This is a genomic window from Streptomyces sp. NPDC040410 (genome assembly GCF_055595715.1).
Window position 1 is genome coordinate 57,672 of sequence record NZ_JBVIVK010000020.1, and the last position, 56,631, is coordinate 114,302.

Here is a 56,631-nt window from a genome sequence, read left to right on the forward strand (position 1 = left end):
CCACTGGAGCGTGTCGTACGCCTTGCCGATCTTCACTCTCCCCGTGAGCACGGACAGTGCGCCCTGCTTGAACAACGCGTAGTTGGGGTCGCTGGGATCGCCGTTCAGCATGACGATCTGGCGGCTGGGAACCCCGTTTCCCATGGCCTTCAGCAAAGCCATGCCCTGGAGCCTGCCGACCTCCTCGCCGTCGAAAGAGACGTAACCCGAGATCGGGCCTTCGGAGAGACGGTCGTAGGAGATGACCGGAATACCCGCTTGATCGGCTTTCCTGACCGCCGCGGCGAGCGATTTGGCGTCCACGGGCACGAGCACGATGGCATCGACACCCTTGGTGATCATCGAGTTCATCTGTTCCTGCTGAATGGTCACATCGGCCTTGGCGTTGGCATGATCGACCGTGCAGTCGGCGCACAGCTCCTTGATCTTCTTCTCGAGCAACGGCCTGTCGTGTGTCTCCCAGCGAGCCGTCGTGGCGTCCGGCAGCAGCAGACCGATCGTCGGTGTGTTCCCCCCGTCGGAGTCGTTCCCGGCGCCTGACCCGCAGGCCGCAAGAGCGACGGCCGTCGAGACCGCGGTCATGACGACGGCCGCGTCCCGGATGCAGGCCTTCATGGGGGAGACCTCCTTGTCCTTCACCTCGCGTGGCGAGGAGGCGCTGACGGTGACGGAACGGCGCGCGTGCATCGGGGCGTCAGCGGTTCGTGCCGGACGGCCACGCAGGCACGGGCCCCGGTGAAGACCGGCCCCCCGGCCTCTCACGCGGCTGCGGCCGTGGTGGTCGTGAGGCGTCGTCGTCCGCCCCGGCGGGGTGGGACCTCGGCCCGCCCAGCCCGGCACCGGCGGCTCTCTCACATGGAAAGTGCCGCATGGAAGTGGCAGGACGACCACGTCGTCAGTGTGACACCGGCTGCGACGATCTGCGAACGAAATGGACCCGTCCGCCGTGGACGGCAAGCGGATCTGTCGGGTCGGCCCGCGTGTGCGATTCTGGTGTGTGAGTGCCCCTATCTCAAACCTGTCGGTACCCGCGGCATGGACGGGAGGTAGGTTGCGGACATGCCTCATGACGGCCGTGCCCGGGCCGAGGTCTCGGAACTTCGGGCGTCCGGGGCCGACGCAGCAGGCACCGGTTCAGCGCCTCCGCTGCCGGAGGCGGCCGTCGGCGATCGGGCCCTGACGTTCGCCGGAGCGGCGCTGGCAGCGGCGTATGTGCTCGCCGCCGGGAACGAAGAGCTCCGGCTGGTGGAGACGACCGGCTGCGCCGCTTCGGGGTACGGCCTGCCGGAACGGTTGTCCCTTTCCGGCGACTCCGCCGCGGCGCACGTCTTCCGCACCGGCCGGCCTCTCTGGCTGAACTCCGCGGCACTCGCCTCCTATGCCGAAGGCGGGCCGACGCCACGGGAGGAGGTGTCGCTCGGCGCGCTCCCCCTCGGGACGGAGGGCCCGCGGCTGGGATGCCTCGTCGTCGTGGGGACCGCCGCGGACGGATTCGAGGCCGAGCAACGGCGCTTCCTGGAACGGTACGCCGACGCGGTCGCCGGCCTGCTCCGCGCCGGGACCTCTCGCCCCGCGCCGTCGCCCCTGCTGAGTCCCGCCCTGCGGAGCATGAACGTCGGATCCTTCGTACTGGTGCCGGACACGGGCGTCGTCCAGGCGGACGAGACGCTGCTCGAACTGGTCGGCATCGCGCCGGAAGACTTCGACGGCAAGGCGGACACCCTGCTCTCGCACGCCCTCCCGGAGGACATGCACGCGCTGATGTCGGTCCTGGAACCGTCCAACCAGGCGTTCGGCCGACGGGAGCTGGAGTTCCGTGTCCGCTGCCCCACGGGTGAAATGCGCTGGCTGAGCTTGAGCTGCCAGGTGCTGGAGAGCACCGACGTCCGGCCGGAACAGGTGCGGGGCGTGGTGACGGCGACCTCGGTCCTGCGCCTGAGCGCCGACGACGTGTCCAGGATCCAGTGGCTGACCGCCGCGCTCGACGACGCCGCGACAGTCCGTGACGTCAGCCGCGTGGTGGTCACCGCGCTGCGTGAGCCCCTGGGCGCCGACCGGGTGGCCCTCGCCGAGTTGCAGGACGACCGGCTCATGGTCACCGTGCTCGACCCGCCGCAGCCTGCGGCGTGGCCGGAGGCATGGCGTTCCGAGTGGCGTTCGGAATGGCCCGACGCACCGGTCAGCGCCCTGCCCACCCTTCAGCTGGCTCTGCGGGACGGACGGATGGATCTGTGGCCCGCCGGCTCGGCCCTCGAAGCGGGCCTGGCGGGCATCGGCACCGGAGGGCTGGCGGTCATGCCGCTCCCCGCCAAGGGCCGGGTCGCCGGCGTGTGCCTGGTCGGCTGGGAGCAGCCGCACGAGTTCGTGCCGGAGGAAAGGTCCCTGCTGACCGCCACCGCGGCACTTGTGGGGCAGGCCCTCAGGCGCGCGCACGCGCACGACGCCGAGCAGGAACTCGCGACGATGCTGCAGCGCAGTCTGCTGCCCCGGCGCCTGCCCGAGCTGCCCGGCGGGACGGCCGTCGCCCGCTACCTGCCCGCCAGGCGGGGGCTGCAGGTGGGCGGTGACTGGTACGACGTCATCGCCCTCTCCGAGGACCGGGTGGCGCTGGTCATCGGTGACGTACAGGGACACAGCGCCGCAGCCGCGACGATCATGGGTCAGATGCGGACCGCGGTCCGGGCGTACGCGGTGGAGGGCCACCCGCCCGACGTGGTCGTGTCGCACGCCAACCGCCTCCTCGTGGGCATGGAGACCGACCTGTTCGCCACCTGCTGCTACGCCGAACTGGACATGGAGGAGGGCAACGTCCTGTTCGTCCGGGCCGGGCACCTCGCCCCGCTGGTACGGCACCCCGACGGCCGTACCGAGGAGGTGGAGGTCGAGGGCGGACCGCCGCTCGGCATCCTGGCGGGGGCGGAGTTCCCCATGACCGCCGTCGCACTGGCCCCCGGAACGGTGCTCGCCCTGGTCACCGACGGTCTGGTCGAGGCCGCCGACCTGCCCCTGGACGAGGGCATGGACCGGGTGCGCATCGCACTCGACGCGGCCGATCCGGCGGATCCGGGGGGCATGGCCGACGTGCTCCTCGGTGACCTCGGCCGTCGTGAGGACGACGTGGCGCTGTTGCTGCTGCGCTACGACGGCATGAAGACCCGGCCGATACGAGCCGGATGGGAGGTGTGGCGGCTGCCCGACGCCGTCATGCACGCCCGCCGTTTCACCGCGCGCACCCTGCGCCGGTGGAAGGTCCAGGACGTGGCCGACACCGTGCTGCTCGTCGTGTCCGAACTGGTCACCAACGCCCTGGTGCACACCCAGGGGCCGGTGCGCGTCGACCTGACGCTCCGTGGGGGTCGGGTGCGGGTCTCCGTGGGCGACACCTCGCCGCGCGCGCCCGCCAAGCCGGTGATCGTGGACTGGGAGTCGACCGGAGGCCGGGGCCTGCTTCTGGTCGAAGCGATGTCCGAGGCCTTCGGCTCGGTGCCGGTGGCCGGCGGCAAGCAGGTGTGGAGCGAGATCGTCGTCCCGCCGCGCGAGCCGGTGCCCGCCGAATCGGAGCCCCGAACGGAACGAGGGGGCCTGCCATGAGGACCCGGACCCCGAGGACCCGGACCCTGAGGTCTCGGATGTGCCACGTCGTCGCGGCGCTCGCCGCGGGGCTCATGACGATGTCCCTCGCTGCCTGCGGAGGAAACGACGAGGTGGGCGCCGACAGCTTCGCCGTCGGCCTGCTGCTCCCGAGCCGGGCGGTACCCCGCTGGGAGCACTCCGACAAGCCGCTCATCGAGCAGCGGCTGAAGCAGCTGTGCCCCCGATGCACCATGGAGTACGCCAACGCCGAGAACGACGCGGCACGACAGCGGCAACAGATGGTCTCCATGATCACCAAGGGGGTCCGGGTCCTGATCCTCGACGCCGCCGACACCAAGGCGCTCCGCTCCTCCATCCAGGAGGCGCGCAGGGAGGGCGTCCCGGTCGTCGCCTATGACCGCCTGGCCGAGGGCCCGATCTCGGGCTACGTCAGCTTCGACGGCGGGGAGGTCGGCCGGCTTCAGGGCGAGGCGCTCCTGAAGGCCATGGGCGACGAGAGGAACGGCAAAAGCGTCATCATGATGAACGGCGATCCGACCAGCCCCAACGCGGCCTGGTACAGGAGGGGCGCGCTGTCCGTCATCGCTGGCAAGGTGAAGATCGGCAGGTCGTACGACACCCTGGGCTGGAGCACGGACAACGCCCACGCCAACATGTCCGCCGCCATCGCGGCCCTGGGCCCGGACCGGATCGGCGGCGTCCTCGCGGCCAACGACTCCATAGCCGCGGGCGTCATCTCGGCCCTCAAGAGCGCCGGTGTCAAGGAGCTTCCGCCCGTCACCGGACAGGACGCCGACCTCGACGCCGTGCGACGCATCATCAAGGGCGAGCAGTACATGACGGTGTACAAACCGTTCGGGACGGAAGCCGACGCGGCCGCTGCGATGGCCGTCGCCCTGGGGCGCGGTGAGGGGCTCGACGACGTCACCACGACGACGACCGACAGCGCCACCACCGAGCACATCCCGTCCGTCCTGCTCACCCCCAGGGCGGTCACGGTCGGCGACATCGAGCAGACACTCGTCGAGGACGGCGTGTACACCGTCGACCAGCTCTGCCCCCGGGATCTCCGGGCCGCCTGCGAGAAGGCCGGAATCACCGGGTGACGAGGCGGTCGAGCGGGTTCGTCGGCGGAGCCGTCCGTGACGGCCAGGGTCATCGGATTCGTACGATGGGGGTGGCGGCCGATCCCGGGACCTTCGTCGAAGGAGGGTCGTGATGACACGCGAAGGCGGGCTGAGACTGCATCTGCGACGCATGTTCCGCGCACCGAGACCGGTCGTGTTCCGCGCGCTGACCGACCCGCGGGAACTGGCCGAGTGGTGGGGCCCTGACGGGTTCGTCATCCCGAGCGTGGACAGCGACCTTCGGCCCGGTGGTGCTTATCGGATCGCGATGCAGCCTCCGGAAGGGGAGCTGTTCTACCTCGTGGGGGAATTCATCGAGATCGACCCCCCGGAACGCCTTTCCTGCACCTTCCGCTGGGAGGATCCCGATCCGGAGGACCAGGAGACGGTGGTGACGCTTGCGCTTCGTGACGTCGATGGTACGTCGGTCGAACTGGTGCTGGACCAGGGCGACTTCGCCACCGAGCGGCGCCGGGCCCTGCACGACGAGGGCTGGACGCAGAGCCTCGACAAGCTTGAGCGCCTCTTTTCGTGATCTCACCCGGGGCGTGCCGGCCGCCGACGGCTCAGGCCTGGTAGGCCATGAGCGCCATCATCCCGGCCTCGCCGTGGTACGCGTTGTGGCAGTGCAGCATCCACTGGCCGGGGTTGTCCGCGTCGAAGACGACGGACACCTTCCTCTTGGGCAGCACGATGGTGGTGTCCTTGCGCGGGCCGGTGCTGCCGAGCTGGTAGGTGTGGCCGTGCAGGTGCATCGGGTGCCACATGCCGGTGGGGTTGACGAAGTCGAGGCGGACGCGCTCGCCCTCCTCGACCAGCAGCGGGTGCGCGGTCGGGTCGGCCATGTCGAACCGTTTGCCGTTGACGCTCCATTCGTACCCGGTCATCCTGCCGGTCAGCTCGATGCGGTGGACCCTGTCGACCTCCTTCGTCTCCAGCCGTACGTCGTCGGCCGCCCGCAACCGTGAAGCGGGCAGGATCCTGCCGTCGAGTTCCGCCGGCCGTACGGTCGGACTGGGCGCGCCGCCCGATCCGGTGCGCACCAGGGCCATGCCGCCCGCGTCCTTGCCCTCGGCGAGGGCGACGAGCGGGAAGACCCCGTCACCGAGGGTGACAAGGACGTCGTACCGCTCGCCCATGCCGATGAGCAGCGCGTCGACCTGCTGGTGCTCGACGGGGAAGCCGTCGGTGTGCGTGACGGTCAGCGGGTGGCCGCCGAGCGCCACCCGGTAGGCGGTGTCGCCGCCCGCGTTGACGATCCGCAGGCGGACGCGCCTGCCCGGTGTTCCCGTGTAGACGTCCGGGTCCTCCGGCACGCGTCCGTTGACCAGGTGGTACGGGTACTTCACGTCTCCCGCTTCGCCGCCGAGCCGGTCGCTGGTGGCGTGCATGAGCGTGAACCTCGTCGACGCGCGGTGACCGGAGGAGCCCGCCGCGGACGCCGACGCCGAGTCGGTCGTCCCGTCCGTGCCGGAGCCGCTCATGTCCATCCCGCCCATGCCGTCACTGAGTTCGGCGAAGGCCTCGTCGGGTGTGCCGGTCACCCCGTCCAGCCAGTCGTCCAGGACCACGACCCACTCGTCGTCGTACGACAGCGGCTCCCTGGGGTCCTCCACGATCAGCGGGGCGTACAGGGCGCGGTCGAGCTGGACGCCGACATGCGGGTGGAAGAAGTACGTGCCGGGTGTGTCGGCGATGAACCGGTAGGTGAAGTCGGACCCGGCTCGCACCGCGGACTGGGTGACCGGCGGCACGCCGTCCATGTCGCTGCGCAACGCGATGCCGTGCCAGTGGACGGAGGTGGTGGCCCCGCCGGGCAGCCGGTTGGACAGCGTGGCGGCGAGGGTGTCGCCGACCGAGATCCTGATCTCCTCGCCGACGGCCCGGTTGCCGAAGGCCCAGGACCTCACCAGGATGCCGCCGCCCAGGTCGAGTTCGCGGGAGGCGGCGGTCAGCTGGAGGCGGTGCACCCTGCCCGTGCTGCCGCGCTGCCGCTCCGTGCGAGCGATGTGGGAACCGGACGGGCTGAGCAGGGAAGGGCTGGTGGAGGTGTCACCGGTGCAGGCGGCGAGCAAGCCGGTGCCTGCGGCGCCCAGTCCGGCGAGCAGGACCGAGCGACGGCTGATGCTGTTCACGAGAACGTCCTCTTCTTGATGCGCCATAGGCGTGCGTCGTACTTCCTGCGAGGGAGGCGCTCCACCCCATAGATATACAAATGCCTCAGAAGCTGACGAATGCCGCCTGTATTACGCCGACGGGATGGCCCGGTACGGGCGAGGTTCCGACGGACGCCGCCGCCGTGGCGCGAGGGTTCGGCTTCGAGGCGGTGGCCGTGCGTACGGGCGGATCTGAAGCCCGTCGGGGAGTGGGTCGCCGGGCCACGGTCCGCGCCCTTGCTCATCGACGCGAAGGCAGTCGGGGACCGAGGGGCCCGGTGGCTGGAGGAGGCGTTCCGCGGACACCAAGCCCAGTCGTCACATTCCCGCCTGCCCCGCGACGCCATGCGCGCGCGGACATCACAAAAGGAGAACTGTCACAGGCGGTGCAACCATATGGCTTGCCCGGATGTCACCCATAGCGAAACCACTGTCCCCTTACCGGAAAAAATCGGGGGATGTCATGCAAAACCACCCGCGACGCACGGCCATGGCCGCAGCCGTCCTTCTCACCGCCGCCATAGGCACCACGATTCCCGCCTCCGCCGCCACGCCGTCCGGGGAAGTCCCCGCGACCGCACTGGTCGTCAACGCCAGATGGGGCGGGCACTGCTCCTACGACCGTCTCGTCATCGACGTCCGGGGCACCATTCCCCCCGTCACCGTGAAGCCGGTCAAGGAACTGCGCTACGACGGATCCGGGAAGAAGGTCCCGCTTGCCGGGAAGTACTTCCTGGAGATCAAACTCTCTCCCGCCGCCGCACACAACGAGGCAGGTCAGTCGGTCTACAAGGGCCCCCGGCTGGTGAAGATCTATCTGCCCAAGCTCAAGGGTCTCGCCCTGACGGGGGACTTCGAGGGTGTGGTCACCTTCGGAGCCGCTTTCAACACCAAGCCCGTCTACAACACCTTCAAGCTCCACTCCCCGGAGCGCTTCGTCCTCGATATCAGGCACGCCAACCGGTGTGACTGACAGGGTCTGCCGGTGGCCGGCGGCCACGCGATGCAGCCGAGGGACCGCAGGGGTCACTCCGTGACCCCTGCGGTCCGGGGTGACCGACCGGGCTGAACGACATCACCCCGGTCGGCCGCTGCTGTCGTGGACCTCCGTGGGCAGGCGCCGGCCGACGACGACGAGCACGGTGAGCACGGCCGCCACCCGCACCGCGATCCGCGGGGGCAGCGCGTGCAGACCGGCGACCAGCAGAGGCATGGACGCCGGCCGGCACACCAGGTGGCGCTCGGCGCGAGGACGAGGAGCACGAAGAGAACGAGGAGGACGACCCGGACGGCGGACCCCGAACCCAGCCAGACCAGGTGACGCCTGCTGGGCGGAGAACCGGGACGCGGTGCGGGGGCCGGAAAGCGCCCGAGGATGTAGAACAGACAGAAGACCGCGGACACCACCGCCCACCCCGGTGCGCGCTCCGCCCTGAGCGCGTTGATCCGGGGATCGCCGGAACCGGCTTTGCGCCGGAGTCCGTTGGCCGAGCCGGTGGCATCGCTGGTGCACCGAGGCTGCTGTCAGGACCCGCACCGCGCGGGGAACGCCCATCGGGAAGGCAGGGATCCATATGCCCGCCAAAAACCTCGCTGCCGACCGCGCCGCCCTCGGTCACCGCGTCGGCTATGCCCTGCGCCACCCCGACCGGGTGCCCCGCCATCTGGTCCGCGCCGCCCGGGACATGTGGCTGCGCCGTCGCCACACGGACCACATCTCCTACTACCGCGCCGTGATGCGCTCCGACACCCGGGCCGACCCGGACGCGGCCGTAGGCAGCCACAGCCGGGACCGGTGGCTGGCGCTGGGCGCGATGCAGTTCGACTACCTGCTCGGCCACGGTCTGCGCCCCGACCACCGCATGCTGGAGATAGGGTGCGGCAACCTGCGGGCGGGCTGGCGGTTCATCCGGCATCTGGACCCCGGCCACTACTACGGCATCGACATCTCACCCGACATCCTCATCGCCGCGCAGGACACCATCGTGGAGATGGGCCTGCAGAAGCGGCTTCCCACGCTGACCCCGGTCCGCGACCTGAGGCTGCGGTTCCTGCCCGACGCCCACTTCGACGTGGTCCACGCGCACAGCGTCTTCTCCCACTCGCCGCTCCCGGTCATCGAGGAGTGCCTGGCCCATGTCGGCCGGGTGCTCGCACCGGGCGGCTGGTTCGACTTCACCTTCGACCGCACCGAGGGCGAGGAACACCACGTGCTCCGGGAGGACTTCTACTACCGCACCGAAACCCTCGTGGCACTGGCCGGGAAGCACGGCCTGCGGGCCCGCTTCATGGACGACTGGGAGAAGCTTCCGCACGGCCAGTCCAAGATCCGTGTCACCCATACGGACCTGAACTGACCGCGCGGATCGCACCGCACGCCGGTCCCGGTCCGTCAGACGGTGGTGTGGGTGAGCCACCGGTGCAGGGTGGCGTGGACGGCGTCGGGGAGTTCGCTGAGGCGTTCGATGGCTTCACGGTCGCCGGGCATGGGGGCGATGCCGGCGGTGGTCAGCGCGGCGTGGAGTTCCAGGCGGTGCACGTCACGTGGGTCGAGGGTGAGGTTCAGGCGCTGGGCGGGGTTCGGCGGCGGCAGCAGGAAGTCGTCGTGCGCCCAGGCCGGGCGAGGGTCGGACATGGTGGTGGAGTGGGTCATGGACAAACTCCTCTCGGATGGGTTGTGTGAGGGGACTCGGCGGTGCCGGATCCCGGTTCCGCCCGCGCGGCGGGTCCACCCATATGCAGCAGCCGAGCGGCGAGGCCCGGCCGTCTCTCACATCACCCATATCAGCCCAAAATGGGCTTTTATACTGAAGGGAATTTGTCCCCTCTCGGAGTGGTTGATGTCCCGCATGCGTCGAACGGACGACGGCGACGAGCTGCTGGCCAGACTGGGATCACTGACCGCCCAGGCGCGGGAGCGCGCGGAGCTGCAGCGTTCCCAGGTCGAGCTCGCCATCGCCCTGCAGCGGGGCATGCTCCCCACCGACATGCCTGCAGCCCCCGGATTCCATCTGGCCTTCCAGTACGCGCCTGCCTGCTACGGCCTCAACGTGGGCGGCGACTGGTACGACGCCTTCACGATGCCGGACGGCCGCATCGGGCTGTCCATCGGTGACGTCCAGGGCCACAACATCGAGGCGGCCGCGTTCATGGGGCAGGTCCGGGTCGGACTGCGCGCGCTGGCCTCCGTCACGAGCGAGCCGGGCGAACTCCTTGCCCGGACGAACGAACTCCTCCTGTCACTCGGCACCGACCTGTTCGCCACCTGCACCTTCATGAGGCTCGACCCGTCCACCGGAGTGCTGGAGAGCGCACGGGCCGGGCACATCCCCTGCGTCTGGGCCACGGCGGACGGGAAGTCCGGCATCGCCGAGGACGAGGTCGGACCGCCTCTCGGTATCCAGCCGGGCCTGGACTACCCGGTGACCCGCTACCGGCTCAGCACGGGCGGAGTATTCGTCCTGCTCACAGACGGCGTGGTGGAGGGGCCCTTGCTGAATCTGGACGAGGGGCTCGACCAGGTGGTGCGGCTCGCGGGCATAGCCGCCGTCGCGGGCATGGGAGCGGGCTCGCTCGCCGCCGCCGTGATCAAGGGCGCGGAGCGCGTGGGGCACGAGGACGACGCGGCCGTTCTGGTCGTCGGCTACGACGGGCCCGACGTTCAGCCGTAGAAATCGGACACCGCGCTCCTCGCCTCGCCGACACGGCGGCGTCGGTGTCTGATGGGTGTGGTGGGTATCCAGGAGCTGCCCCGGCCGGTCGTCTACGCCCTCCAGACGCTGGCCGTCGCTGCCGGCTACTACGCGGCAGGGCGGCTGGGACTGCTGAGGCAGCTCGTGGTCGAGGGTGCCGTGTTCACGCCCATTTGGCCGCCCACCGGCGTCGCGCTGGCCGGCCTGCTGATCTTCGGGTTGCGCGTCTGGCCCGGTATCGCCCTCGGCGTCCTCCTGGTCATCATGTCCCTCACCTCCCTGCAGCCTTCCGTGATCGGCACCCTCGCGGGCAATACCGCGGCTCCCGTGTGCGCGTATCTCATGCTGCGAAGGGTGGGCTTCCGTACCGACCTCAGCCGTTTGCGCGACGGACTCGCTCTGGTGTTCCTGGGTGCCTTGTCCAGCATGCTGATCAGCGCGACCGTCGGTGTCGGGCTGCTCGTCCTCACGGACAAGCTCGCCGCGGACAGCTTCTGGCCCGTCTGGCTGGCATGGTGGGTGGGCGACGTGATGGGGGTCCTGATCGTCACCCCCGTCCTGCTCCTGTTGCACAGAGCGCGCCGGCCCCCGTCCCTGACCAGGTGGAAGGAGGCCGCCGCGCTGCTCGTCACCGCCTGCGCCGTCGTACCGCTGGCCGCGTACAGCACCGTCAGCCTGCTGTTCCTCGTCTACCCGCTGCTGATCTGGGCTGCTCTGCGTTTCCAGCTGGTGGGCAGCATGCTGTGCGCGCTCTTCGCCTCCGTCACGGCCACCGTGGCGGCGACGGACGGGGTCGGGCCGTTCGAGCGGCTGAACCGTGTTGAGGTGATGATCAAGCTCCAGGCGTTCAACGGGGCGATGGCCCTGACCGCCCTGCTGCTCTCCGCCGTGATCATTGAACAGCGCAACACCAGACGCTCGGTTGAACTGGCGTGCCAGGAGCTGGTCGAGGTTCTGGAACATCTCACGGCGGGCGACTCACGCCAGACGAGGCCGCCCACCGGTGAGTGATGCCGGGCCATGGGCGTACCTGCCGCCGGCCCGTCAGGCGAGGGTCACCTCCACCGGCAGCCTCTTGATGCCGTTGACGAAGTCGGAGCGCACGCGGGGCACGCCGCCTGCGAGACGGATGTCCGCCAGACGTGACCGGCGTTTCGGGCGGCGGGCTCCGGGCGGTCACCGGTCGCGGGCCGCCCCGAGCAGGTGGTCGCGGACCAGGGCCACGTGCGGGTTGGCGGAGGAGCCGGGGCGCTGGACCAGGAAGGCGGTGTTGATGGGCGGGTCGTCCGGCTCGTGCAGGAGGACCAGCTCGCCCGAGGCCAGTTCGCCGGTGCACAGATAACGGGGGAGCACCGTGAAGCCGGTGCCTCCCACCACCGCGGCCTTGACCGCGTTCAGGTCGGGCATGGTGACCGCGGGATGGCAGACCAGCCGTTTGCCGAACACATGACGCCAGTAGCGGCGGACGATGGGCAGGTCCTCGGCGTAGGCGACCAGCGGGACGCCGTGCAGCGCGGCGGGTCCGTCGGCCGCGATCCGCGCCGGTCCTCCGGTCCGTTCCGCCCAGGCGGGGCCCGTGACCAGCACGAACTCCTCGTCCGTCAGGGGCATGGAGGCCAGGGTGCGGCCGCGCGGCCGGAAGGTCGCGATCACCAGGTCGTGGCGGCCCGCGCGCAGATCGTCCAGGAGGGGTTCGGTCAGGCCGGGGGTGACACGCAGCCGTACCCCTCTGTCCACCAGGGGCGCGATGCCGGGCAGGAAGCTGTGGGTCAGGAGCTCGGCGGGGCCGGCCAGGTGCACCGGCTCGGCCGGGTGGTCGTCGGCGGGCCCGCCCGGTCCGGTGATCGTGGCGAGCGAGTCCAGCGGCTGGACGATGCGCGCGGCGAGCTCGTCCGCGTAGGGCGCGGGGGCGACACCGCGCGCCAGACGCTGGAACAGCTCCCGGGCCAGCTGCCGCTCCAGGGCCCGGATCTGCGTCGTGACCGTGGGCTGGGACAGGCCGAGCACCCGGGCTGCGGCCGTGAAGGAGCCGGTGCGGTACACGGCCAGGAACGTGCGCAGCAGGTTCAGGTCCAGTCCTGCCCCGCCCGCTCCCTGGACCCCTTCCTCCAAGGCATTGGCATCCCTATCTCTCATATGCGAAAGCCTATTGGATTCCAATGGCAGGGCGGGCTTACGGTCGGGGACATCGCCGCTCTGACGATCTGTGTCCGGACTGTCAGAGCGCGCCCCAGGACAGCCACCCTCGAAAGAGACACCATGTCGAAGATCCTTTTCGTTCTGACCGGCGTCGACCACTGGACCCTGGCCGACGGCACCCGGCACCCCAGCGGCTTCTGGGCCGAGGAGGCCGTCGCCCCGTACGAGGCCTTCCGCGCCGCGGGCCACGAGATCGTCGTGGCCACCCCGGGCGGCGTCGTGCCGACCGTCGACAAGGGCAGCCTCGCGGCCGAGGCCAACGGCGGGCGGGAGAACGCCGACCGGATCGCGGGGGTACTCGCCGCGATGGCCGAACTGCAGCGCCCCATCCGGCTGGAGGACGTGAACCCGGACGACTACGCCGCGGTGTTCTACCCCGGCGGCCACGGCCCGATGGAGGACCTGGCGGTCGACGCCGACTCCGGCCGGCTGCTCACCCGCGTGCTGGAGAGCGGCAGGCCGCTCGGTGTGGTCTGCCACGGCCCGGCCGCGCTGCTCGCCGCGACCAGGGCCGACGGCACCAACGCGTTCGCCGGCTACCGGGTGGCCGCGTTCACCAACGCCGAGGAGACCCAGGCCGGCCTCGCCGACAAGGCCAAGTGGCTGCTGCAGGACAGGCTGACAGAGGCGGGCGTCGAGGTCCAGGCCGGTGAGCCGTGGGCGCCCAACATCGTCGTCGACCGCAACCTCGTCACCGGACAGAACCCGTCCTCCTCCGGCCCGCTCGCCGCCGAGCTGCTGAAGAAGCTGGGCTGAGCCGTGGGCGCCGACCGGCTCGACGAAGTCCTGGACGCCGCCTACGACTGCCTGACCCGGTACGGCGTACGGCGCACCACGATGGACGACATCGCCTCCGCCATGGGCGTGTCACGGTCGGCGGTCTACCACTACGTACGCAACAAGGACGACGCCTTCCGTGCTCGCCGCCCGCCTGCACACCAGGGCGCTGGCGCGGGCCCGGGAGGCGGCCACGGCCGAGGACGTCCCCCGCGCCCACCGCGTCCGCGGCGTCCTGGCCGCCAAGCTCGACCTGGCCCACCGGCTGTCCGGGGACTCGCCACACACCGCGGAACTCCTCGACGGCAAAGCCCGGTTGTTCGGCGGGATCTGCGGCGCCTTCACCGAAGACCTCCGGCGCCTGCTCACCGGCCTGTTCAGCGAGGCCGGCCCGCCCGCCGCGATCGAGCCGGCCGAGGCCGCGGACATCTGCCTCGCCCTCGTCGCCGGCCTGGAACCGGCACCCGACGGCATCCGGCTGCTGCACCCCGCGACCGATGCGCTGCTGACCGGTCTGCTGGGTACAGCGTCGGTCAGCCGAGGGCACGGTCCAGGTTGAAGGCCGCGCTGATCAGGGCCAGGTGGGTGAACGCCTGGGGGAAGTTGCCCTGTTGCTGACCGGTGTGGCTGATCTCCTCGGCGTACAGGCCCAGATGGTTGGCGTAGGTGAGCATCTTCTCGAAGGCCAGCCGGGCCTCGTCGACCCGGCCGGCGTGGACCATGGCCTCGACGTACCAGAACGAGCAGATGGAGAAGGTGCCCTCGTCGCCGCGCAGACCGTCGGTGCTGGCGAGCGGGTCGTAGCGGTAGACCAGTGAGTCGGACACCAGGTCCTGGGTGAGCGCGTCGAGCGTGGACAGCCACTTGGGGTCGGTGGGTGCGATGAACTTCGTCAGCGGCATCATCAGGACGGCCGCGTCCAGTACGTCGTCGTCCTCGTGCTGGACGAAGGCCCGGCGGGACTCGGACCAGCCGCGGCGCATGATCCGCCGGTAGATGGTGTCGCGGCACTGCCGCCAGCGGGGCAGGTCGGCGGGCAGGCCGCGCCGGTTGGCCATCCGGATGGCGCGCTCGATCGCCACCCAGCACATCAGGCGCGAGTACAGGAACTTCTTGCGGCCGCCCCGGGTCTCCCAGATGCCCTCGTCGGGCTGGTCCCAGTGCTCGCACACCCAGTCCACCAGTGCGCAGACGTCGTCCCACTGGTCGCTGGAGATGGGCTTGGCCCACTTGTCGTACAGGTAGATGGAGTCGATGAGCGCGCCGTAGATGTCCAGTTGGAGCTGGTCGGCGGCGGCGTTGCCGACGCGGACCGGCGCGGAGCCCTGGTGGCCCTCCAGATGGGCGAGGTCGCGCTCGGGCAGGTCGGTGCGCCCGTCGATGCCGTACATGATCTGCAGCGGGCCGGAGGGCTTGCCGTCGCCCGGACTGATGTGCCGGGTCACGAAGTCCATGAACGCCTCGGCCTCACCGGTGAAGCCCAGCCGCAGCAGCGCGTAGACGCAGAAGGCGGCGTCGCGCACCCACACGTAGCGGTAGTCCCAGTTGCGCTCGCCGCCGAGCTGCTCGGGCAGGCTCGTCGTCGGCGCGGCCACGATCGCGCCGCTGGGCGCGTAGGTGAGCAGCTTCAGCGTCAGCGCGGAGCGGTGCACCATCTCCCGCCAGCGGCCGCGGTACTTCGAGGCGGAAAGCCAGCGCCGCCAGTAGGCCACTGTGGTGGCGAACTGCTCCTGGGCCTCGGTCCTCGCGCACCCGCGCGGCGCAACGTCGTCTCCGACCTGGTCCAGCGCGAAAACGGTGGACTCGCCCTCGGAGAGCTTGAAGTCGGCCCGCGCGTCCGGGCCGTCGGTCTCCAGCGGGACGGTGGCGGTCAGCGCGAGCGACAGCCCGGCGGACTCGAAGACCGCGACGTCGCCGGCCAGGCGGAGCGTGTGCGGCCGGGCGCCGTAGTCGAACCGCGGCGCCACGCGTGCGCGGAACGGGATGGAGCCCCGCACGCACACCACACGCCGGATCAGCCGGTGGCGTTCGGTCTCGGCAGACTCGCCGTCGACCGGCATGAAGTCCTGCACCTCGCCGACGCCGTCCTCGGTGAAGAAGCGGGTGATCAGGACGTTGGTGTCGGGGAAGTAGAACTGCTTGGTCTTCGCCGGGACGGTCGCCGCGAGCTCGAAGCAGCCGCCGCGCTCCGCGTCCAGGATCGAGGCGAACACGCTCGGAGCGTCGAAGGCCCCGCAGCAGTACCAGTCGATCGTGCCGTCGGTCCCGACCAGGGCCACGCTGCGCAGATCGCCGATCAGCCCGTGCTCGGCGATCGGCAGATAGCCCGCGTGTTCCCTCGGTGTCCCGTTCATCGCAGCCTCCCTGGCCCGACACGCACCCCGATCCCCGATCTCAGCCTAGTGCCGCGTCAGCCAAGGTTCGCCCCGTCGCGACGCCCGGCACGCCCTCTCGCCGCACCGGCCGAAAGCCCACGTACGTCCAGTACGAGGACTTCCGGCCGGCACGCCGAGAGCACGCACCGGACGCCGCTCCTTGACGGGCAAACCTTGGCTGACGCGGCACTAGGACCTGTCGGCCGATCACGGCGGAGACGCGGGGTGTGGCACGCACATCTGCCGCGTTGTCGTCGGTTGCCGACGCTCCACGTCGACGCCCTCCTCCGCCTGGCAGCTGCACGCACCACACCCCGCTCACCGGAACCGACAGGGCCCCGCCGCCTTCCTCCGCCGTGATAGCCCGGACAGGTCCTAGGCGGAATCGGACGCGGGAGCGGGCTCAGACCGTGACGACGCCGATCCCCGCCTCTTCGAAGCGCCGGACCGTGACCGGTGCCGCCGCCGTGTCCGTGACCAGTGTGTTCACCGTCTCGGCCGCGCAGATCCGGGCGAACGCCCGCTGCCCCAGCTTGCTGGAGTCGGCGGCGACCACCACGCGCTCGGCGCGCTCGCACAGCAGCCGGTTGATCGCGGCCTCCGCCTCGTCGTGCGCAGCGGCGCCGTGGGTGACGTCGAAGGCGACGACGCCGAGCACCGCGGTGTCGAGGGTGATCTGGCCGAGCACACCGTCCGCGAGCGGCCCGATGAGCTCGTACGACTGCGGGCGGGCGACCCCGCCGGTCACCACGATCTTGAACTGGGGGCGGACGGCCAGCTCGTTGGCGATGTTGAGCGCGTTGGTGACGACGGTCAGCGCGGGCGAGCCGGATGCCAGGTCGCCTCGCACGGCCAGCGCCCGCGCCACCTCGGTCGTGGTCGTGCCGCCGGTCAGACCCACTGCTTCTCCTGGTGCGATCAGGTCGGCGACCGCCTTCGCGATGCGCTGCTTCTCGGAGGCGTGGCGGGCCGTCTTGTAGCGCAGCGGCAGTTCGTAGGACACGCCGTGCACGACGGCGCCGCCCCGGGTGCGCACGAGCATCTGCTGCTCGGCGAGCTGGTCGAAGTCGCGCCGGATCGTCGCGGCCGAGACCTCCAGCTCGCCGGCCGCCTCCTCGACGTCCAGCCGGCCCCGCTCGACGAGCAGCTCCAGCAGCAGCTTCCAGCGGGCGTCGCGCGACATCCGCGCCCTCCGTTCCTCGATCTCCCGGCGACCTTAGCGCACGCAGTCCGCAGTGAATGCTTGATTGTGCTTGAAAGAACGCTATATCTTGCAAGAAAGAGCATCGATGGGAGGGGTGCGGCATGACCCATGTCGAGGACGAGCTGACCAGTCAGCCCGACTGCTGGATACGGGCCGCGTCGAAGGCGCCCGGGCACGCCGGGGCGCTGCCCTCCCCGGGGGAGCGGGTCGCGATCGTCGGCTGCGGCACCTCGTACTTCATGGCCCGGTCCGCCGCCGCGCTGCGCGAGGGCTGCGGGCAGGGCGAGACGGACGCCTTCGCCGCCTCGGAGTTCCCCCAAGGCCGCCCGTACGACCGGGTCGTCGCCCTCACCCGCTCCGGCACCACCACCGAAGTGCTCGAACTGCTGGGACGGTTGAGGGGCCGCACGCGGACCACCGCCATCACGGCCGACCCCGCGACACCCGTCATGGCAGCCGCCGACGATGTCGTCGTGCTCGACTTCGCCGACGAACGGTCCGTCGTACAGACCCGGTTCGCGACCTCCGCGCTGACCCTGCTCCGCGCCCACCTGGGACTGCACTCCGATGCAGTCGTCGCCGACGCCCGCGCCGGGCTCGCGGCCGAGCTGCCCCAAGGGCTCGTCGACTGCGCGCAGTTCACCTTCCTCGGCCGCGGCTGGACCGTGGGCCTGGCCGACGAGGCGGCGCTGAAGATGCGCGAGGCCTCACTCGCATGGGCCGAGGCCTACCCTGCGATGGAGTACCGGCACGGCCCCATCAGCGTCACCACCCGGGGCACCGCCACCTGGATGCTCGGCGAGGCACCGGAGGGCCTGGCCGAACAGGTGCGCGCCACCGGCGGGGCGTGGGTGGCCGGCGGACTCGACCCGCTCGCCGAACTGGTAAGGGCCCAGCGCCTCGCCGTCGCCGTCGCCGCCGCCCGCGGTCTCGACCCGGACCGGCCGCGCCACCTCACCCGCTCGGTGATCCTCACCCCCTGACACGCCAGGACCTGCCCGAAAGGACAGCAGTGCCCCTCGTGACCACCGGCGAACTCGTCACCCGCGCCGCCACGGCCCGTTCCGCCGTCGCCGCCTTCAACATCATCACCCTGGAACACGTCGAGGCCGTCATCGCCGGTGCCGAATCCGAGGGCGCGCCCGTCGTGCTCCAAGTCAGCGAGAACGCGGTCAGGTTCCGCTACGGACGACTGCTCCCGCTCGCCCGCGCAGCCGCCGCGGCGGCCGAACGGGCCGCCGTCCCCGTCGCGTTGCACCTCGACCACGTACAGAGCGACGACCTGCTGCGGCAGGCGCCGGACGCCGGGTTCAGCTCCGTGATGTACGACGCGGCCCGCCTGCCGTATGCGGAGAACCTCGCCGCGACCCGGCGCGCCGTCGACTGGGCCCATACCCAAGGGCTGTGGACAGAGGGCGAGTTGGGGCAGGTGGGCGGCAAACGCGGCCGGCCGCCGCTCGACGCGCACGCCTGCGGCGCCCGCACCGACCCGGCCGAGGCCCGCGCCTTCGTCGCGGACTCCGGTGTGGACGCCATCGCCGTCGCCGTCGGCAGCACCCACGCCATGACCACGCGTACCGCCGCCCTCGACCACGACCTTCTCAAGCGACTGGCCGCGGCGGTGAACGTGCCGCTCGTCCTGCACGGCTCGTCCGGACTGCCGGACGACGAACTGGTCGCGGCCGTCGCGGGCGGCATCACCAAGGTGAACATCGGCACCGCCCTCAACATCGCCATGACCGGCGCGATCCGGGAGTTCCTCGCCGCCCGCCCCGAGGCGGTCGACTCGCGCATGTACCTGAGTGTGGGGCGGGAGGCGATGGCGGGCGCGGTGGCCCGGATCATCCGGACCGTCGGCCGACCAGCGCCCTGATCACTCCTTTACGGCCTTCAGCACAACGAACTTCGGGTCGCTCGCGACCAGTCGGCTGTTGCCGAACAGTCTTCGCAGCTTCACGTGGTAACCGAGGTGGCGGTTGCCGATCACCCACAGCTCGCCGCCGGGCCGCAGCACCCGCTTCGCCCCGCTGAACATCCGCCACGCCGTCGTGTCGGTCGTCGCCTGGTGCGAGTGGAACGGCGGATTGTTGAGCACCAGATCGACGCTGCCGGACGGCACCCCCGCCAGCCCGTCCCCGACCCGGAACTCGGCGTGCCCCGCCGCGCCGTTCGCCTTGTACGTCGCCTCCGCCGAGGCCACGGCCTGGAACGACTCGTCCACGAACAGCACCTCCGCCCCGGGATCGGCCAGCGCCATCGCCGTACCGACGACCCCGTTGCCGCACCCCAGGTCCGCGACCCGCCGGGCGCCCCGGCCGGCCGGCAGGTGCCGCAGGAAGAACCGGGTGCCGACGTCGAGCCGGTCGGCGCAGAAGACGCCCGCGTGGTTGACGACGGTGCGTCCCGACACCGGGCCGATGCCGTCGGGAAGCGTGTAGCTGTACGGCCACGGGTTGGCGGCCCGCTCCAGAGCGGGGTCCGGCGTGCAGAAGACGAGCCGGGCCTTCCTCTCGGCGAGCGAGGTGCGGGTCGGGCCGAGAATCCGCTCGAACAGCCGGAGCGTCGAGGTGTGGATCTCCTTCACCATCCCGGTGCCGACGACGACCGTGTCCTCGTGCACCGCGGGCGCCAGCCGCAGCAGCTGGTCCTCAAGGAGCGCCAGGCTCTTCGGCACCCGCACCAGCAGGACGTCGACGCGCTCGGGCGGCGGGTCCTGGGTGGTGAGGAGCCGTACGGCACCGGCCTCGACCCCGGCCCGCGCGAGGTTCGCCCGGGTCGCCTCCTGCGCGAGGAACGAGTCGGTGATCTGTACGGGCCGGTGCGTCGCCAGCGCGGTGACGAGGGCGCCCCAGCGGTCCCCGACGACCACGACCGTGCCGGACAGGGAGACCTTCTCCTCGGCGAGGTGCCTGAGCAGGTACTCGTCGGACGCGTCCCAGGCACGCAGCCGGTCGCGCGGGTCCTCGGGGAAGCGGGCCGGCGCGAGCTCGCCCCACGGTGTTGTCATACGGTCGTTCATCGTGCGTCAAGGCTATAGGGCCGGTCCGGCCCCTGGCCGAGCCGCAGCTCAGGACGGTCGGGCAGGATGAGATGCACCGAGACGACGGACCTGGACGGTGGCGGCCGACACGGCACCCGCGGATCATGGGAGACTCACCCTCATGAGCGGCAAGGCGGACCCCCGGCCGGCGGGGGAAGGGACCACCTCGAGGACGCGGTTGGACCGGGGGCGAGGCGCGCTCGGACCCGCGTTGGAGCTCGTGCACACGGGACGCGCGCCGACCCGTGCCGTGCTCACGGCGGAACTCGGGGTGACCCGGGCCACGGCCGGCGCGGTGGCCGCGGAACTGGAGGCGCTCGGGCTGATCCGGGTCGACGCCCGGCCGGGCGCGGCCGCCGGTTCGCAGGGCCGGCCCTCGCACCGGCTCGCTGTCGCCGAGGACGGACCGGTCGTCCTCGCCGCGCAGGTGCACGCCGACGGGTTCCGGGCGGCGCTGGTCGGCCTGGGCGGCCGGATCGTCGCCACCGCACCCGCCCGCGAGACCGTCGACGAAGACCCGGCGAAGGTCCTCGGGTCCGTCGTGGAGGCCGGTGCCGATCTGCTGCGTGCGACCGGGCGGCGGTGCGTGGGCGCAGGGCTCGCCGTGCCGTCCGCGGTCGCCGAGCCGGACGGGCTGGCCCTGAACCCGCTGCACCTGGCCTGGCCGGTGGGCGCCCCGGTGCGGCACAGTTTCGCGGAGTGCGTGCGCGCGGCCGGGATCACCGGACCGGCGTTCGCGGGAAACGATGTCAACCTGGCCGCGCTCGCCGAGCACCGGCACGGCGCGGGCCGCGGTGCCCGGGACCTGCTGTGCGTGGCCACCGGGCATCGGGGTGTGGGCGGTGCGCTGGTCCTTGACGGGCGCCTGCACACGGGCAGTTCGGGCCTGGCCCTCGAAGTCGGCCATGTCACCGTCAACCCCGAGGGCCGTCCCTGTCACTGCGGCAGCCGCGGCTGCCTGGACGTCGAGGCCGATCCGCTGGCGCTTCTGACGACGGCGGGACGTGACCCGGGCCCCGAGATGTCGCTGTTGAAGCAGGCCAACGAACTGATCCGCAGCCACTACGACGACCTGGCCGTCCGCACGGCTGCCGAGACCCTGATCGACCGGCTCGGGCTCGGACTCGCCGGCCTGGTGAACATCCTCAACCCCGACCGCATCATCCTCGGCGGGCTGCACCGCACCCTCCTGGAGGCCGATCCGGACCGCCTGCGAGCGGTCGTCGCCGACCGCAGCCTGTGGGGGCAGAGCGGCGGCGTACCCATCCTGGCGTGCACCCTCGACCACAACAGCCTGGTGGGGGCGGCCGAGTTGGCCTGGCAGCCGGTGCTCGACGATCCGCTGGGGGCGCTGTCCGGTGACTGAACCGCCGTCGAGGGCCAGGGACGTCGAGCTGATCGACGCCGAACGGCTCCGCCTGGTCGAGGTGGCGGCGCCGCCGGTGTCGGCCGAGGAGCGCGCGGCGACGAACCGCGCGTGGGACGAGGCGGTCGAGGCCAACCCGAGCCTCTTCGACGGGCCGGTGGCGGTCTGTGCCGGGCTGGAACGGGAGAGGGCGGGCGGTCTGCTCGTCTCCTGGTCCCGGACGACCTACCGGTACTTCGCCCTGCGCAGGGGGCCGGGCGCCAACCCGCTCCGCTCCCTCTTCGTGAGCGTGGTGCAGCCGTCGGACGACGGAAGCGTGCTGGTGGGTCGGATGTCGTCGTCCACCGCGGCCCCCGGCCGCTGGCAGCTGCCGGGCGGATCCGTCGAACCGCCCGTCGGCCACGGGCCGCTCGACGAGGCCGCGCTGCGCCGTCATGCCGCCGTCGAGCTGGCCGAGGAGACGGGCATCGACACGCCACCCGAAGAACTCACCCGCTGTCTGGTCACCCACGCGGAGAACGGGCAGGTGGGAGTCCACTACCTGGCGCCGAGCAGACCTGCGTCCGTTCTGCGTGAACGCTTCGCGGCGCTGGCGGCCGCGGAGAAGGCACTGGGCCGGGACCCGGAGTTCGACCGGATCGCCCTGATCAGCTCCCCGGCCGAGCTGACGGGCCTCGCCGGTCCGCACGTGGCGTACCTGGAACCCGTCGTCAGCCGGCACACCACCGTGTGAGCCGCCCCGAGTAGGCTCGGAGCATGCGGATCTCCGTCTCCTCCGACATGGACGAGCCCGTCGCCCGCTCCCTCGTCGCCGAGCTGCGTGGCCGCGGCCACGAGGTGGCGGCACACGGGGCGCTCAACCCCGGCGACGACCCCCGGTGGGCCGTGTGCTCGGAGGCGGCGGCCCGCGAGGTCGCCGCCGGGACGGCTGACCAGGCGGTCGTGTGCTGTTGGACCGGCACGGGCGCCTCGATCGCCGCGAACAAGGTGCCGGGTGTCCGCGCGGCCCTGTGTACGGACGCGTACACGGCGGACGGTGCCCGCCGCTGGAACGACGCCAATGTGCTGGCCCTCAGCCTGCGGCTGACGTCCGAGCCGCTGCTGAGGGAGATCCTCGACGCCTGGTTCGCCGCCGAGGCGAGCGAGGACGGCGAGGACCGGGAGAACGTGACACACGTGGGACGCCTGGACGTCGCCAGAACCGTCCCGTGAGCGCACTGCCGCAGCCGCTTCGTTCAGGAGCGTCTCGGCCTCGGGACCAGCTCGCCGCCACAGTTCGGGCAGACGTTCCGCATCCCCTCGCTGCACGGCACGCAGAAAGTGCACTCGTACGAGCAGATACGGGCCGGGGCGCCGGGCGGCAGCGCCGCCGTCTCACAGCGCTCACAGTGGTCGCGCATCTCCAGCGCCATGTCCTCGTCCTCTCCTCGTTCAGGGGTCCGTCGCCCGTCATCTCCCATCCTCTGTCCGCCCGCCACGGCCGAAAGCGTTCGCCGGGTCAAAGATCAGCACGATCGGGCCACGGCTCCCGCGGGTCGACGGGGAAGGCCCTGCCGGGTCGCTCCGTCAGAACCGGCCGCACCAGCTCCTCGCCCAGGGCGAGCGCCGGTCGCGGCCGTACCCTGCGCGCCGGATACGGCAGCCCCGGCTCGCGGTCGACCGAGCGGGCCGCGCAGCCCGTCGAGCCGTCCTGTTGCCGTACGCACGGTGCTCACCACTGGCGCCCCCGCAGCAGCAAGTCCCGCCCAGGAGCGGGCAGGTGCAGCATCTGGAACATGTCACCGTCGGCCTTGGGCGTGTCGTTCTCCCAGAGCGAGAAGTGGACCGGCTCCCAGCGACCGCTGTCGACGGCGGCCGCCGCGAGCACCGCGCCGTCCTGTGCCGCCAGCCGTTCGGTCTCGCGCACGGCGTCCGCCATCACCTCGGACAACTCGCCCCCGTCCGGCACCTGTTGCCGCCGCCGTACCGCAACTCGCGCGGAGGAGCCGCCGCCTCCCTCGTGGGCCAGCCCCGTCCACTGCCGGACCGACGGACGCCCGAAGTCGTCGCTCTGAGCCCCTGGAAGGCGCCTCCCCAGAGGAAGGAGTTCATGCCCTCCATGGTGTTCCACAGGTAGAACGGCGCGTACTGGTTGACCGGCGAGCCGTGCACCCCGCGCTCGCGCAGCAGATACGCCTTGAGGGCGAGGCCCTCCCAGTCGTCGAGCAGGTGCCCGATGCCGGCCACGCGCGCGCGGATGACGTCCGTGTCATAGTCGGCGGGCAGGGTGAGCTCGTACTGCATGGCGTGCATGGGGTTCCTCCTCAGGCGGGTTCGTGGGCGCGCGGTGCGAGCAGGGAGAGCAGCCCCCGGACGCCGCTGTCGAAGACGGCGGGCGAACCGGACGCGCGGGCGAGGACGTAACCGCCCTGGAGGGTCGCGATGACGGTGGCGGCGATCTCCTCGCCGTCCAGCGAGGGCGCGAACTGGCCCTGTTCCTTGCCCTCCTCGACGATCCCGGCGATCCGTTCGCGGATCCAGTCGAGCGTGGCCGTCGCCACCGAGTGAGCCCCGGGCCGGGGGTCAAGGCCGACGGCTGCCGCCCGACAGGCCCGACGTCAAGGGCCCGCCAACCTCATTGGGCTGACGCGCCCCCGAAGGCGAACGACCCATTCAAACAGGAGCACGTTCGGGCCTGCGCAGGTCGACCGCGTGCTCGACCTCCGCGAACCGGCGAACCGGCTTGTCCGTGACCGTGCGTCGCGGCGGCCGCGTGGCCGCGGCGGCCGCCCCGGAGGGCGTCGGCAGCGTGAACCACACGACCTTGCCGGCCTCGCCGTCCGGCCGCACGCCCCAGCTCTCGCTGACCGCCGCGACCATCGCGAGCCCGCGGCCGCCGGTGGCCAGCGTGTCGGAGCCGTCCTTCGCGTGCGTCACACCGTCCGCGACGGACGCGACGGCTGCGAGTTCCACGTTCTCCACGACCGGCAGACGCGGGTCGTGGTCGCGTACCGAGACCATGAGCCGGTCGAGCATCAGCTCGATCTCCACGGTGCACGTCTTGTCCGGCTGGGCATGCCGGTGGACGTTGGTCAGCAGCTCCGTCACACCGAGCGCGGCCCGGTCGATCAGAGGATCCAGATGCCAGTAGCGCAACTGCGCCGATACGATTCTGCGGACCTGGCCGATCCGCGACGGCAGGGCTTGGAGCTCCACCGCGCAGTGCCTGCTTGGGTGACTGATCACGGCTGCGACTCCCCGACTGAAGAGGTCCGGAAGAACACGGAGTACGGATCCAGCAGGATGCTTGCGTGACACTGCCGCCTGCTGTCGTGGCCGGCGAGCTGGTTCGCAGCGTAATCGCCGGTAAACCCAGAGTGACGTGAGAACAGCCTGACGCAGGGGTTGAAACCCCGCAACTCGCGGTCGGTCAGCCGCCGCGCCCGGCTGCCTTGCGTACGGCCTCGATGAACCGGCGTGCCGTGGGCGGGCCCGGCTCGCCCGGTGCCGGGTCGTGATCGCCGAGGGTGAGCAGGTACCACGTGCCGTTGACGTCCGCCAGCGCCCGGTCCTCGGCGGCGAACCACGGCCTGGAGGCACGCACCGTCCGCACCGGCGCGCTGTCGATCTCCCTGCCGTAGCTGGTCAGCAACTCCAGCCTGCCGTCGCTGATCCGGACCTGCCCGGCCCGGGTGAGCGAGCGCAGCCGTTTCCCGATCCGCACGCCCGTGGCCGTGAACTCCGGCTCCGCCATGCCACCCCGCCCCCTTGTGCGCGTCGGTGTACTGGACCTTCGTCCCGTCGCGCAGTCTGCCCGCCGACGAGGTCGAGCACCAGTACGCACGCCTCCCCGGCGGCCGCGGCCCGGAGCATTCGCGCGAATGCGCCCCCACCGGTGCGCCCCTTTCTCCAGGGCGGCCTTTGAGGCGCTCAAAGGCGTGTTTATGCAGGTGAGAAGCGTGCGGAAGCTGTCTATGATCGGTGTGTCGGCCGCGCGCCCGCCGTCGGCGCGAAGCATAAGGAGCCCCGCCGTGAGCACCACCCAGCAGACCAGGACCGGCGCGACCCTCGACGTCGACCACAGCGACGCCGCCTACCGAGGCTGGCTGAAAGAGGCCGTCCGCAGGGTCCAGGCCGACGCCAACCGCTCGGCCGACACGCATCTGCTCCGCTTCCCGCTGCCGGAGAAGTGGGGCATCGACCTGTATCTGAAGGACGAGTCGACCCACCCGACAGGCAGCCTCAAGCACCGGCTCGCCCGCTCCCTCTTCCTCTACGGCCTGTGCAACGGATGGATCCGGCCGGGCCGCCCGGTGATCGAGGCGTCCAGCGGCTCCACCGCCGTCTCCGAGGCCTACTTCGCGAAGCTGATCGGCGTGCCCTTCATCGCGGTCATGCCGCGTACGACCAGCGCCGAGAAGTGCCGCCTGATCGAGTTCCATGGCGGGCAGTGCCACTTCGTGGACGACCCGCGCACGATGTACGAGGCCTCCGCCGCCCTCGCGGCCGACACCGGCGGCCACTACATGGACCAGTTCACCTACGCCGAACGTGCCACGGACTGGCGTGGCAACAACAACATCGCCGAATCCATCTTCCGGCAGCTGGAATTGGAACGGTTTCCGGAGCCCGCGTGGATCGTCGCCACGGCCGGCACCGGCGGCACCTCGGCGACCATCGCGCGCTACGTCCACTACACGCAGCACGACACCCGCATCTGTGTCGCGGATCCGGAGAACTCCTGTTTCTTCGAGGGCTGGACCACCGGCGATCCGGACGTCACGTGCGACTGCGGTTCACGCATCGAGGGCATCGGCCGGCCCCGTATGGAACCGAGCTTCGTCCCCGGGGCCGTCGACCGCATGATGAAGGTGCCGGACGCGGCCAGCGTCGCCGCGGTGCGGGCGCTGGAGCGGGCCATCGGACGCAAGGCGGGCGGCTCCACCGGCACCGGGCTGTGGAGCGCGCTGAAGATCGTCGCCGAGATGGTGGCCGAGGGGCGCCAGGGGAGCGTGGTGACACTGCTGTGCGACCCGGGGGACCGGTACCTCGACAAGTACTATTCGGACGCCTGGCTCGCCGAGCAGGGCCTGGACATCGCGCCGTACGCGGCGGCGATCGAGTCGTTGCTCCAGACGGGGATCTGGCCCGTCTGAGTCACCCTGCGGCCAGCCGCCGGTCCAGCGCCGTCACCGCGTCCCGGAACGACCGGCCGAGGCCCCCGCGCGCGAGCCGCAGCACGAGACGCAGCGGCGCCGTCCCTTCGGCTGTGAAGGGCCACCGCACACGCGTGCCGGTGCCCGCCGGGGCGAGCCGCCACTCCTCGACCGGCGCACGGACGCCCGGCGCGCTGGTCACGTCCACGCGGTAGGTGTACACCTCCGGCTCCTTCGCCGCGAGCACGGTCTCCTCGAACCACGTGCCGCCCCTGAGCCGCACCTCGCGCCGGGCGCCGCCGTCGACGGGCCGAGCGAGTGCCACCGCCGAGAACCACTCGGCCCAGCCGGGCACGTCCACGGCGAGCGCGCGAAAGACGGCGTCGGGGGGAGCGGAGATCTCCCGGGCGAAGACGAGACGCACCGGAGCGGTCTCGACGAACTCGCTTCCCACCGGGCGCAGTCGGCGAGCCATGGACGAATCTCCCTTGCGGCATCCCTGCGGGAGGCGGGCGGTTGGCGGGCAGTACGGGCACGGGCGGCATGGTGCCCGGCGCCCCCACCCTGGTGCCGCGTCAGCCAAGGTTTGTGCGTCGCGACGGGGCGAACCTTGGCTGACACGGTACTAGCTGACGGTCAGTCAGCTGTCTGCACCCTCGCCGGCCTCGCCCGCCACCACCAGCCTCAGATGCTCGGAGATCTCCGTGCGCGCCCCGGCCGGCAGCCCGGCGTCAGTCACCAGCGTGTCGACCTGCTCCAGCGCCGCGAAGGAACTCAGGCCCACCGTGCCCCACTTGGTGTGGTCGGCGACCACCACGACCCGCCGCGCCGACTGCACCAGCCGGCGGTTGGTCTCGGCCTCCGCCAGGTTCGGCGTCGACAGGCCGGCCTCGACCGATATCCCGTGCACGCCGAGGAACAGCAGGTCGAAATGGAGCGCCGCGATCGCCTGGTCGGCCACCGGGCCCACCAGCGAGTCGGACGGGGTGCGCACCCCGCCGGTCAGCACGACCGTGGCCGCCCCCTGGCGGGTGCCCGACGTGCGCTGGGCCGCGTGGAAGACGTCGGCCACCCGAACCGAGTTGGTGACGACGGTGAGGTCCGGCACGTCCACCAGCTGGTGGGCCAGCGCGTACGTCGTCGTACCGCCCGAGAGCGCGATCGCGCTGCCCGGCGTGACCAGCTCGGCCGCCGTCCGCGCGATGTCCTCCTTGGCCGTCAGCTCCAGCCCCGACTTGGCCTCGAAGCCCGGCTCGTGCGTGCTCGCCTCGACCAGCGGAACCGCGCCGCCGTGCACCTTCTCCAGGACGCCCTGACGGGCGAGCGCGTCGAGGTCGCGCCGCACCGTCATGTCCGACACGCCGAGCTTGCGGGTCAGCTCGTTCACACGGACGCCGCCGCGGCGCCGGACCTCGTCCACGATCAGGGCGCGCCGCTGCTCCGCGAGGAGGTTCTGATTCTCACTCACGTACGCTCCGGTCCTTTCGCCTCATGCCGTCCGACACGCCTGCGCACCCCCTCCGACGAGGACATTCTTCCTCACCCCCGGTGCACGGGCGTCCCATCCTCGCACGGCAGGGTACGCGTCGCGTCACCGATCGTGCCGAGGCGCGCATGCCACCACGACAACATCCGTTTCCGGCGTGTCCCACAGATCGGGGAGATTCCGTGACGAGTGGTGTGCGCCATCGCCCGAGCGGAGATCCTTGTGCCCGCACGAACAGATGTCGGCGGAGCGTCACGGGGGAAGTGCGAACAGTGGAAGGCGCGCGGGAACAGGCCTCGACGGGCGGACCGGCCGGCTCCGCCCCGCGGCCGCGGGAAGCGGGATCCGCCCTGGAACTCCTGGTCCACGGCGTGGGCGGCACCACTCCGGAGAAGATGCTCGACGATCCGCGCACCGTGCGGATCACCGGCGACGACACGGCGGCCGTCTTCCGGCGCGCCGAGGACGCCGAGGACACCGATGCGGAGTGCGGAGCGGGGGACCCCGGCGGCAGACCGGTGCCCGAGGCCTACGTCTGGTGCAACCTCACCTCCGGCAACGGCGCCCGCGCGCTGTGGCTGTTGCTGCTGCCGTTCATGGTGGTCAACCTCGCCCACTGGATGCGCCCCACCGCGCGCGGCCGCGGGAGGACGGTCCGGCTGTACGGACTGCTGGTGCGGCTCGCGGGACTGACCCTGACCGTGCTGCTCGTCGCCGCGGCCTGCGAGGTCGCCCTCGACCTGACAGCCTGGCAGTGCGCGGGCACGCCCGCGTGCGCCGAGCGGCACTCCTGGCTGGGCTTCCTGTCACCCCAGCTCTCGGACGAGGGCTGGTGGAGCCGCCCCGGCCGCCGCCTCGCCCTCGCCGCCCTGGTACCGGCCGCGCTCACCGGTCTGCTGTGGTACCTCTCCCACCGCACCTGGAGCGCGTACGAGTCGCAGCAGCCGCTGTCCCGTCGAGCCGGGCCCCACGAGCAGACCGGCGGCACCGCCCTGGGCAGGCCCGGCTTCTGGTACGGCCGCCGCCTGGTGGCGCGGCTGCGCGCCGCCCACACCGCCGCCGGACTGCTCACGGTCGCCGCGGCCGTCGGCTCGGCGGCGGCCCGCTTCGACCGCGGGCCGGGCGGTTCCGGGCTGCTCGGCGCACTGGGTGGGCTCCTGGAAGCGGCGCTGGTCGCCGGCGCGGTGGTCGTGGTGTGGGTGGTCTGCCGCCGCGGCCGCAGCGAGAACCGCCTCGACCAGGAGCTCGACGAACCTCTGGTACGACGGCTGCCGCTCGCCGCCGTCCTCCTGCTCCTGCTCGCCCTGGTGTACGCGGGCTGGGAGCGCCCGGGGTGGGAATCGGCGGGACGGCTGCCGGGCGACATGACCTTCGGCGGCATCGCCCTGGTCCAGGGGCTGCTCGTCGTCGTCCTCGCCGTGGTGGCCCGTCTGCTCCATCGCACGCACCCCGACACCCGCGCCGCGATGCGCGGCCTGGGCGGGCCCGCCGTCGCGATGCTGGCCTGCGCGCTGGGCGGGGTGATGTCCGGCGGAGTGTCGCAGCGCGTGTCCGACTGGCTGGACGGCACGGGGACCTCCATCGCCGGTCCGCCGGTCCTGCTGACCTGGCAGGCGTCCGTGATCCCGCTGCTGCTCGTCGTGCTGCTGGCGCTCTGCGGCCGGTTGGGACGGCGTACCTGGCTCCTGTGCCGGACCGCGCGGGCCGCTGTGGAACGCGACTACGCGGGAGAGCCCAGGGACACGCAGCGCACCCGCCGCATCGCGAGGGCCCGCGCGATGGCCGCTCTCACCGACCGAGGTCCCCTCGTCGTCGCCGTCACCTCCACCACCACGCTGCTCCTGGGCGCAGCGGCGCTCGTGTGCGCCCTGACGACCGACAAGGCGCCCGCGGAGGCGGCCCGGCCCGCCCCCGCCTTCGTCCACGGTGCCGCCGAGACCGCCCAGGCGCTGGGCTCCTGGCTGATCGGGCTCGGCTTCGTCCTGTTCGTCACCTGGGGCCGGCGCGCCTACAAGGACGCCTCCGCGCGTCGCACCATCGGCATCCTGTGGGACGTCGGCACCTTCTGGCCCCGCGCCGCCCACCCCTTCGCGCCGCCCTGCTACGCCGAGCGCGCGGTGCCCGACCTGACCTGGCGGATGGCGAGCTGGACGCGGGCAACCGGGGGACGGCTCGTCATCTCCGGTCACTCCCAGGGCAGCGTGCTGGCCGCCGCGGCCGCGTGGCAGCTGCCGCCGTCGGTCCGCAAAGGGGTTGCGCTGCTGACGTACGGCTCCCCGCTGGAGCGTCTCTACGGCCGCTGGTTCCCGGCCCACTTCGGCCCCGCCGCCCTCAGTTCCCTGCACCACGAGGTCGACTGCTGGCGCAACCTCTACCGGCTCACCGACCCGATCGGCGGGCCGGTCCGTCTGCCCGGCGCCTGTGGCCCCGAGGTGGACCGCGAACCGCTCAAGGACCCGCTGGCCTACGGACGCACCGCGCGGCATCCCCTGCCCGCGCCGGTCCTCGGCCACACCGACTACCAGGCGGACCCGGCCTTCGCCGAGGAACGGGAACGGTTTACTGGCCCGGCTGCGGCCGGGTGTGCCGGGGCCGCGCCACAAGGTGGTTCCCGGCGCGGTTCCGGACGGGGAGGCTCAGGGCGAGTCGGGTAGGTCCTCGGCGTAGAGCAGCGTCAGATCGTCCGTGCTCGGGTCGTCGAACTGGGCGACCCGGCTCGCGTGCCGCTCGACCATCGCCTCGAAGGTCTGACGCGCGGTGCGGCCGTTGCCGAACGCGGGGCCCTTGGGAATCGCCGTGAAGTACTTCAGGAGGGCCTCCGAGGCTCCCGGCGCCAGCAGGTACTCGTGCTCCTCGGCCTGCTGCTCCACGATCCGCAGGAGTTCCCCCGGGCCGTAGTCGCTGAACGTGATGGTCCGTGAGAAGCGGGACGCCACACCCGGGTTGACGGAGAGGAACCGCTCCATCTCGGCCGTGTAGCCCGCCACGATCACCACGACCGCGTCCCGGTGGTCCTCCATCAGCTTCACGAGCGTGTCGATGGCCTCCTTGCCGAAGTCGCGGCCGGAGTCCTCGGGCGAGAGCGCGTACGCCTCGTCGATGAACAGCACACCGCCGCGCGCCCGGTCGAAGGCCTCCTGGGTGCGGATCGCGGTGGAGCCGATGTGCTCGCCGACCAGGTCGACGCGGGACACCTCGACGAGATGCCCCTTCTCCAGCACACCGAGCGAGGCGAGAATCTCGCCGTAGAGGCGGGCGACCGTCGTCTTGCCGGTGCCGGGGGAGCCGGTGAAGACCAGGTGGCGCTTGACCGAGGCCGCCTTGAGGCCGGCCTGCTGCCGGCGCCGGCCCACCTCGATCATGTCGGTCAGCGCCCGCACCTCGCGCTTCACGCTGCCCAGGCCCACCAGGGCGTCCAGCTCACCGAGGACGGCCTTCGAGGTGCGTGCCGGCTTCTCCGGCTCCACGGCCGTGACAAGCGGCTCCTGCTCGGTGGTGCGCTGCCCGGGGATCGCACCCAGCAGACCGGGGGACTGGGCCGCCGTCTCCACGGCTGTCTCTCGCGCCGTCGGCGGGCGCAGGCCCCCGCTCTCGTCGCTCGTGCAGTCCTCGACGACGGGGCCCGCGCCGGACGCGCCGTCGGGGCCGGCGTCCGCGAACTCGTACCCACCGCGCGCGCACCGCTCCGTACGGCACTTCTTCAGCGTGGAGCGGCAGCCGTCGAGGACATGGAAGCCGTACCCGCCGCTGCCCGTCACCCGGCAGCCGACGAAGCTGCCGCGACCGCCTGCCGAGACGTAGAAGCCGGCTTCGGCGGGGGAGTCCACCGTGCAGCGCTCCATCGTCGGGTCGGCGCCCTTCGTGACGATCACGCCGGTCTGTGTGCCGTCCAGGGTGCAGTTGCTGAGGGTGCCGCCACTGCCGTGGTCGCGGAACCAGGCACCCGTCGCCGCGTCCCGGATGCGGCAGTCGTCGAGCTGCGCCGTGGCACCGTCGCTCACCGACACCGCCGTGTTGCGCACCTGGGAGATGTCGCTGTCGACGACATCGGCGCGCGAGCCGCGGTCGAGGACGAACAGGGCGTCCGGCACGTCGTGCACCCGGCAGGAGTCGAGCACCGCGGTGGCGCCGTCGCTGACCCAGACGGCGGGGTAGTCGCCGGTGCTGTCGAAGATCTCGCACTGGTTGGCGTCCACGCGCGTACCGGGATCCCACACCGACAGCCCGTTGCGCCCGAACTGACGCACCGTGGTCCGGGTCAGGGTGAGCACCGAGCGCGACCGCAGGTCGACCGCGTTCTCCGGGATGTCGTGGATGCGGCAGTCGGCGAGCGTGAGTACGGCGTCGGTGTCGAGCGTGACGCCGTCGGCGGTGGTGCGGTGCACATCGCAGTCGGTGAGGTGGGCCGTGGCCCGGCCCGTGACCTGGACGCCGCTGCCGCGGACCTCGTAGATCTCGCAACCCACCGCTTCCAGCGCGGAGTTCTCCCCCGTCGCCGTCATGCCCGCGCCCGACGTGTGGTGGATGCGGCAGCGCTCCAGACGGGGGTGCGCGCCGCCGCGCACCGCGACGCCCGACTGGCCGGCCGCGACGACCTCGCACTCCTCGAACACCCCGCCCCCGCCGTCGAGTACGGCGATGCCGATGCCGGCCGGATTGTCGACGGTGCAGCGCCTGAGAGTCGGCCGGGCACCGCCGCGCACCTCGATCCCCGCCGCGGACCGCGTGACGATCCTGACGTCAAGGAGTTCCGGTGTGCCCTCCTCCACCAGCAGGGCCGGGGCGGCCGCGTCCTGGCCCTCCACATGCAGGTCCTGGACCACCGCCGAGGCGCACACGGTCAGCGGCACTCCGTCGACGGGCGCGATGCGCACGGAGCCGGGGGAGCCCTCGGGGCCCCGCAGGGTCACCGCCCGCTGGACGACGAGGTTCTCCCGATAGGTGCCCGGGGCGACGGTGAGCACGTCACCGTCGGCCGCGGCCTCCAGGGCGGCGGCGAGCGATGCGTACTCACCCGTGCGGCGGCGCCACCGCGATGTGCCGGTGTGCGTCACCTGGACCGTGCCCTGTGCCATGGCGTTGCTGTGCCCCCACCTCGTGGTACGCGGGTTGATGCCGAATGGTTCGCCGGTCCACCGTAGCGTGCGCGCGAGCGGTGGGTTGACCAGAGCCGGAAGGCCGTCAGCTGCCGGTGCCGGTCCTGCCCCAGTCCGGGCCCGCCCGGTCCCACGCCTGGTCCCAACGGGCATACCGGCGGCGGACCATGCGCCACACGACCAGCCGTCTGCCGCCTTCGACGAGGGCCGCGGCCAGCAGCGCCGTCCCGAACCCGGCGAGGACGGCATGGGTCGTCGCCGTCGCGGAGTCGAGCGGCCGGGCCACCACGCCGCCGTGCCGGTCCGTCCATATCGTGAAGTGGTCGCCGCGGTGCGGCGTCTTGAGGTGGGCCATGACCGTGCCGTGCCGCTCGGTGCCGTCCGGTGCGGTCCAGTCGGCGAGGACGCGGCTGCGGGCGTCCCGCCCGGAGGACGTCTCGGGGTCGGCCTCCAGGGGGGACCGGTCCAGCTCGCGGTCCACGGTGGCCGTCACCTGTTGGCGGGACTGGCGCTGGTCCTGGACGGACCGATGCAGGGCGTCCTGGGCGATGCCCCCGACGAGGGAACCCGTCACGGGCGCGACGAGAAGGATCAGCAGCAGGGACGCCAGGGCGACCCAGGCCTCGGCCATATCGGTCGCACGGCGCAGCGGATTGTGCCGCCAGCGCCAGAGCCCGCTGATCGCTCGCACCGATCCGCACCCCCTTCCCGCTCCGTGACACCCCTCGGCGGAGCCGTTCACGCGCGGGCCCGGTCAAGGAAAGAGCGAAATCACCTGACCGGGACCTGCCGTGGACTTCTCACGGGATCCCAACGCGCGAGCCCTCGTTCACAGTTCCCGACCCGGGCCCTCAAGGATCCTTCTCAGTCGAGGATCCTGACCGGGTCGCCGACCCGGACCGTGCCGGGGGTCTGCGGGACGAGGTTCTGTCCGAAGACGAGCTTGCCGTCGAAGCGGCGGTGGCGTCCCAGGGTCCGCAGGGGCTCCTTGCCGCGCTCGGCGGTGGCCTGGTCGGTCGTCGTCACGACGCATCGCCCGCACATCTTGGCGACGCGGAAGGTGACCTCGCCGACGGCGATGTGCGACCAGTCGTCCTCGGCCCAGGCGGCGGTGCCGGCCACGACCAGGTTCGGCCGGAAACGGTTCATCGGCAGCGGGCCCTCGTCCGGGCGGTCGCCCTGCGCGATCAGGGAGTTGAGGGCGTCGAGGGAGGCCACGGTGGTGAGCAGCAGCGGGAAGCCGTCGGCGAAGGACACCGTCTCGCCGGGCAGCGCGTACTCCGGATCGACGGGGCGGCGCGTGGCGGGGTCGTCCATGTGCACGAGGCGTACGCCGGCTCCGACGTACTCGCTGCACCAGGCGTGCGCGACGGTGCCCTCGGCAGGCACCCCCTCGACCTTGTCGCGGAAGATCTCCACCGGCACGGTGTTCAGCGGCCGCGGAACGGGCACGGTGAGCGGTTCCATGCCCGGTGCGGACAGACGAAGGCCGCCGCCGGGCAGGAGCTCGGCGGCGGCCAGCGCCAGGTGCGGTTGCTGGCGTTGCGTGACGACCTTTCCCCCGTCGTCGATCAGCACCCAGCGTCGGTCTCCGGCCAGCCCCCAGGGTTCCACGACGGCCTCCCGGGGCGCCAGGCCCCGGAACGCCTTGACCGGATGTACGTGAATCGACAGCAGTTGCACATTGCCCATGGGGCCATCGTGCCAGGCGGCGCCGACAGCCCGGAGGGCGGATCAGTAGCCGCGGTACTGCTGGTTGTTGTACGGGTCGTGGTAGGGCGCCGGGCCCGGGCGGGGAGCCGCGGGACGCATCGCCTCGTAGCCCATGCCCGGACCCGCCTGGCGGGGCTGCTGCGGCTGCGGGCCGGGGTATCCGCGCGGCGCGGCGGCCTGCTGGGGGATGTAAGCCGTGGGCGCCTGTTGCAGCGGAGCGACGTGCTGCATCTGCGGGTAGCCGTAGGAGGGTTGGGACGGGGCCGGGAGGGCGGGGAGCGCCGACGGCAGCGCGGGCAGATAGCTGCTCGGCATGTCGTACGCCGCGGGGACCCGGATCGGGGCGATCTGCGGGGTGCCCCGCTCGGCCACGAGCGAGTCGTAGATCGGAGTGTCCGGGAAGGAGGCGGAGTAGTAGCCGCCGCCATAAGTGGAGCGGGGGGAGGTCATGGCACATAAGTTAAGCCCACGATGTGCTGGTTGGGGAGACCGATAAGAGGGTTGTTTTTTGTGTCCCGAGTGACGCGGGATCCCCAATGCGAGCGAACTTGGCAAAAAAGGGCACCGATCGGTGTGTGGAGCGTGTAAAGGCTTGGTTCCCGACGGGTCACCCCTGGTCGACCTCCCGTCTCTCCTGTTCTCTCCTGTCTCCCTCTGTGCCTTTCTGTGCCTCTCAGGGAGTTCAGTGTCCCTGGGAATAGGTTGGCCCTACGGAGAAACCGAAGGAAGTGCCGGGGCGCGGTACGGCCCGGTGACACGCGAAGGGGGCGGACATGTCAATGCCGAAAGGATCCAATGCTCCGGTGCCGGCGGCGGCGCTGCGGGTCGAGCTGGGCTGGCGTGCCGGGCCGGGCGTGCCCGACGCCGACGCCTCGGCGCTGCTGCTGGTCGGAGGGAAGGTCCGCTCCGACAGCGACTTCGTCTTCTACAACCAGCCGGTGCACGCCTCCGGTTCGGTCCGGCACGAGGGCAAGCGGGTCGAAGGCGGCCGGGTGACCGACACCCTCCTCGTCGACCTCGCGCGCGTGGAGCCCGCGATCGAGACCGTGGTCCTCGCCGCCTCCGCGGACGGCGGAACCTTCGCGCAGATCCCGGAGCTGTACATCGAGGTCCGGGACGCGGCGAGGGGGACCGTGGCCGCTCGTTTCGACAGCACGGGCGCCACGGTGGAAACGGCCTTCGTGCTCGGCGAGTTCTACCGCCGCCAGGGTGCCTGGAAGTTCAGGGCCGTGGGCCAGGGTTACGGCAGCGGTCTGGAGGGGCTGGCCACGGACTTCGGGATCACGGTGGACGAACCGCAGCACACCGCAACCGCCGCGGCTCCCGCCCCGCCGCCCGCTCCTCCGGTGACCGTGCGTCCGCCGGCTCCTCCGGTCACCGTGCCGCCGCCGGTGGCACCGCCCGTCACCATGCCACCGCCCGTGGCACCTCCGCCCCCGCCGCCCTCGGCCCCCGCGACCCCGGTCCGGCTGACCAAGGTGACGCTCACCAAGGCGACGCCCTCCGTGTCGCTGACCAAGCAGGGTGGCGCCTCGGGGGCCCTGCGCGTGAACCTCAACTGGGAGGTGCGCAAACAGTTCTCGGGATGGGGCAGCAAGCGCGGCCGCGCCGTCGCCATGCACGCGGACCTCGACCTCGACCTGTGCGCCCTGTACGAGCTCACCGACGGCCGCAAGGGGGTCGTACAGGCACTCGGCAACGCCTTCGGTTCCCTGCACCAGCCCCCGTACATCCACCTCGACGGGGACGACCGTACCGGAGCCGCGGCAAGCGGCGAGAACCTCACCGTCAACCTCGACCACAGGCAGGCGTTCCGGCGCATCCTCGTCTTCGTGACCATCTACGAAGGGGCGCGTTCCTTCGCCGACCTGCACGCCACGGTCACGCTTCAGCCGCAGTACGGCGCCCCGGTCGACTTCTCGCTTGACGAGTGCACGATCCCCTCCACGGTCTGCGCGCTCGCCCTGATCACCAACACCGGCGGCGATCTGGTCGTCCAGCGAGAGGCGCGGTACCTCGTTCCCGAGCGCGGAGTGAGCCCGCAGCGGACCGTCGACCACGCCTACGGGTGGGGCATGAACTGGACTCCCGGCAGGAAGTGAGCGCTCAGGGCTCGTCGCCGACGACGGCGTCGGGACGTGCGTAGGTGCGGCCCTTCCAGGCCGCGCCGCGCCCCCTGTAGTGCTGCACCGCGGAATCGACCGTCATGAGGAGGTACAGGAACGCCGTGAACGGCAGCAGCGGGGCGAGCCACAGCGGCTGACGGCAGTAACGGAGCATCGGAACGTACGTCGCCGTCATCACGAGCCACGCGAGACCTCCGGCGACGGCTGCCGCCGCAGTCCCCGTGATCACGCCGGCCACCCCGGCCACCGGCGGTACCAGGTAGACGAGCGTGAGCCCGGCGGCCGTTCCGGCCAGCAGCAGGGGGTTGTGCCGCAATTGCGCGTACGCGCTGCGCGACACCATCCGCCACAGGTCGTGCAGCCGTGGATACGGGCGCACGCTGTCCACGCGCTCGGCGAGGCCCAGCCAGATGCGGCCCCCGCCGGCTTTGACGGCCCGTGCGAGCGCCACGTCGTCGATGACGGAATGCCGGATCGCGTCCGGGATCCGCGCCCGCTCTGCGGCTTCGGCGCGCAGCAGCACACAGCCGCCCGCGGCGGCCGCCGTGCGCGCTCCCCTCCTGCCGATCCGGCGGAACGGATAGAGCTGGGCGAAGAAGTAGACGAACGCCGGCACGACCAGCCGCTCCCACATGCTCTCCACCCGCAGCCGGGCCATCTGCGAGACGACGTCGAAGCCTCCGGTGCGCGCCGCGGCCACAAGTTGCCGCAGACTGTCCGGCGCGTGAGCGATGTCGGCGTCCGTCAGCAAGAGGTACTCGGGCGCACGCGCGCGTGCCAGGCCGATGCCGTGACGCACCGCCCAGAGCTTTCCGGTCCATCCTGCGGGCGGCTCGCCGGGCGAGTCCACGGTCAGCGGCAGCCCGCCGTGGCGCCGCGCGAGCTCGTACGCCAGCTCCCCGGTGCCGTCCGAACTGCCGTCGTCGACGAGGAAGACCTCCGCCCGCCCCGGATAGTCCTGGGCGAGGAGTGACGGCAGACTGGCGGGCAGGACCGCCGCCTCGTCGCGCGCCGGTACGACGACGCAGACGGACGGCCACTCCCGCGGTTCCCTCCGGGGCGGCAGCCTGACGTCCGTGCGCCAGAAGAAGCCCTGACCGAGCAGCAGCCACAGCCAGGCGGCGAGTGATCCGGCGGCGGTCCACACGATCGCGCTCACGAGCGCAGTCTGCCCCACCGGACCGGTCCGTAAGGGCCCATCGTCTATCGTGGCCGCGTGAAGATCGCGCTCATGGACTCCGGAATCGGTCTGCTGGCGGCCACCGCCGCCGTACGGCGCCTGCGACCCGACGCCGATCTCGTACTCTCCCTGGACCCTGACGGCATGCCCTGGGGACCGCGGACTCCGGAGGACCTGACCGGGCGCGCCCTGGCCGTCGCCGAGGCCGCCGCGGCGCACCGGCCCGACGCCCTGATCGTCGGCTGCAACACCGCGACCGTGCACGCCCTGCCGGCCCTGCGCGCCCGCCTCGAACCCGCTCTGCCGGTCATCGGCACGGTCCCGGCGATCAAGCCGGCCGCGGCGGGCGGCGGCCCCGTCGCGATCTGGGCGACGCCCGCGACCACCGGCAGCCAGTACCAGCGGGGCCTCATAGACGAGTTCGCCGACGGGGTGCCGGTCACCGAGGTGCCGTGCCACGGCCTCGCCGAGGCGGTGGAGCACGCGGACCAGGCGGCCATCGACGCCGCCGTCGCCGCGGCGGCCGTACTGACCCCCGAGAACGTGACGACCGTGGTCCTGGGCTGCACCCATTACGAGCTGGTCGCCGAGCGCATCCGCGCCGCCGTGCAGCGCCCCGGCTTCCCGCCGCTCGTCCTGCACGGCTCGGCGGGGGCCGTCGCCACGCAGGCGTTGCGCCGGCTGGGTGAGCAGCCCGCCCCTCGGGCCGCGGCCGACGGGACGCTGACCGTTCTGCTGAGCGGACGCGAAGGCGCGCTGCCGGCGCCTGCCCTGACCTACGAGGAAGGGCGGCTCCTCCAGGCGGTCACCCCCGCCCGGTGACCGACGGCCCCGGACCGGAGGCTCCCGGTCCGCCGCGCCCGCCCGGGCGCGGTCACCGTGCGCGACGCGGTACACGCGCAGCGAAAGCTGAGTAATCTCATAGCCATGAGGGACCACGTCCACCGCGGGCACGGCCCGCACCCCGACGTCTGGACCGGACGCGCCACCAACCGGTTCCAGTGGCTGCTGGCGCTCGTCGGCGCCGCCTGCATGGCGCTGGGCATCGAGCTGGCCGTCGACTCCGCCTGGACGTCCGGCGTCGCCCCGCTCGTCATGGCCGTCGTCGGCTGCATCGCGGCCGGCCTCCTGGTCCTCTGCGGCACCCTCGCCTTCGTGCACGTCGCCCTGAAGGTCGACAAGGACTGCCTCGAAGTGCGCTGCGGCCACATCGGTGTGCCGCGCCGCCGCATCCCGCTGGCGCACGTCGCCGGCGCCGAGTTCGTCGCGCACGTCACCCCGCGCCACTGGGGCGGCTGGGGCTACCGCTGGCGGCCCGAGAAGGGCACCGCGGTCGTGGTCCGCCGCGGCGAGGGCCTGATGCTGCGCCTGTGGGACGGGCACACGTTCACGATCACCGTTGACGACGCGGAGGCCGCCGTACGCGTCATCAAGGACCGCCTGCGGCCGACCACGCCCAGCACACAGCGCTGACGTTCACGCGCAGGCTGCAGAGTGCCCGCCGGTCACCGCAGGGCCGGCGACCCCGCCCGCGTCCGCGCCGGCTCCTCGGCGAGGGAGCGCGCTGTGGCCAGGCCCGCCAGCAGTCCCGCGCCCGCCGACACCGTGGTGAAGCTCAGCGCGTTGCCGACAGTGGCGATCGCCGCCAGTACCGTCAGGGCCGCGCCCGCGGTGAGCGCCACCGGTGTGGGACGCCGCGACCGCCACAGCGCGTACAGCACCCAGCAGAAGGCGGCCGCCAGCAGGACCACTCCGACGACGCCCTGTTCGGCGGCCTGCTGCAACGCGGCCGAGTGCGGTCTGCCGTCCGTGGGCGCTGTCCCGTTCGCCGTCGGGCTGAGCTCCGCGAAGCGGCCCGGTCCCACGCCGAGGGCGGCGTCCCGGTGCGCCATGTGCAGGGCGTCCCGCCACAGCGCGACCCGGTGCTGTGTCAGCCGGCCCTCCAGGGACACGAAGAGCCCGCCCGGCACCGCTCGTGCGGCGACCGCCCAGGTCAGGCCGGTCACCAGGGCGGCGGCGGAAGCCAGCCCGGCGATGCCCACGCCACGGCGGCGTACGCGGCCCGCGGCCAGGGAGGACAGCAGCACCGAGGTGCAGGCGACGAATCCGGTGACCGAGCCGAGGACGGCCGCGGTCACCGCCGTCCCCGCCGCCAGGGCGCGCAGGACGAGCCGCAGGCTCGGGACCCCGGTGGCCCAGGCGGCACAGCATGCCGCGCCGGCGGCCAGGGTCAGCAGGGCGGCGGTGGCACCGGCGTGCCCCATCGGCACGACGAGCTGGGGCTCAGGGGTGAGACGCGGGAGAGCGACCGCGGTCCCGAGCCCGGCCAGGGCCCCGGCGCAGGGCGCCGCGACCGGCAGGAGCGCTCCGCAGATCCGCCCGGCCGCATAACCGGCGGACACGGCCAGCACCGCGAGCAGCACGCCCTCGGGGCGGCCGTCGTGCACGGCCGCCGTGATCAGGGACCAGGTGGCACAGGCCCCGAGCACCACCATGCCCGTCGCGTCAGAAACGTTTCGTCTGTCGCCGTCCTCATGCCGGCCGGCCACAGAAGTCATGCCCCTGGAACCCAACCCGCTCCCCCCGAACCCGGTCCCCCGACCCTGTGACGGCCCCGGCCGCCCGGGCTCATGGTTTCGGGCAGTACGACTGGGGCTCCGGCACACCGTAACGGCTGATGGACGGATTGTGGATGAGTCGGACCGGGTTGAGCAGGAACGATGTGGCAGGTGTGAGGCGGTCGGTCGGCGCGCCTGCCCCGTGGACCGCGCTTCGGCGCCGAGGTCACCCGCCGTACACTCCCGGAGTGACCGTCACCGCAACCACCGTGGGCGAATCGGACCAGCTGGAGCCGCAGAACGTGCCCGCATCGCGCAGGGCGCGGCTCGTGCGCCTCGTCCCGGCCGCCGTCGCGGCGCTCTCCGGAGTGCTGCTCTACGTCAGTTTCCCGCCGCGCACCCTGTGGTGGCTGGCCCTGCCGGCCTTCGCCGTCTTCGGGTGGGTGCTGCGCGGCCGCGGCTGGAAGGCGGGTCTCGGTCTCGGCTACCTCTTCGGGCTGGGCTTCCTGCTGCCGCTGCTGGTGTGGACCGGCGTGGAGGTCGGTTCCGGCCCCTGGCTCGCGCTGGTCGCGGTGGAGGCGGTCTTCGTCGCGCTGGTGGGTGCGGGCATCGCCACGGTGTCGAAGCTGCCCGGCTGGCCGGTGTGGGCGGCCGCGGTGTGGATCGCCGGCGAGGCGGCACGCGCACGTGCGCCCTTCAACGGCTTCCCCTGGGGCAAGATCGCCTTCGGCCAGGCCGACGGCGTCTTCCTGCCGCTCGCCGCCGTGGGCGGCACCCCGGTGCTCGGCTTCGCGGTCGTCCTGTGCGGCTTCGGCCTGTACGAGATCGTCCGTCTGGCCGTGGAGGGGCGCCGTACCCGTGCCGTACGGCGGTCGGCCGCCGCCGTGGCCCTGCTGAGTGTGGCCGTACCGGTGGCGGGTGCCGTGGCCGCGCGTCCGCTGGTCAGTGACAACGCCGAGGACGGCACCGTGACCGTCGCGGTCGTCCAGGGCAACGTGCCCCGCGCCGGTCTGGATTTCAACGCCCAGCGGCGGGCCGTGCTCGACCACCACGCGCGCGAGACGGAACGACTGGCCGCCGAGGTCAAGGCGGGCAAGGCCGCCCGCCCCGACATCGTGCTGTGGCCGGAGAACTCCTCCGACATCGACCCGTTCGCCAATGCCGACGCGTACGCGGTCATCGACCGGGCCGCCAAGGCGATCGGCGCGCCCGTCTCGGTCGGCGGCGTCGTCGAGAAGGACGGCAAGCTCTTCAACGAGCAGATCCTGTGGGACCCGGTCAAGGGGCCCACGGACACATACGACAAGCGGCAGATCCAGCCGTTCGGTGAGTACCTCCCGCTGCGCTCCCTGCTCGGGGCGATCAACAAGAACTGGACCTCGATGGTCCGCCAGGACTTCAGCCGGGGCCGCGAGCCGGGCGTGTTCGACATGGACGGCGCCGAGGTCGGCCTCGTCACCTGCTATGAGGCCGCCTTCGACTGGGCCGTACGCTCCGAGGTCACCGACGGCGCGCAGATGATCTCCGTGCCGAGCAACAACGCGACCTTCGACCGGAGCGAGATGACCTACCAGCAGCTCGCCATGTCCCGTGTCCGCGCCGTCGAGCACAGCCGCACCGTCACGGTGCCGGTGACCAGCGGCGTCAGCGCGATCATCATGCCGGACGGGAAGATCACGCAGAGGACCGGCATGTTCGTGGCCGACTCGCTGGTCCGGAAGGTGCCGCTGCGGTCCTCCCGGACACCGGCCACGCGGCTCGGGATCCTGCCGGAGATCGCCCTGGTGCTGGTTGCGGCAGGCGGGCTCGGCTGGGCGATCGGTGCCGGAGTGCGCGGGCGGCGCACCGGTGACGTGTAGACATACGCCGGTCGCGCACCCCTTTGAACGTGCCGGAGCGACGGAACCGGCCCGTTAGGGTCGGGGGCCATGGCTACTCCTGACTTCATCCGCACGCTGCGCGCCTCCATCGGTCACGACCTGCTGTGGCTGCCCGGCGTGAGCGCCGTCGTCTTCGACGACGAGGGCCGCGTGCTGCTCAACCGCCGCTCGGACAACCGCAAGTGGTCGCTGATCGGCGGCATTCCGGAGCCGGGGGAGCAGCCGGCGGCCTGCGCCGTGCGGGAGATCCACGAGGAGACGGGGGTGCGGGCCGTCGTCGAGCGGATGATCGTCGTCCAGGCGCTGCACCCCGTGACGTACGACAACGGTGACATCTGCCAGTACATGGACATCTCCTTCCGCTGCCGGGCCGTCGGCGGCGAGGCACGGGTCAACGACGACGAGTCTCTGGACGTGGGCTGGTTCGCGGTGGACGCGCTGCCGGACCTGAACGAGTTCGCGCTTCTGCGGATCAAGCAGGCGATGTCCGACTCACCGACATGGTTCGACCCTACGAGTTTCAGCTGAAGTATGGGCTGTGACCATATGTGGCCGGGCGGAGGTGCTGCCTAGGGTCGAGACATGACCCCGAGCAGCGCCCATCCGGCCCCCCGCCCCCCCTCGCTCGACCTCGGCGGCCGCACCGCCCTGGTCACCGGCGCCGCCGGCGGCATCGGCCGCGCCTGCGCGCTGCGGCTCGCGGCCGCCGGGGCCAAGGTGAGAGCGGTCGACCGGGAGGCCGCGGGACTGACGGAGCTCGCCGAGCAGAGCCGGGGCCTCGCCGGCACCGTCGAACCGCACGTCCTCGACCTCACGGACCTGGACGCCGCCGAACTCGCCGCTGCGGGCACCGACGTCCTCGTCAACAACGCCGGACTGCAACTGGTACGCCCCATCGAGCAGTTCCCGCCCGAGGTCTTCCACACCGTGCTCACCGTGATGCTGGAGGCACCGTTCCGGCTCATACGCGGTGCCCTGCCCCACATGTACGGGCAGGGGTGGGGCCGCATCGTGAACGTGTCCTCCGTCCACGGAGTGCGCGCATCGGCCTACAAGTCGGCCTATGTGGCCGCCAAACACGGCCTGGAGGGCCTGTCGAAGACGGCCGCCCTCGAAGGCGCCTCCCACGGTGTCACCTCGAACTGTGTGAACCCGGCCTATGTGCGCACCCCACTGGTCGAGCAGCAGGTCGCCGACCAGGCCCGGGCGCACGGCATCCCCGAGGAGCGGGTCCTGTCCGAGGTGCTCCTGCAGGACAGCGCGGTCAAACGGCTCATCGAACCTGAGGAGGTCGCCGAGGCCGTCGCGTATCTGTGCAGCCCGCAGGCCTCCTTCGTGACCGGCACATCGCTCGTCCTCGACGGCGGCTGGACCGCGCACTGAGCGCGCCGCTGCCCCGCGCATCCGCGAGACGGTCAGACCGGTGTTCGTCTCGGTGGGCCACCACGTGAGCATCGGCGAAGCCTGCGTCCACACCTTCGCGCTTGACCCCGGACACCGCCTGCCGAAGGCGACCCGCCGGGCGGCCGCGCCGTGCCGACGTGCCGCGGTGGCCCGCGGAGTTGTCCACAGGGCTGACGGGCCGGGCGGGTCATGGGGAATCCTGTGAGCATGTCCAGCGATCACGTGCAGTCCGCCGAGCGCTTCGCCGCCCGCGCCACCGCCCCGGCCGACGGCGCCGAGGCCCCGGCCCGAGCGCTCCCCGGTGCCGGACCGACCTCCGGCAGCGCCGAGGCGCCCTATCTCGAACTGCTCGCCCGTGGGGCGTCCGCGGACGCCTACGAGCAGCCGGTGCTGGTCGCCCGCGCCGAGGGCCGGTCCGCCGAGCGGATCGCCGCGCTGGAACAGACCAAGCTGCTCGCCCTGCGCGTCCGCTCCGAACTGGAGGGACGGCGCCGGCGCGAGGCCGAACTGTCCGCGCTCTTCGAGACCGCCCACGACCTGGCCGGGCTGCGCGACCTGGACGCGGTGCTGCAGGCGATCGTGCAGCGGGCCCGCTCGCTGCTCGGCACGGCCGTCGCGTACCTCAGCCTGAACGACCCGGCGCGCGGCGACACCTACATGCGGGTGACCGAGGGTTCGGTCGCCGCCCGCTTCCAGCAGCTGCGGCTCGGGATGGGGGAGGGCCTCGGCGGCCTAGTCGCCCAGTCGGCCCGTCCCTACGTCACCGACGACTACTTCAAGGACGACCGCTTCCAGCACACCCTCGCGATCGACTCGGCCGTACGGGACGAGGGCCTGGTCGCCATCCTCGGCGTGCCCCTGATGCTGGGGCAACACGTCATCGGGGTCCTGTTCGCGGCGGACCGGCGTGCCCGGGTCTTCGAACGCGAGCAGATCGCCCTGCTCGGCTCGTTCGCCGCGCTCGCGGCGGCCGCCATCGACACCGCGAACCTGCTCACCGAGACCCGCTCGGCCCTGGCCGGCCTGGAGCGGGCCAACGAGATCATCCGGGACCGCAGCGGGGTCATCGAGCGCGCCTCCGACGTCCACGACCGGCTCGCCGAACTCGTCCTGCGCGGCGGCGGGGTGCACGACGTGGCCGCCGCGGTCTCCGAAGTCCTCGACGGCACCGTCGAGTTCACCGAAGCAGCCGTCGCCCCGGCGCAGGCCCTGGTGACGTCACGCTCCGAAGGACACGCGGTACGGCACGAGGACAACTGGATCGCCGCGGTGGCCGCGGGCGGCGAGCTGCTCGGCGCCCTCGTGCTGCGCGGTCATCCGGGACTCGACCCCGTCGACCAGCGGACCCTGGAGCGCGCCGCGATGGTCACCTCGCTGCTGCTGCTCGCCCGACGGTCCGCCGCCGAGGCCGAGCAGCGTGTGCGCGGCGAACTGCTGGACGACCTGCTGGACGCCCGTGACCGCGACCCGCGTCTGCTGCGGGAACGCGCGTCCCGGCTGCGCGCCGATCTCGACGCCGCCCATGTGGTGCTCGCCGCCCGTCTCGACGGTCCCGCCGCCGACGCCGACCAGGAGGCGGCCGCCCGCAGGCGCCTGTGGTCCGCCGCCTCGCACCTCGCCGCCACCCGGCACGGGCTGGCCGCCGCGCGCGACGGCGGCACCGTCCTGCTGCTGCCCCTGGAAGCCGGCGACACCGCGACGGAGCTGGCCCGCCGCACCGCACGACACCTCGGCACCGCCGTGCACGAGGCGGTCACGGTCGGCGCCTCAGCCTCCGTCGAGGAACTCGCCGTGCGCCCGGACGCCGTGGCCGCCGCCTACGAAGAAAGCCGGCGCTGCCTCGACGCCCTGCGGCTCCTCGGCCGCCCCGGGGACGGAGCGGCCGCCGAGGACTTCGGCTTCCTGGGCCTCCTGCTGGCCGGGGACCGGGACATCACGGGCTTCGTCGACCGAACCATCGGCCAGGTCGTCGACTACGACGCACGGCGCGGCACCGACCTGGTGCGCACCCTGGACGCGTACTTCGCCTGCGGGATGAGCCCCGCCCGCACCAAGGACGACCTGCACGTCCACGTCAACACGGTCGCGCAGCGCCTGGAGCGGGTCGGCCGCCTCCTCGGCGACGACTGGCAGAGCCCCGCCCGAGCCCTGGAGATCCAACTCGCTCTGCGCCTGCACCGCTTGTCGGGCCCGGCCCAGCACTGACCCCCGCACGCACAGGCGTACGGGGGCCCGGTTCCGGGGGACAGGCCGGAGGGATCAGGCGGTGCGGGCGTCCGCGGCCCGGGCGGTCGCGGGCTCCCCGTCGGCGGCGGGCTCGATGTCGGCCAGGTCCCGGTGGCGGGTCTCCTTGGCCGCTCCGACGGCGATGACCGTCAGGACGGCGGCGGCGATGACGTACAGCGCTATGGGGGTGGAGCTGTCGTAGTCGGCCAGCAGCGCGGTGGCGATCAGCGGGGCGGGCGCGCCTGCCGCGACCGAGGCGAACTGGGCGCCGATGGAGGCACCGGAGTAGCGCATCCGGGTCGCGAACATCTCGGAGAAGAAGGCGGCCTGGGGCGCGTACATCGCGCCGTGCAGCACCAGGCCGACGGTCACGGCCAGGATCAGGTTGCCGAAGCCGCCGGTGTCGACCAGCCGGAAGAACGGGAACATCCACAGACCGACACCCACCGCGCCCAGCAGGTACACCGGCCGGCGGCCGATCCGGTCCGACAGCGCGCCCCAGGCCGGGATGACGGCGAAGTGCACGGCCGAGGCGATCAGCACCGCGTTGAGCGCGGTCTGCTTGGAGACACCGGCCGACGTGGTGGCGTAGACGAGGATGAACGCGGTGATGACGTAGTAGCTGATGTTCTCCGCCATGCGGGCGCCCATCGCCACCAGCACATCGCGCCAGTGGTGCCGCAGCACGGAGACGATCGGCAGTTTCTCGGCGTCGGCCGTCTCCGACTTGCGGGCCTCCGCCCGAGCCAACGCCTGCTTGAAGACCGGCGATTCATCGACAGAGAGACGAATCCACAAGCCGACGATCACCAGGACCCCGGAGAGCAGGAACGGGATCCGCCAGCCCCAGGAGGTGAAGGCGGCGTCCGACAGCACGGCGGTCAGCAGGGACAGCACACCGGTCGCGAGGAGTTGCCCCGCGGGCGCTCCGGTCTGCGGCCAGGAGGCCCAGAAGCCGCGGCGCCGCGCGTCGCCGTGCTCGGAGACCAGCAGCACGGCCCCGCCCCACTCGCCGCCGAGCGCGAAGCCCTGGACCAGGCGCAGCGTGGTCAGCAGCACGGGCGCGGCGGTCCCGACCGTGGCGTGCGTCGGCAGCAACCCGATCGCGAACGTCGCGCCGCCCATCAGCAGCAGGCTCAGGACGAGCAGCTTCTTGCGTCCGAGCCGGTCGCCGTAGTGCCCGAAGACCAGGGCGCCCAGCGGACGGGCGGCGAAGCCGACGGCGTACGTCAGGAACGACAGAAGTGTGCCGACCAGCGGGTCGGAGCCCGGAAAGAACAGCTTGTTGAAGACAAGGGCGGCGGCGGAGCCGTAGAGGAAGAAGTCGTACCACTCGATGGTGGTGCCGATGAGGCTGGCGGCGACGATGCGGCGGAGGTTCGCGGGCGGCGGGGGAGCGGTTGCTGCGGAGGGCATGTGCACCACTTCCGGGGTTCGGTGGGGACGGGTACGTGTTGCCACACCGTAGGAACGTGCAGGTCAGGGGCACATGTGGCGGGACTACATAGTTCAAGCGCGGTGTGTGCGTGCAGGCCATATGTCTGCGAGGCCGGTGCCCCTCCATGCGTGAGGCCGGACGAGGATCCCCGACCGTGCCCATCCGGCCGGCAAGGCGCCCCGGACTGGCGGGCGTTGGGGGAGCGGCGTGTGATCCTCACGCCTGCTCTCCGAAGCCCGGCTCGATGACCTTGATGTGACGTCCTCCCTTGCGTCGCCGGGCCGGTGCAGTGAAGTCTCTCGTCGAGCGAGTGTCCGAAGAACTGTTATCCGAGGCTCATCAAGCGATCTCCCATGTATCGGACAGCAGTCGTTCGGCGTCGAGGACAGGGAAGTTTTTGATGAGTACAGAGCGCACGACGGGGTCGGCGGCACTGGTGACAGCTGCCCGAGGGGGCGACCCGCAGGCTCAGGACGCCCTGGTCAGTGCGTACCTCCCGCTGGTCTACAACATCGTGGGGCGGGCTCTGAACGGCTCGGTCGATGTCGACGACGTGGTGCAGGACACCATGCTCCGCGCCCTTGACGCCCTGGGCGGTCTGCGTACTCCCGAGAGCTTCCGCTCCTGGCTCGTGGCGATCGCGATGAATCAGGTCCGGGCGCACTGGCAGAACCGGCAGTTCGCGCCGGGCGCCGTGGAGGAGGCCGAGGACCTCGCGGATCCCGGTGCCGACTTCGTGGACCTGACCATGGTGCAGCTGCAGCTGTCCGGTCAGCGCCAGGAGACCGCACGCGCGACGCGCTGGCTGGAGCCGGATGACCGAGGCCTGTTGTCGCTGTGGTGGCTGGAGTGCGCCGGCGAGCTGACCCGGACCGAGGTCGCCGCGGCCCTGGAGCTGTCGCCTCAGCACACGGCGGTCCGGGTGCAACGCATGAAGGCGCAGCTGGAGGCGGCCCGCGTGGTGGTGCGGGCGCTCGACGCGCGGCCGCGGTGCGAGGAACTGCGTGACGTGTCGGCCTCCTGGGACGGTCGGCCCTCGGCGCTGTGGCGCAAGCGAATAGCCCGGCACGCCCGCGGCTGCACACTCTGCTCCGGCCTGTGGAGCGGATTGATGCCCGCAGAGGGGCTGCTGGCCGGTCTGGCGCTGGTCGCCGCGGCACCCGCGCTGCTGGAGGGAGTGCTTTCCGCCTCCGGCGGCATGGCCGCGGCCGGCTCGGCGTCCCCGCTCGGCGCGGCCGGTGGCCATGCAGGACCGGGCCCGGGAGCCGGACACCGTGCCGCGGGCGGCCGGGCGACCACCCGCGGCGAGGCCCGTCGACGCCGGCGCATCCGGCGCCGGGCCGTCGGCGGTGCGGTTGTGGCGGCCTGCGTAGCGGGTGGCGGCCTCTGGTACCTGGGCACGGACTCCGGGACTGGGACCGAAGGGGCGACCGCCGCGCGGACCGCCGGCGCACCCGTCGTCGACCTGTCGGAATCCGGTGCCGTGGAGACCTCGCCCTCGGCCTCCACCTCTCCGTCGCCGTCAGCGTCGAAACCGAAGAAGGCGAGCGCATCCAAGAGCCCGCGTCCTGCCAGGAAGAGCGTGCCGGCTCCGAGGCAGTCCCCCCGGCCGACTCGGAGTTCGGCCAGTACCCCGCAGGCGCAGTCGGCACCGGCGGGCACCGTTGCGCAGGTGGTCGCGCTGGTGAACAAGGAGCGGGCGGCCGCCGGCTGCGGTCCGCTCACCGAGGACGCACAACTGGACAAGGCCGCGCAGGGCCACTCCGACGACATGGCCGCCCGCGACTTCTTCGACCACACCAACCCGGACGGCGCCGACCCCGGGCAGCGCATCACCGCCGCGGGCTACCGCTGGTCCACCTACGGGGAGAACATCGCCCGGGGCCAGCAGACACCGGAGGCGGTTATGGACTCCTGGATGAACAGCCCCGGCCACCGAGCCAACATCCTCAACTGCTCGTTCAAGGACATCGGCGTGGGTGTCGACGACGGTCCGGGCGGCCCGTGGTGGACGCAGGCCTTCGGCGCCAGGCTCTGAAGCGCAGACAGCCGCCCGCGGTGCGGATGGGTGACACCAGGGAGGCGGAGTTGAGGGAAAATGGTCATGGCGTACGACCATCGAACGAGGGGAGCCGCAGGGTGTCCACCAAGGTGCGCACGGCCGACACGCGCGAGCGCATCCTGACCGCGGCGTGCGAGGTCATCGCCGACATCGGCTTCGAGAAGATCCGGATGCGCATGGTCGCCGAGCGGGCAGGCGTGTCGACAGCGCTGCTGCACTATCACTTCGACACGCGCGAGAAGCTGTTCACCGAGGCGATGACCTACTCCTTCGCCAGCACCGCCGTCGACGTGGAACGCGACGCGGGGACGGCGACGGCGGCAGTCAGTCTGGCCCGCATCCTGCGCAGCCTCCTGCCGACCGATCCCCAACTGCACCAGGACTGGCGGCTGTGGCAGGAACTGTGGGTCCGGGCGCTGCGCGACGAGACCGCCCGGGCCTTCGCCGTGGACCTGTACACGCAGCTGCACGCCCGGGTGGCCGGCGCGGTACGGCGCGGCGTGGCGTCCGGCGAGTTCACGCCGACCGACGTGGACGACCTCAGCACCCTCGTCCTGTCCCTCAGCGACGGCTACGGCATCCGCCTCATGCTGCGCGATCCGACGGTCACCCCGGACACGGCGCTCACGTCCATCTGGCGCCACGTCTCCGCCGCGCTCGGCCTGCCGGCCACCCTGCCCACGCAGTGAGTTCTCCGGAGCGCGGGCCGACCTCGTACCGCCCATGAGCACGGGGCCGGTGCCGACCGCGTCGATCCGGGTGTTCGAAGTCATCCCGGCAACCGTCGTCCGGCGGCGTGTTCGGGGACTGACCTCAGAGTGAGCGGGGGATCCGGGAGTCGTCCGGCAGCGGCTGCTCGGTCCAGATCGTCTTGCCCGGAGCCGTGTACCGGGTGCCCCACGCCTGCGCCAGCTGCGCGGTGATGAACAGGCCTCGGCCGCCTTCGTCGACCGTGCCCGCGTGACGCAGGTGCGGTGCGGCAGAGGCCGCGTCCCGCACCTCGCAGGTCAGGTTGCGGTCATGGATCAGGCGGAGTTCGAGCGGTGGGCTTCCGTAGCGCACGGCGTTGGTGACGAGTTCGCTGACGATGAGCTCGGTGTTGGAGGCGGTCTCGTCGTCCACGCCCCACGCGGCGAGCTGACCGCGGGTGCGGCGCCGGGCGACCGCCACGGCCGCGGGGTCGGAGTCGAGCGGCCACACGGCGAGCCGGTCGGCGGGAAAGGACCGGGTGCGCGCGACGATCACCGCGGCATCACCGGCGCCCAGATCTGCCGGGAGTGCGTAGACGAGGGCGTCGCACAGGTCCTGGAGCGGGCGGTCGCGGATCTCCCGAGCCGACGGCAGCAGCCCCGAGGATTCGTCTGCGAGGTATGAGGTGAGGAGCGGGTCACTGGTGAACACCAGGACGCTGCCGTCGGGCACCTCCACGTCGACGGCCGCGAACGGGGCGCCCTCCGTCGTGCCCAGCCGCGGTCCGGCCGGTGTGCCGGGGACGGTGACCGTTCGGTCGGGGCGCACGACGAGCGGGGCCAGATGGCCGGCCGCCGCGATCGCGCAGACGCCGGTCAGCGGGTCGTGCACCGCGTACACGCAGTCTGCGGCGAGCGCTTCGCGGCGCAGCGGATCGCCGAGGGGGAGATGCGCCCGTTCGGCGGCGAGATGGCCCGCCGTGTCGTGCAGCCGGGCGAGGAGCTCGTCGGGTGCGAGGTCGAACGCCGACAGGGAGCGTACGGCGGTACGCAGTTGCCCCATGGTCGCGGCCGCGTTCAGACCGCGTCCCGGCACCCTGCCGACGACGAGGGCGGTGCGGGCTCCGGACAGGGCGATGGTGTCGTACCAGGCGCCGGGATCGGCACCCGTGACGGAGAGGTACGCGGTCTCCAGCGACGCGTGTGTCTCCGGGCGGCGGGGGAGCAGTTGGCGCTGCACCGTGGCGGCGACGGTGTGCTCCCGTGTGTAGCGCCGTGCGTTGTCGATGCACAGTGCCGTGTGCGCGGCCAGTTCGACCGAGAGCTCCCGGTCTTCTTCGTCGAAGGGAGCCGTGTCCTCGACGCGGTAGAGACTCACGATGCCGAGAGCCGCGTCGCGCAGCGCCAGGGGAACCACGAGGAGGGAATGGGCCTGAGACGAGCGGATCGCCTCCGCGCGCGGGAGATCGACGGACAGCCAGGGAGCGGCAGGATGCAGCGGGACCACCCGGGGACGCAGGTCGGTCAGGGCCTGGGTATAGGGGGTCGGAGCCGGCAGCCGGCGGACGTCGCCGACCGGATGGGCCTGCGTCGTCTCCGTACGGGCGCTGCGGAACGCGGTGCGCATCAGGGGCGTGCCCGTGGGCAGCGGGGCCAGCGGCGGGTCGTCGCCGCGTAGGACGGCATCAACCACCTCGACGATCGCGACGTCGGCGAACGCGGGGACCACGGCCTCGACGAGTTCCTCGCCGGTCACGACGGGATCCAGCGTGCGTCCCACATGCCGGCGTACGGCGTCGAGCACCCTGGTGCGGGTGCGGCCGCGTTCCCGTTCGGTGACGTCCACGGAGGTGACCGCCACTCCGAGCACCGACCGGCGCGGGCTCACCAGGCGCAGCGCGCTGATCTCGAAGTGCCGCTCCTGCGGCGGGTCCCCCTTGGCCCGCACCCGGACGATGCGCTGCAGCAGGGGTACTCCGGTGTCCAGCACCTTGCGCAGAAGTGCCTCGGCGTCGGCGTTCTCGACGACGCCGTAGACGTCGCGGGCCGGGCGGCCTCGCAGGTCCTCCAACCGCACGCCCCGCATTCCGGGGGCGCTGGTGTTGACCCGGACCACCCGCAGACGCGTGTCCAGCAGGTGGAGCCCGATCGGTGACTGGGTGAACAGCGCCTCCAGCATCGAGGCGGCTGTCTCGTCCACGCCCCCCCGGCCAGGATCGCTGTCCGCCACACGGACCACCTCCGAGCTCCGTCCTGCGTTGTGCTCCGGCGCACGGCTGCCCTGTATCCGGTCCTGCTTCAAGCGTGCTCCGGGGGCACCGCGACCGCACCTCGCGCTGGTCACGGCAGCCCTCTCGCAGCGCGCACACGCGAGAACGCTGGGATGCTGGGGAAGGAGCGCCCATGACCTGACGACGTGTGGCGGTGAGCGCCATGGCTGGGCTCGACGAGAACGGTCCCCAATCGACAGGGCCGGAGGCTGATCCCCAGGGGGATCCCTTTCTGCGCACACGGTTCGCCGTACCGACGCGCCCCGCGACGTTCCTGCGGCGCAGCCGCCTGGTCAAGCATCTCGACCAAGCCCTTCTGACACCGTTGACCATGGTCAACGGAGCTGCCGGCGCGGGCAAGACCCTGCTGGTCGCCGACTGGGCCGCACGGCGGGAGCCGCCCGTCGCCTGGCTCACCACCGATGCCGGAGTCCAGGGCCACGGGATGTTCTGGGCATATCTGCTCCAGGCCCTGCGTGCCTCAGGCGTTCCGCTGTCCACCGATGTCGGCGGCCCCGCGGACGTCGGCCGCGTGGACCAGACGCTGCTGACGCGGCTCGCCACCGATCTGGGCATTCGGGACCGGCCCGTGATCGTGGTGCTCGACGAGTTCGACCGTGTCACCGACCCGGAGATCGCGGAGCAGCTGGAGTTCGTCCTGCACCACGCGGGACCGGGCATGCACCTGGTTCTCGTCACCCGCACCGAACCGCTGCTGCCGCTGCACCGCTATCGGGCGGTGGGCGAGATGACGGAGATCAGGGACGCCGAGCTGGCCTTCACTCCCGAGGAGGCGGCCGTCCTGCTGGAACTGCACGGGCTGCGCCTTCCGGTGCACGCCGCGCGCACGCTCGTCGAGCGCACCCGGGGATGGGCCGCAGGGCTGCGGCTGTGTGCCCTGGCAGCGCAGGAGAGCCCGGACCCGGCGACGTATCTGAAGGAATTCGAGGCCGACCGCACGACTGTCGCCGACTTCCTGCTCGCGGAGGTCCTCAAACGGCAGACCCCCGAGACGCAGGACCTCCTGCTGCGGGTCAGCGTCGTGGACCGCTTCTGTCCGGAGCTGGCGAACGCGCTGACCGAGCGCTGCGATGCCGAGCCCATCCTGGCCGGGCTGCACCGCGAGAACGCGTTCGTCGAGGACCTCGGGCACGGCTGGTACCGCCTCCACCCGCTGTTCGGGGAGATCCTCCGGGCCCATCTGCGGGTGCGTTCTCCCGGCCTGGAGCCCGAACTCCACCGGCGGGCCGCCGCATGGCTGCGGCGGTCCGGATCCCTCGCGGAGACGCTCGGCCACGGTGCCGCCGCGGGCGACTGGGAGTTCACCGCCGCTGCCCTCGTCGACGACCTCGCCATCGGCCAGCTCTTCACCGGCCTTCGCTCCGACGACCTCGCCGAGCTGTTCGCCCGTATGGGGCCCGAGGCCACGAGCCCTGCCACGGACCTCGTCCGCGCGGCCCGTGAGCTGTCCCGGTGCGAGCTCGAACGCGGCCTGACCCACCTGCGTCACGCGGAGCAGGGCCTGGCGCAGATGGAGGTCGAAGAGCGCTCGGCGGGCGACGCACCCGACCCGGCGGCGGCCCGGCTCAGCTGTGCCCTGCTGGAAGCCCTGGCAGCCCGGCTGTCCGGTGCGCCGGGACGGGCGGAGAAGGCGGCGGCGGAGGCCGAGAGACTGCGGGAGAGGGTCCCTGCCCACCTCCTGGACAAGCACCCCGAGCTCACCGCCCTTCTGCTGGCCCATCTCGGCTCCACGCGGCTGTGGGCCGGGCGCTTCGACGACGCACGGACCGCCTTGTCCGCGGTGGCCGGCTGCTCCGGCGGAGCTTCGACGGCGCTGCCGCGCGAGGACTCCCTGGGCCGCCTGGCCCTGATCGACTACCTGAACGGCTGGCTGGACAGGGCCGAGCGCAAGGCCCGGGCGGCGATGACCGAGAGGGAGCGGTTCAGCCTGTCCCAGCCGTCCTGCTCCGGCATGGGGCGGCTGGTCCTGGCCGCCGTGGCCGTCGACCGCAACGAACTGGACCAGGCCCAGGCCCTGCTCGACGCGGCGGCCGACGAGCGCCCCGCGATGCGGGACCCGGTGACGGAGGCGGGCCGCGCCATCGTCACCGCGCGTCTGCTGCTGGCCCGCGGTGACACACGGGGTGCGCTCGAAGCGGCGGATCCGGACGTCGCCACCGACGTGGCCTCACCGTGGGCGCAGGGGCACACGGCGCTGGTCGCCTCGGCCGCACATCTGGCCGAAGGCCGGCCGGAGACGGCCGCCAGGCTGCTGGAGGCAGTGCCCGACGAGCAGGTGGCGTGTGCTGTGGAAGCCGCGCGGGCCCAACTCGCCGCGGGCAAGCCCGGTGCGGCGATGGAACTCCTCGACAGAGTGCACGCCGATGGCCGCGCCGGCCCCGCCGTGACCATCCGGGCCACGCTGGTGAGAGCGCAGGCCGCGGACCGGGCCGGAGACGCCGCCACCTCGCGCAGGCTGGTCACGCAAGCCCTCCGGGAGGCGCGGCGGGAGCGGCTGCGCCGTCCCTTCCTCGAAGCGGGACCGTGGATCCGGCCGTTCCTGGGCACGGCGCAGATGCGGGCGCTGGCGGCCGGCTGGCTCACCCCCGCTCCGCCGCCGCACGGCGGGGCACCTCGACCCGCGGACCAGCCGTCGCCCATCGTGGAGGACCTGAGCGGACGCGAGCGCGACGTGCTGCAACGGCTGGCCCAGATGATGTCGACGGAGGAGATCGCCGCCGACCTGTACGTGTCGGTGAACACCGTCAAGACCCACCTCAAGAGCGTCTACCGGAAGCTGGCTGTCAACCGGCGCAACGACGCGGTGCGCCGCGCACGCGAACTGCGGTTGCTGTGACCACGCCTGCGGCTCGCCCGTGGGGGGTGAGGCACCGGGTGGGCTCTTCGGCTGCGATGGGGGTGGCGGGCGGACACCTGCTCCGGGCCGCTGCCCGGCCGGCTCCCCCGGCGTCCCGGGCCGACAGGGCGAGGTGGACGACGTGAAGCACTGGCGGGCTCTGATCGTCCTGGGCACGGCCCAGTTCCTGATGGTCCTGGACACGTCCGTCATGAACGTCTCCATCAGCCAACTGGTCGAGGACTTCGACACCGAGGTCACCGCCATCCAGGCCGTCATCACGCTGTACGCGCTGGTCATGGCCGCATTCATGATCATCGGTGGCAGGTTCGGAGACCTCTTCGGGCGACGGCGTCTCTTTCTCCTCGGTCTCGTCGTCTACGCCACGGGGTCGGCCCTGACGGCCGCGGCCCCCACCCTGTGGGTCCTCACTCTGGGATGGTCGGTCATCGAAGGACTCGGTGCCGCGATGGTGCTGCCGGCCATGGCGGCCCTCGTCGCGGAGTCCTACCGCGGGCGGGACCGGGCCGTCGCCTACGGCGTCATCGGCGGCCTCGCCGGGGCAGGCATCGCGGTCGGTCCGCTGCTGGGCGGCTGGGTGACGACCTACCTCACCTGGCGGCTGGTGTTCGCCGGCGAGGTCGTCGTGGTCATCGCCGTCCTGTGCTTCCGCAAGGTGATCACGGAATCCCCCCGGACCGGTCCGCGCCCCCGGCTGGACGGGGTCGGCGCCGCACTCTCGGCGGCCGGGCTGGGCCTGGCCGTGCTCGGTGTGCTGCAGTCCAGCTCCTGGGGATGGGTGCAGCCCCGCAACCCGCCGTTCACCGTCCTGGGCTTCGCGCCGACGCTGTTCGTCATAGCGGCGGGAATGGCCGTGCTGGCCGCCTTCGTACACTGGGAGAAGCGGCGGGACGCCCGCGGCGCCGAGCCGTTGGTCCATCTGCCCCTGCTGCGGGTACCCGCGCTGCGATCCGGCCTGCA

General features: G+C 72.1%; 47 protein-coding genes and 4 pseudogenes (2 of these 51 running past the window's edge). 28 read left to right on the plus strand and 23 right to left on the minus strand.

Going from position 1 to position 56,631, the window contains the following annotated elements; genetic code table 11:
- On the minus strand, positions 1–615 hold the 5' portion of the coding sequence (locus ACZ562_RS30890) for a substrate-binding domain-containing protein (RefSeq protein ID WP_471185804.1). 474 nt of this gene lie to the left of the window's left edge; the window shows 615 of its 1,089 coding nt (coding positions 1–615); its start codon is at positions 613–615; the stop codon falls past the left edge of the window.
- A 444-nt stretch (positions 616–1,059) separates the two neighbouring features.
- On the opposite strand from ACZ562_RS30890, the gene ACZ562_RS30895 reads away from it, so the two are divergent.
- The 3 genes from ACZ562_RS30895 to ACZ562_RS30905 all read left to right on the plus strand — a co-directional run bounded on the left by ACZ562_RS30895 (position 1,060) and on the right by ACZ562_RS30905 (position 5,256).
- On the plus strand, positions 1,060–3,591 hold the full coding sequence (locus ACZ562_RS30895) for a SpoIIE family protein phosphatase (RefSeq protein ID WP_471185807.1): 2,532 nt from the start codon (positions 1,060–1,062) through the stop codon (positions 3,589–3,591).
- 38 nt (positions 3,592–3,629) lie between these two features.
- Positions 3,630–4,700, plus strand: a complete 1,071-nt coding sequence (locus ACZ562_RS30900; RefSeq protein WP_471185810.1) for a sugar ABC transporter substrate-binding protein — start codon at positions 3,630–3,632, stop codon at positions 4,698–4,700.
- Between the two features lie 112 nt (positions 4,701–4,812).
- Positions 4,813–5,256, plus strand: a complete 444-nt coding sequence (locus ACZ562_RS30905) for an SRPBCC family protein (RefSeq protein WP_471185813.1) — start codon at positions 4,813–4,815, stop codon at positions 5,254–5,256.
- 31 nt (positions 5,257–5,287) lie between these two features.
- Here the strand turns inward: ACZ562_RS30905 and ACZ562_RS30910 are convergent, their stop codons facing one another.
- A complete protein-coding gene (locus ACZ562_RS30910) occupies positions 5,288–6,856 on the minus strand; it encodes a multicopper oxidase family protein (RefSeq protein ID WP_471185816.1) in 1,569 nt (522 codons plus the stop codon).
- Positions 6,857–7,340: 484 nt separating this feature from the next.
- Between ACZ562_RS30910 and ACZ562_RS30915 the strand changes: the two genes are divergently transcribed.
- Positions 7,341–7,850 carry an AMIN-like domain-containing (lipo)protein gene (locus ACZ562_RS30915; RefSeq protein WP_471185819.1) on the plus strand — a complete coding sequence of 170 codons (510 nt, stop codon included), beginning with the start codon at positions 7,341–7,343 and terminating at the stop codon, positions 7,848–7,850.
- Positions 7,851–7,952: 102 nt separating this feature from the next.
- Here the strand turns inward: ACZ562_RS30915 and ACZ562_RS30920 are convergent, their stop codons facing one another.
- Positions 7,953–8,090 carry a hypothetical protein gene (locus tag ACZ562_RS30920; RefSeq protein WP_471185823.1) on the minus strand — a complete coding sequence of 46 codons (138 nt, stop codon included), beginning with the start codon at positions 8,088–8,090 and terminating at the stop codon, positions 7,953–7,955.
- Positions 8,091–8,451: 361 nt separating this feature from the next.
- On the opposite strand from ACZ562_RS30920, the gene ACZ562_RS30925 reads away from it, so the two are divergent.
- Positions 8,452–9,234 (plus strand): class I SAM-dependent methyltransferase, encoded by a 783-nt coding sequence (locus ACZ562_RS30925; protein WP_471185826.1) that lies wholly within the window; start codon positions 8,452–8,454, stop codon positions 9,232–9,234.
- Between the two features lie 35 nt (positions 9,235–9,269).
- Here the strand turns inward: ACZ562_RS30925 and ACZ562_RS30930 are convergent, their stop codons facing one another.
- A complete protein-coding gene (locus tag ACZ562_RS30930; protein ID WP_471185829.1) occupies positions 9,270–9,530 on the minus strand; it encodes a hypothetical protein in 261 nt (86 codons plus the stop codon).
- Between the two features lie 187 nt (positions 9,531–9,717).
- Between ACZ562_RS30930 and ACZ562_RS30935 the strand changes: the two genes are divergently transcribed.
- Together ACZ562_RS30935 and ACZ562_RS30940 are read left to right on the plus strand one after the other, a co-directional pair.
- The gene (locus ACZ562_RS30935; RefSeq protein ID WP_471185830.1) at positions 9,718–10,548 is read left to right on the plus strand and encodes a PP2C family protein-serine/threonine phosphatase; all 831 of its coding nucleotides are present in this window, start codon (positions 9,718–9,720) and stop codon (positions 10,546–10,548) included.
- A gap of 51 nt (positions 10,549–10,599) precedes the next feature.
- On the plus strand, positions 10,600–11,580 hold the full coding sequence (locus ACZ562_RS30940) for an MASE1 domain-containing protein (RefSeq protein ID WP_471185833.1): 981 nt from the start codon (positions 10,600–10,602) through the stop codon (positions 11,578–11,580).
- A 165-nt stretch (positions 11,581–11,745) separates the two neighbouring features.
- On the opposite strand, the gene ACZ562_RS30945 is transcribed toward ACZ562_RS30940, so the two are convergent.
- The gene (locus ACZ562_RS30945; protein ID WP_471185836.1) at positions 11,746–12,705 is read right to left on the minus strand and encodes a LysR family transcriptional regulator; all 960 of its coding nucleotides are present in this window, start codon (positions 12,703–12,705) and stop codon (positions 11,746–11,748) included.
- Between the two features lie 123 nt (positions 12,706–12,828).
- Between ACZ562_RS30945 and ACZ562_RS30950 the strand changes: the two genes are divergently transcribed.
- A complete protein-coding gene (locus tag ACZ562_RS30950) occupies positions 12,829–13,524 on the plus strand; it encodes a type 1 glutamine amidotransferase domain-containing protein (protein WP_471185838.1) in 696 nt (231 codons plus the stop codon).
- A gap of 160 nt (positions 13,525–13,684) precedes the next feature.
- Positions 13,685–14,104 (plus strand): hypothetical protein, encoded by a 420-nt coding sequence (locus ACZ562_RS30955; protein WP_471185950.1) that lies wholly within the window; start codon positions 13,685–13,687, stop codon positions 14,102–14,104.
- On the opposite strand, the gene ACZ562_RS30960 is transcribed toward ACZ562_RS30955, so the two are convergent.
- Positions 14,079–15,899, minus strand: a complete 1,821-nt coding sequence (locus ACZ562_RS30960) for a glycoside hydrolase family 15 protein (RefSeq protein WP_471185841.1) — start codon at positions 15,897–15,899, stop codon at positions 14,079–14,081. The genes ACZ562_RS30955 and ACZ562_RS30960 overlap by 26 nt on opposite strands.
- A 424-nt stretch (positions 15,900–16,323) precedes the next feature.
- On the minus strand, positions 16,324–17,103 hold the full coding sequence (locus ACZ562_RS30965; RefSeq protein ID WP_471185843.1) for a DeoR/GlpR family DNA-binding transcription regulator: 780 nt from the start codon (positions 17,101–17,103) through the stop codon (positions 16,324–16,326).
- Between the two features lie 122 nt (positions 17,104–17,225).
- Here ACZ562_RS30965 and ACZ562_RS30970 point away from each other — a divergent pair, with 122 nt between their 5' ends.
- Both ACZ562_RS30970 and ACZ562_RS30975 read left to right on the plus strand, forming a co-directional pair.
- Positions 17,226–18,107, plus strand: a complete 882-nt coding sequence (locus ACZ562_RS30970) for an SIS domain-containing protein (protein ID WP_471185846.1) — start codon at positions 17,226–17,228, stop codon at positions 18,105–18,107.
- 29 nt (positions 18,108–18,136) lie between these two features.
- Entirely contained in the window at positions 18,137–18,997 is an 861-nt protein-coding gene (locus tag ACZ562_RS30975) for a class II fructose-bisphosphate aldolase (RefSeq protein WP_471185848.1), read from the plus strand.
- Here the strand turns inward: ACZ562_RS30975 and ACZ562_RS30980 are convergent, their stop codons facing one another.
- On the minus strand, positions 18,998–20,131 hold the full coding sequence (locus ACZ562_RS30980; RefSeq protein ID WP_471185849.1) for a methyltransferase: 1,134 nt from the start codon (positions 20,129–20,131) through the stop codon (positions 18,998–19,000). It abuts the gene before it with no gap.
- Positions 20,132–20,285: 154 nt separating this feature from the next.
- Between ACZ562_RS30980 and ACZ562_RS30985 the strand changes: the two genes are divergently transcribed.
- Genes ACZ562_RS30985 through ACZ562_RS30995 form a run of 3 tightly spaced genes read left to right on the plus strand, consistent with a single transcriptional unit; the run spans position 20,286 to position 22,742 of the window.
- Positions 20,286–21,530, plus strand: a complete 1,245-nt coding sequence (locus tag ACZ562_RS30985; RefSeq protein ID WP_471185851.1) for an ROK family protein — start codon at positions 20,286–20,288, stop codon at positions 21,528–21,530.
- Complete coding sequence (locus tag ACZ562_RS30990) at positions 21,523–22,263, plus strand: NUDIX domain-containing protein (protein WP_471185854.1); 741 nt, start codon at positions 21,523–21,525, stop codon at positions 22,261–22,263. Before ACZ562_RS30985 ends, ACZ562_RS30990 begins: the two co-directional genes overlap by 8 nt.
- A gap of 23 nt (positions 22,264–22,286) precedes the next feature.
- Positions 22,287–22,742 (plus strand): RpiB/LacA/LacB family sugar-phosphate isomerase, encoded by a 456-nt coding sequence (locus tag ACZ562_RS30995; protein WP_471185856.1) that lies wholly within the window; start codon positions 22,287–22,289, stop codon positions 22,740–22,742.
- Positions 22,743–22,765: 23 nt separating this feature from the next.
- Here the strand turns inward: ACZ562_RS30995 and ACZ562_RS31000 are convergent, their stop codons facing one another.
- From ACZ562_RS31000 to ACZ562_RS31020, 5 genes and pseudogenes are all read right to left on the minus strand, one after another.
- Positions 22,766–22,942 (minus strand): DUF1272 domain-containing protein, encoded by a 177-nt coding sequence (locus tag ACZ562_RS31000; RefSeq protein ID WP_471185858.1) that lies wholly within the window; start codon positions 22,940–22,942, stop codon positions 22,766–22,768.
- A 299-nt stretch (positions 22,943–23,241) separates the two neighbouring features.
- A pseudogene (locus ACZ562_RS31005) lies at positions 23,242–23,822 on the minus strand (DUF4865 family protein).
- Positions 23,823–23,833: 11 nt separating this feature from the next.
- Positions 23,834–24,100 (minus strand): annotated as a pseudogene (locus ACZ562_RS31010) (TetR family transcriptional regulator C-terminal domain-containing protein); the annotation flags it as partial.
- 82 nt (positions 24,101–24,182) lie between these two features.
- Entirely contained in the window at positions 24,183–24,755 is a 573-nt protein-coding gene (locus ACZ562_RS31015) for an ATP-binding protein (RefSeq protein WP_471185861.1), read from the minus strand.
- A 184-nt stretch (positions 24,756–24,939) separates the two neighbouring features.
- Positions 24,940–25,263 carry a hypothetical protein gene (locus tag ACZ562_RS31020; RefSeq protein WP_471185863.1) on the minus strand — a complete coding sequence of 108 codons (324 nt, stop codon included), beginning with the start codon at positions 25,261–25,263 and terminating at the stop codon, positions 24,940–24,942.
- 277 nt (positions 25,264–25,540) lie between these two features.
- Between ACZ562_RS31020 and cds1 the strand changes: the two genes are divergently transcribed.
- The gene (gene cds1 / locus ACZ562_RS31025; RefSeq protein ID WP_471185866.1) at positions 25,541–26,665 is read left to right on the plus strand and encodes an L-cysteine desulfhydrase Cds1; all 1,125 of its coding nucleotides are present in this window, start codon (positions 25,541–25,543) and stop codon (positions 26,663–26,665) included.
- A 1-nt stretch (position 26,666) separates the two neighbouring features.
- Here the strand turns inward: cds1 and ACZ562_RS31030 are convergent, their stop codons facing one another.
- Entirely contained in the window at positions 26,667–27,140 is a 474-nt protein-coding gene (locus ACZ562_RS31030) for an SRPBCC family protein (protein ID WP_471185868.1), read from the minus strand.
- Between the two features lie 165 nt (positions 27,141–27,305).
- Positions 27,306–28,133 (minus strand): DeoR/GlpR family DNA-binding transcription regulator, encoded by an 828-nt coding sequence (locus ACZ562_RS31035; protein WP_471185871.1) that lies wholly within the window; start codon positions 28,131–28,133, stop codon positions 27,306–27,308.
- A gap of 290 nt (positions 28,134–28,423) precedes the next feature.
- Here ACZ562_RS31035 and ACZ562_RS31040 point away from each other — a divergent pair.
- Positions 28,424–30,818: pseudogene (locus tag ACZ562_RS31040) on the plus strand (hypothetical protein).
- On the opposite strand, the gene ACZ562_RS31045 reads toward ACZ562_RS31040, so the two are convergent.
- From ACZ562_RS31045 to ACZ562_RS31060, 4 genes are all read right to left on the minus strand, one after another.
- Positions 30,788–33,226, minus strand: coding sequence for a right-handed parallel beta-helix repeat-containing protein (locus ACZ562_RS31045; protein ID WP_471185874.1), 2,439 nt, complete (start codon positions 33,224–33,226; stop codon positions 30,788–30,790). The pseudogene ACZ562_RS31040 and the gene ACZ562_RS31045 overlap by 31 nt on opposite strands.
- A 106-nt stretch (positions 33,227–33,332) precedes the next feature.
- Positions 33,333–33,938: an Rv1733c family protein gene (locus ACZ562_RS31050; RefSeq protein WP_471185877.1), complete on the minus strand. Its 606-nt coding sequence runs from the start codon at positions 33,936–33,938 to the stop codon at positions 33,333–33,335.
- A 173-nt stretch (positions 33,939–34,111) separates the two neighbouring features.
- Positions 34,112–34,939 carry an MOSC domain-containing protein gene (locus ACZ562_RS31055; protein ID WP_471185880.1) on the minus strand — a complete coding sequence of 276 codons (828 nt, stop codon included), beginning with the start codon at positions 34,937–34,939 and terminating at the stop codon, positions 34,112–34,114.
- A gap of 42 nt (positions 34,940–34,981) precedes the next feature.
- Positions 34,982–35,410 carry a DUF6643 family protein gene (locus ACZ562_RS31060; RefSeq protein ID WP_471185883.1) on the minus strand — a complete coding sequence of 143 codons (429 nt, stop codon included), beginning with the start codon at positions 35,408–35,410 and terminating at the stop codon, positions 34,982–34,984.
- A gap of 329 nt (positions 35,411–35,739) precedes the next feature.
- Between ACZ562_RS31060 and ACZ562_RS31065 the strand changes: the two genes are divergently transcribed.
- Entirely contained in the window at positions 35,740–37,062 is a 1,323-nt protein-coding gene (locus ACZ562_RS31065) for a TerD family protein (RefSeq protein WP_471185947.1), read from the plus strand.
- A 4-nt stretch (positions 37,063–37,066) separates the two neighbouring features.
- Here ACZ562_RS31065 and ACZ562_RS31070 read toward each other — a convergent pair whose 3' ends face one another.
- Positions 37,067–38,245, minus strand: coding sequence for a glycosyltransferase (locus ACZ562_RS31070; protein WP_471185885.1), 1,179 nt, complete (start codon positions 38,243–38,245; stop codon positions 37,067–37,069).
- A 57-nt stretch (positions 38,246–38,302) separates the two neighbouring features.
- On the opposite strand from ACZ562_RS31070, the gene ACZ562_RS31075 reads away from it, so the two are divergent.
- The gene (locus ACZ562_RS31075; RefSeq protein ID WP_471185889.1) at positions 38,303–39,088 is read left to right on the plus strand and encodes a glutamate racemase; all 786 of its coding nucleotides are present in this window, start codon (positions 38,303–38,305) and stop codon (positions 39,086–39,088) included.
- A 105-nt stretch (positions 39,089–39,193) separates the two neighbouring features.
- A complete protein-coding gene (locus ACZ562_RS31080) occupies positions 39,194–39,739 on the plus strand; it encodes a hypothetical protein (protein ID WP_471185891.1) in 546 nt (181 codons plus the stop codon).
- 32 nt (positions 39,740–39,771) lie between these two features.
- Here the strand turns inward: ACZ562_RS31080 and ACZ562_RS31085 are convergent, their stop codons facing one another.
- On the minus strand, positions 39,772–40,761 hold the full coding sequence (locus tag ACZ562_RS31085; RefSeq protein ID WP_471185892.1) for an O-antigen ligase family protein: 990 nt from the start codon (positions 40,759–40,761) through the stop codon (positions 39,772–39,774).
- A gap of 311 nt (positions 40,762–41,072) precedes the next feature.
- Here ACZ562_RS31085 and lnt point away from each other — a divergent pair, with 311 nt between their 5' ends.
- The 5 genes and pseudogenes from lnt (at position 41,073) to ACZ562_RS31110 (ending at position 46,313) form a co-directional block, all read left to right on the plus strand.
- On the plus strand, positions 41,073–42,683 hold the full coding sequence (gene lnt, locus ACZ562_RS31090) for an apolipoprotein N-acyltransferase (protein WP_471185896.1): 1,611 nt from the start codon (positions 41,073–41,075) through the stop codon (positions 42,681–42,683).
- A 69-nt stretch (positions 42,684–42,752) separates the two neighbouring features.
- The gene (locus ACZ562_RS31095) at positions 42,753–43,232 is read left to right on the plus strand and encodes an NUDIX hydrolase (protein WP_471185898.1); all 480 of its coding nucleotides are present in this window, start codon (positions 42,753–42,755) and stop codon (positions 43,230–43,232) included.
- A gap of 54 nt (positions 43,233–43,286) precedes the next feature.
- Positions 43,287–44,087, plus strand: a complete 801-nt coding sequence (locus ACZ562_RS31100) for a 3-hydroxybutyrate dehydrogenase (RefSeq protein ID WP_471185901.1) — start codon at positions 43,287–43,289, stop codon at positions 44,085–44,087.
- A 13-nt stretch (positions 44,088–44,100) separates the two neighbouring features.
- A pseudogene (locus ACZ562_RS31105) lies at positions 44,101–44,313 on the plus strand (endonuclease V); the annotation flags it as partial.
- Between the two features lie 2 nt (positions 44,314–44,315).
- On the plus strand, positions 44,316–46,313 hold the full coding sequence (locus tag ACZ562_RS31110; protein ID WP_471185904.1) for a helix-turn-helix domain-containing protein: 1,998 nt from the start codon (positions 44,316–44,318) through the stop codon (positions 46,311–46,313).
- Between the two features lie 54 nt (positions 46,314–46,367).
- Here ACZ562_RS31110 and ACZ562_RS31115 read toward each other — a convergent pair whose 3' ends face one another.
- Positions 46,368–47,750, minus strand: a complete 1,383-nt coding sequence (locus tag ACZ562_RS31115) for an MFS transporter (RefSeq protein ID WP_471185907.1) — start codon at positions 47,748–47,750, stop codon at positions 46,368–46,370.
- A gap of 422 nt (positions 47,751–48,172) precedes the next feature.
- Here ACZ562_RS31115 and ACZ562_RS31120 point away from each other — a divergent pair, with 422 nt between their 5' ends.
- Positions 48,173–49,810, plus strand: a complete 1,638-nt coding sequence (locus ACZ562_RS31120) for a sigma-70 family RNA polymerase sigma factor (protein WP_471185910.1) — start codon at positions 48,173–48,175, stop codon at positions 49,808–49,810.
- Positions 49,811–49,911: 101 nt separating this feature from the next.
- A complete protein-coding gene (locus tag ACZ562_RS31125) occupies positions 49,912–50,523 on the plus strand; it encodes a TetR/AcrR family transcriptional regulator (RefSeq protein ID WP_471185913.1) in 612 nt (203 codons plus the stop codon).
- 124 nt (positions 50,524–50,647) lie between these two features.
- Here ACZ562_RS31125 and ACZ562_RS31130 read toward each other — a convergent pair whose 3' ends face one another.
- Entirely contained in the window at positions 50,648–52,723 is a 2,076-nt protein-coding gene (locus tag ACZ562_RS31130; RefSeq protein ID WP_471185916.1) for a SpoIIE family protein phosphatase, read from the minus strand.
- A gap of 233 nt (positions 52,724–52,956) precedes the next feature.
- Between ACZ562_RS31130 and ACZ562_RS31135 the strand changes: the two genes are divergently transcribed.
- Together ACZ562_RS31135 and ACZ562_RS31140 are read left to right on the plus strand one after the other, a co-directional pair.
- Positions 52,957–55,650 (plus strand): winged helix-turn-helix domain-containing protein, encoded by a 2,694-nt coding sequence (locus ACZ562_RS31135; protein ID WP_471185918.1) that lies wholly within the window; start codon positions 52,957–52,959, stop codon positions 55,648–55,650.
- A gap of 142 nt (positions 55,651–55,792) precedes the next feature.
- A protein-coding gene (locus ACZ562_RS31140) for an MFS transporter (RefSeq protein ID WP_471185921.1) crosses the window boundary here: on the plus strand, positions 55,793–56,631 show its 5' portion. The gene runs 790 nt beyond the window's last position; only the first 839 of its 1,629 coding nucleotides appear in the window; the start codon lies at positions 55,793–55,795; its stop codon lies beyond the right edge, outside the window.

Bases quoted from the DNA above. Each gene is read 5' to 3' on its own strand.
- ACZ562_RS31085 (WP_471185892.1), bottom strand. From the start codon at position 40,761: ATGGTGGTGCTCGGGGCCTGTGCCACCTGGTCCCTGATCACGGCGGCC.
- ACZ562_RS30960 (WP_471185841.1), bottom strand. From the start codon at position 15,899: ATGAACGGGACACCGAGGGAACACGCGGGCTATCTGCCGATCGCCGAG.
- ACZ562_RS30995 (WP_471185856.1), top strand. From the start codon at position 22,287: ATGCGGATCTCCGTCTCCTCCGACATGGACGAGCCCGTCGCCCGCTCC.
- ACZ562_RS31060 (WP_471185883.1), bottom strand. From the start codon at position 35,410: ATGACCTCCCCCCGCTCCACTTATGGCGGCGGCTACTACTCCGCCTCC.
- ACZ562_RS31020 (WP_471185863.1), bottom strand. From the start codon at position 25,263: ATGGCGGAGCCGGAGTTCACGGCCACGGGCGTGCGGATCGGGAAACGG.
- ACZ562_RS30925 (WP_471185826.1), top strand. From the start codon at position 8,452: ATGCCCGCCAAAAACCTCGCTGCCGACCGCGCCGCCCTCGGTCACCGC.
- ACZ562_RS31055 (WP_471185880.1), bottom strand. From the start codon at position 34,939: ATGGGCAATGTGCAACTGCTGTCGATTCACGTACATCCGGTCAAGGCG.
- ACZ562_RS31135 (WP_471185918.1), top strand. From the start codon at position 52,957: ATGGCTGGGCTCGACGAGAACGGTCCCCAATCGACAGGGCCGGAGGCT.
- ACZ562_RS31080 (WP_471185891.1), top strand. From the start codon at position 39,194: ATGAGGGACCACGTCCACCGCGGGCACGGCCCGCACCCCGACGTCTGG.
- ACZ562_RS30980 (WP_471185849.1), bottom strand. From the start codon at position 20,131: ATGACAACACCGTGGGGCGAGCTCGCGCCGGCCCGCTTCCCCGAGGAC.
- ACZ562_RS30970 (WP_471185846.1), top strand. From the start codon at position 17,226: ATGACCCATGTCGAGGACGAGCTGACCAGTCAGCCCGACTGCTGGATA.
- ACZ562_RS30945 (WP_471185836.1), bottom strand. From the start codon at position 12,705: ATGAGAGATAGGGATGCCAATGCCTTGGAGGAAGGGGTCCAGGGAGCG.
- ACZ562_RS31100 (WP_471185901.1), top strand. From the start codon at position 43,287: ATGACCCCGAGCAGCGCCCATCCGGCCCCCCGCCCCCCCTCGCTCGAC.
- ACZ562_RS31110 (WP_471185904.1), top strand. From the start codon at position 44,316: ATGTCCAGCGATCACGTGCAGTCCGCCGAGCGCTTCGCCGCCCGCGCC.
- ACZ562_RS31045 (WP_471185874.1), bottom strand. From the start codon at position 33,226: ATGGCACAGGGCACGGTCCAGGTGACGCACACCGGCACATCGCGGTGG.
- ACZ562_RS30965 (WP_471185843.1), bottom strand. From the start codon at position 17,103: ATGTCGCGCGACGCCCGCTGGAAGCTGCTGCTGGAGCTGCTCGTCGAG.
- ACZ562_RS30930 (WP_471185829.1), bottom strand. From the start codon at position 9,530: ATGACCCACTCCACCACCATGTCCGACCCTCGCCCGGCCTGGGCGCAC.
- ACZ562_RS30935 (WP_471185830.1), top strand. From the start codon at position 9,718: ATGTCCCGCATGCGTCGAACGGACGACGGCGACGAGCTGCTGGCCAGA.
- ACZ562_RS30900 (WP_471185810.1), top strand. From the start codon at position 3,630: ATGTGCCACGTCGTCGCGGCGCTCGCCGCGGGGCTCATGACGATGTCC.
- ACZ562_RS31095 (WP_471185898.1), top strand. From the start codon at position 42,753: ATGGCTACTCCTGACTTCATCCGCACGCTGCGCGCCTCCATCGGTCAC.
- ACZ562_RS30895 (WP_471185807.1), top strand. From the start codon at position 1,060: ATGCCTCATGACGGCCGTGCCCGGGCCGAGGTCTCGGAACTTCGGGCG.
- ACZ562_RS31030 (WP_471185868.1), bottom strand. From the start codon at position 27,140: ATGGCTCGCCGACTGCGCCCGGTGGGAAGCGAGTTCGTCGAGACCGCT.
- ACZ562_RS30905 (WP_471185813.1), top strand. From the start codon at position 4,813: ATGACACGCGAAGGCGGGCTGAGACTGCATCTGCGACGCATGTTCCGC.
- ACZ562_RS31120 (WP_471185910.1), top strand. From the start codon at position 48,173: ATGAGTACAGAGCGCACGACGGGGTCGGCGGCACTGGTGACAGCTGCC.
- ACZ562_RS30915 (WP_471185819.1), top strand. From the start codon at position 7,341: ATGCAAAACCACCCGCGACGCACGGCCATGGCCGCAGCCGTCCTTCTC.
- ACZ562_RS30940 (WP_471185833.1), top strand. From the start codon at position 10,600: ATGGGTGTGGTGGGTATCCAGGAGCTGCCCCGGCCGGTCGTCTACGCC.
- ACZ562_RS30920 (WP_471185823.1), bottom strand. From the start codon at position 8,090: ATGCCTCTGCTGGTCGCCGGTCTGCACGCGCTGCCCCCGCGGATCGCG.
- ACZ562_RS31000 (WP_471185858.1), bottom strand. From the start codon at position 22,942: ATGGCGCTGGAGATGCGCGACCACTGTGAGCGCTGTGAGACGGCGGCG.
- ACZ562_RS31065 (WP_471185947.1), top strand. From the start codon at position 35,740: ATGCCGAAAGGATCCAATGCTCCGGTGCCGGCGGCGGCGCTGCGGGTC.
- ACZ562_RS31115 (WP_471185907.1), bottom strand. From the start codon at position 47,750: ATGCCCTCCGCAGCAACCGCTCCCCCGCCGCCCGCGAACCTCCGCCGC.
- ACZ562_RS30950 (WP_471185838.1), top strand. From the start codon at position 12,829: ATGTCGAAGATCCTTTTCGTTCTGACCGGCGTCGACCACTGGACCCTG.
- ACZ562_RS30985 (WP_471185851.1), top strand. From the start codon at position 20,286: ATGAGCGGCAAGGCGGACCCCCGGCCGGCGGGGGAAGGGACCACCTCG.